The organism is Novosphingobium endophyticum, from assembly GCF_014640675.1.
Lineage (GTDB): Bacteria > Pseudomonadota > Alphaproteobacteria > Sphingomonadales > Sphingomonadaceae > Novosphingobium > Novosphingobium endophyticum.
In genome coordinates, this window is sequence record NZ_BMHK01000010.1 from 1 (window position 1) to 55,761 (window position 55,761).

The window sequence follows — 55,761 nt, forward strand, 5'->3', positions numbered from 1 at the left end:
CCTGCGAACCGCACGACCCGAAATCTCCATCAGACGCAAGCGCAAACGCTCAGGCTGGTCCAACGACTTCGCTCGATCCATCATCGGCCAAATGCGATAGCCCTGGTTTGCAGGCGCTCGCCGCTTGACTTTCCCGACCAAGCCCGTAAGGGCCACCCCTTCACATGGCGCCTGCCCTTTCGGCAAGGTTCGTCCATTCGGCCCCGCACCCCGGTGAAGCGGCGGCCGCACCCGGCGCGCTAGGCCAGGTGGTGCTCCCCGGGACTTATGGATCGTGCGGCCACGGTGGCGGCACGGCAAGCAGAACGGAAGAAGACTTATGTCGAAGCGCAAGAGCGCCAAGTACAAACTCGACCGCCGCATGGGCGAGAACATCTGGGGCCGTCCGAAGAGCTCGGTCAACCGCCGCAGCTACGGCCCCGGCCAGCACGGCCAGCGCCGCAAGAGCAAGGTGTCCGACTACGGCATCCAGCTCCGCGCCAAGCAGAAGCTCAAGGGCTACTACGGCGACGTGACTGAGAAGCAGTTCAAGCGCACCTACCAGGAAGCGTCGAGCATGAAGGGCGACACCGGTCAGAACCTGATCGGTCTTCTCGAACAGCGCCTCGACATGGTCGTCTACCGCGCCAAGTTCGCGCCGACCATCTTCGCCGCCCGCCAGATCGTTTCGCACGGTCACATCCGCGTGAACGGCGTGAAGTGCAACATCGCCTCGCGCCGGATCAAGGTGGGTGACGTCATCAGCCTGGGCAACAAGGCCAAGGAAATGGCGCTGATCATCGAAGCCCAGGGCCTGCCCGAGCGTGAAGTCCCCGACTACGTGGCGCCGGACGGCACCGACAAGGTCACTTTCGTGCGCGTTCCGTCGCTCGACGAAGTGCCCTATCCGGTAAAGATGGAACCGAACCTCGTCGTCGAGTTCTACTCGCGTTAAGAGGGGCCGCTCCCTGCGAATGCAAAGGGAACGGACGCACATGATTTCGCAAAAGGGCGGTCCTTCGGGGCCGCCCTTTTCGCATCGGCGAGTGCCATCCACAAATTTGCACGGTCCGAAGATCCTGTAAGGAAACTGACACAGGCTTCGGGCAATGCGGCTGCATCATGACTTGCTACCGCTTTGTGACCCCTCGCCGTGCCGGAAAATGGTATCCCGACCTTGAAACCGCAAAGCGCTTTGCCTCCCAGATCGGCGCCGGTTTCCTCGATTCCCGAACCGGCCGCTTCGTAGCTTACGTCGGCACGGTGCTGGAGATCGGTCCGGCCACGGGTGGCAGTGCGCGAAGGCTGCTTCCCGCCTGACTACTTTCGCAGGTAATCGCGCCGGAAATCGCGCGCGAATGCCTGAAAGCGGCTCTCCGCGATAACGTCGCGCATGGCCTGCATGAGTTGCTGGTAGAATGAGACGTTATGCTCGGTCAGCAGCATGGCGCCCAGGATTTCGCCTGACCTGATCAGGTGGTGCACGTAGGCGCGGCTGTAGGTGTGGCACGTCGGACAGGCGCAGCGCTCGTCGATCGGGCTGGTATCTTCGGCATGACGGGCATTGCGCATATTGAGCGGGCCACTCCAGGTGAAAGCCTGGCCGTTGCGCCCCGAGCGGGTCGGCAGCACGCAATCGAACATATCGACCCCGCGTTCGACCGCGCCAACCAGATCGTCGGGCTTTCCCACGCCCATCAGGTAGCGCGGACGGTCGGCGGGAAGCTGACCAGGCGCGAAGTCGAGCGTGGCGAACATCGCCTCCTGCCCCTCACCCACGGCAAGCCCGCCGATGGCATAGCCGTCGAAACCGATGTCGTGGAGCGCGTCGGCCGAAGCCTTGCGGAGGCCCTCATCGAGCGCGCCCTGCTGGATGCCGAAGAGCGCGGCGTTTTCCGCATGCTCACCGCCGCTGTCGAAACCGTCGCGGCTACGCCTCGCCCAGCGCATCGACATTTCCATTGAACGTGCAATCTGGTCGCGCCCCTGATCGATTTTCGGGCATTCGTCGAAGCACATGACGATGTCCGAACCGAGCAGGCGCTGGATCTCCATCGAGCGCTCGGGGGTGAGCAGGTGGCGCGAACCGTCCAGATGGCTGGCGAAAGTCACGCCTTCCTCGGTGATCTTGCGCAAGTCGGACAGGCTCATCACCTGATAGCCGCCACTGTCGGTAAGGATCGGGCGCCCCCAGTTCATGAACTTGTGCAACCCGCCGAGACGCGCCACGCGCTCCCCGCCGGGGCGAAGCATCAGGTGATAGGTATTGCCCAGAATGATGTCCGCCCCGGCCGCGCGTACGCTTTCCGGCTTCATCGCCTTTACGGTGGCTGCGGTTCCCACCGGCATGAAGGCGGGTGTGCGGATCTCTCCGCGACGCATCCGGATGACGCCTGTGCGCGCCTTGCCGTCGGTAGCATGGAGGGTGAATTCGAAACGCGGGTTCATGACCGCGTCCGTTAGACCGGTCAGAACCCGTAGACCAGAGCGAAGCGGGAGATCGTGTCGGTCTTCACCGATCCGTCGGGCGGCGAAGTTTCATGCTCGATGGAGTAGGACAGTCTGGCCTTGAGCCCCTTGGCCATGCCCGCCTCGATCCCGGTCAGCGACGTGAACGTGCTGTTGTCCGATCCGACATAGCTCGAGGCATCTTCGGTGAACTTCAGCGCGCCGTTTATCTTCCAGTCGAAGTCAATCGACGTCAGCGTCGTCCAGGTCGTTTCGGAAGGTTGGGCGACAAAGCGGGTTCGCCGCACCGCCGGCCCCCCTTCCAGCGAGAGCGACAGGTCGCGGCGCTGGAGGACCCGGTAACCGAATCCGACTGATAACGAGTACCGGTCCCGGTACCCCTGGATCTCGTCCTTTTCGTATTGCAGTCGGCCAAACGTGAAGATGTCGTCGCTGAGGGTATAGCGCGGCTGATAGCTCGCGCCGTACTGTTCGCGGGTGATCGATCCCGAATCCTTCTGGTAATCCGCGCTGGCCAGGACCGTGTGTTCCCAGTCGATCCCCTTGCGATTCAGCTTGAGCGAACCGGTCACCCCGAAGTTGCTGGTATTGCCCGTGCCCCTGAAGGCACCGAGTTCGACCTTACCGGTCCACAGGTCGAGCACGCCCGAACTGCGAATGCGCTGAAGTTCGGCCTCGGTCTTCGCGGCGAGCGCCTCGGCCTTCTGGTCGAGGAAGGCGCGATGCATCGAGCGGATCTCGTCCTTGTCGTATGGCTGGGTCTCGATCGCCATCTTCACCACCGCCGCGACGGTGTTGGAATCGTCGGTGCGGATCGCCGCTTCGATCATCGCGCGTACGTTCCTGGGAAGACGTGGCGGCTCCACCGGAATGAACGGCGGCGGATAGACGTAGTCGGGCAAGATCAGCACAAGAGGCTCCGGCGGCTCCGGCTCGGCCGGAATATCCTGCACCACGGGCTGGTGAATGAGCTGCCCAGCCTGCGCCGGAATGGCGACAAGGACGAGCGGAAGCGCGGCCGGGAGAAACTGCTTCATTGGCATGACCGGGGCAGGACTACTCAATCAGGTTCGAAGGCGCCAGCCCGTCTTGAATATCCACGCGATGAACCCGACGCAAATCGCGAGGAACACCAGCGTCATGGCCAGCGAAACGCCGATGGAAACATCAGAACTGCCGTAAAAGCACCAGCGCAGGCCGTTGACCAGATACACCACCGGATTGACCATGGCGATGGTGCGCCACGGTTCGGGCAGCATGTCGATCGAATAGAACGTCCCGCCGAGGAACGTCAGCGGCACGAGGATCAGGACCGGAACGACCCCGAGTTTCTCGAAGCTGTCCGCCCAGATTCCCAGAATGAATCCGAAGAGCGAGAAGCTCGCGGAAACCAGCAGAATGAAGCCAAGCGCATAGAGCGGATGGATGATGGTGTAGTCGACGAAGAATGTCGCTGTGACGAGAATGATTGCGGCGAGAATAAGGGACTTGGTCGCGGCCGCGCCTACGAAACCGACCAGCGTCTCGCCCACGCCGACAGGCGCGGAGAGCGGCTCATAGATCGCACCGGTGAAGCGCGGCATGTAGATGCCGAAGCTGCCGTTTGACGTGCTTTCCGTGAGAAGCGTGAGCAGCAGCAGGCCCGGCACGATGAACGCGCCGTAGTTGACCCCGGCCATGCCGGAATCCAGCCGCCCACCGATCGCCGCGCCGAAGACGACGAAATAGAGCATCGTCGTCAGAACGGGGCCGAGGATGGACTGCATGGCCGTGCGCAGCGCGCGCATGACCTCGCGCTTGTAGATGGTCCAGGTGCTGCGGACGTTGAAAACGATCATTGTTCCGCTCCATCCAGAAGATCGACGAAGATTTCCTCGAGGCTGGACTCGCGGATGTCGAGGGAAGTGTAGTCGATCCCGGCGGCGATGAGCGCCTTGGTCAGATCGGCGACTTCAGCCTTGCCCCCGCCTGCTCCGTCGCCGCCGCGGTAGGAAAGTTCGCTGCCGCCATCGGTCAAGGAAACGGAAAAGCCGTTCAATGTGCCGGGCAACTGCGCCAGCGGCCGGGCAAGGGTGATGCGGGCCTCGGTGCGGCCGAGCTGCTTCATCATTACCGCCTTCTGCTCGACCATGCGGATGCGGCCGGCCTGAATGATCCCCACCCGGTCAGCCATTTCCTCGGCTTCCTCGATGTAGTGGGTGGTGAGGATGACGGTCGTTCCCAGTTCCCGCAGCTTTGCGATCTGCTGCCACATGCCGCGCCGCAGCTCGACGTCGACGCCGGCGGTGGGCTCGTCCAGGAACAGCAGTTCCGGCTCATGCGCGAGGGCCTTTGCGATGAGCAGGCGGCGTTTCATGCCGCCGGACAGCGCCCGGATCTGCTCATCGCGCTTGTCCCAAAGACTCAGTGCGCGAAGAATCTCCTCGATCTTCGCGGGGTCAGGCGCAAGGCCGAACAGCCCCCGCGAATAGTTGACCGAGTGAATCACCTTCTCGAACATGTCCGTGGCGAGTTCCTGCGGAACCAGCCCGATACGCGCGCGCAAGCTGCGCCAGTGCGTCCGCATGTCCTCGCCAAACGCACGGATCGTGCCGGAGGTGGGGCGCACCAGGCCGCACACGGCACCGATCAACGTGGTCTTGCCCGCGCCGTTCGGCCCGAGAAGCGCGAATATCTCACCCTTCCTGATGTCCAGATCGACACCCTGAAGCGCGGTGAGACCGCCTGGATAGACTTTGGTCAGCCCGCGAATTTCGAGAATGGAGTCCATGTCGCCTTGATGGGCGATTGCGGTGTCAGTTCCAAGTCCACGTCGCTGCAAATAAGATGCAATTCCCACAGGCGAGTTGCTTTCGCCAGGGCGGCCGCCTCCTCAGGGAATCAGCAGGCTGGAATCGCCATAGGAATAGAAGCGGTATTCCTCCGCGATGGCATGGGCATAGACGGCCTGCATCCGCTCCAGCCCCATCAGCGCAGAGACCAGCATGAACAGCGTTGATTTCGGCAGGTGAAAGTTGGTCATCAATCCGTCGATCGCCTTGAAGCGATAGCCGGGCGTGATGAAGATCGCGGTATCGCCCTCGAAAGGCCGTATGATCTTGTCCTCGCCCGCAGCGCTCTCCAGTAGCCGCAGCGATGTCGTGCCCACGGCGATGATGCGCCCACCCGCTGCTCTTGCCGCATTGAGACGATCGGCCGTATCTTCGTCAATTCTCCCCCATTCAGCATGCATGCGGTGCTCGGCGGTGTCCTCCACCTTGACCGGCAGGAACGTGCCCGCCCCTACATGGAGCGTCAGAGTCTCGCGCGCGACCCCCGCCGCATCGAGCCGTTCGACGAGGTCGGGCGTGAAATGCAGCGCTGCCGTCGGCGCGGCTACCGCGCCCTGCTCGCACGCGAACATGGTCTGGTAGTCGCTGCGATCCGCCTCGTCGGTTTCGCGCTTGCCCGCGATATAGGGCGGTAGCGGCATGCGCCCTGCCCTTTCGAGCAGGACTTCGACCGGCTCGTCGCCTTCGAAGGCCAGCGTCCAGCTTCCATCCGGGTGCCGCTCCTCGGCGAAGGCCGCGACGCCGGCGGGAAAGGCGATGCGATCGCCGGGCTTCAGACGCTTGGCGTTGCGCACGAAGGCCTGCCAGCGGCGCAGATCGACACGCTTGTGGAGCGTGGCGCCGATCCCCGCATCACCGCGCCGGCCTTCGAGCTGAGCGGGAATCACGCGGGTATTGTTGAAGACCAGCACGTCTCCGGCGCGCAGCAGATCCGGCAGGTCGCGCACATGGCGATCCGCGAAGGGCGCATCGCCGTCCGCCACGAGCATGCGTGCCGCATCGCGCGGCTTCGCGGGCCGCAGGGCGATGCGTTCGGGCGGCAGATTGAAGTCGAAAAGCTCAACGCGCATGGCGGCCCGCTAGAACAGAGTTCAGCCTTCGACAAGCTCGGCCCGAGCCTGAAACTCAGTCGGACGAGGAGTTGCTCAGATCGCCTGCGGTAATCGAGGCCGCGGGAATCGCGGTTGCAGCCGCCGCAGGCGGCGCCTCGTGCTGGGATGCGAGCGATGCCTGTACTACCCGCGTCGGGTTCTGCGGCGGTTCGCCGCGCTGAACCTTGTCGACGTACTGCATCCCGGAGATCACGCGGCCGAGCACCGTATATTTGTGATCGAGCGAGAAGCGCGGGTAGAACATGATGAAGAACTGGCTGTTGGCGCTGTTCGGATCATTCGTGCGTGCCATTGACACCGTGCCGCGCAAGTGCGGCATCGAATTGAATTCCGCGTTGAGGTCCGGCAGCTGCGAACCGCCCTGCCCGGTCCCGGTCGGGTCGCCGGTCTGGGCCATGAAGCCATCGATCACGCGGTGAAAGATCACGCCGTCATAGAAGCCCTGCCGAGCCAGCGTCTTGATACGCTCGACATGATTCGGCGCCCATTGCGGCATGAGCCGGATCGCCACGCGGCCTCCGTCGGACAAGTCGAGATAGAGGACGTTATCGGGATCGTGGGCGGGATCGGTGTCCACCACGGGCGAAAGTGCCGGAGCGGCGGGTGCGGCCGGTTCCTTGTCCTTCGCCAGCACAGGCGTGGCCGCGAATGCAAGCCCGATCATCGTCACGGTCAATGGCAGGCGAAACTTCATCGAATACTCACAAGCTGAAAAACCAGTCACCACCGGGGCGATAATGCCCCTGCGCTGACGTGACAATGAACGAAACGACGCAGGCCAATTCAGTAGTCGCCCTGGATGCCATTCTCGGCGATCCGCGCGACGACCTCGTCACGCACCGCCGGACTGACGAATTTGGAGATATCGCCGCCGAACGTCGCGATCTCCTTCACCAGCTTGGAGGCGATCGGCTGCAGGCTGACGTCGGCCATCAGGAACACGGTCTCGATGCTCGGATTGAGCTGCTGATTCATTCCCGCCATCTGGTATTCGTATTCAAAGTCCGCGACCGCGCGCAGGCCGCGCACGATCAACGTGGCCTCCTGCTTTTCAGCGAACTTCATCAGCAGGGCGTTGAAGCCGACAACCGAAACGTTCTCGATCTCGAGATTCGCCACTTCGCGCTCGACCATGGCGATGCGTTCTACGGCAGTGAACAGCGGGTTCTTCGACATGTTGGTGGTGACGCCGATGATCAACCGGTCCACCAGCTTGGCGCCGCGCCGGATGATGTCGGCGTGCCCCCGCGTGATCGGATCGAATGTTCCGGGATAAACCCCGATGCGCTCACCCCGCTTCATCAATGATCCCTTTCGACGATATACCGCGCCACGGCGCGCAGGAGGTCGGCTTCCTTGCCGTGATGGGAAAGATGCGAAATCGCCTGGTCGACCAATAAACGCGCCTGTTCGCGCGCACGTTCGGCGCCAAGCAGCGAAACAAAGGTCTGTTTGCCGGCCCGCGCATCCTTCCCCACGGCCTTGCCCGCGACCCGGGCGTCGCCTTCGTGATCGATAAGGTCGTCGGCGATCTGGAAGGCAAGGCCTATGTCCCGTGCATATCCGCGCAAGTGCGTGCGCCCCTCTGGCACCACGCGCCCGAGGATGGCCCCCATCTCGACGGCGGCGGCAAGCAGCGCCCCGGTCTTGAGCTGCTGCAGCCGGGTGACGGTCTGCAGGTCGAACTCGCTCATCTCGGCGACGAGGTCCATCATCTGCCCCCCTGCCATGCCCTTCGAGCCGCTGGCGTGCCCAAGCGCCTGCACCAGTTCGATGCGCGTGAAAGGATCCGCGCTGGTCGCGGGATCGGCCAGGATCTCGAATGCGAAGACATGCAGCGAGTCGCCGGCAAGCACGGCGGTCGCCTCATCGAAAGCGACATGCACGGTGGGCTTGCCATGACGCATGGCGTCGTTGTCCATGCAGGGCAGGTCGTCGTGGATCAGCGAATAGACGTGTATCGCCTCGATCGCGACGGCGGCACGGACCGCCGCCCCGCGATCGACGCCGTACATTTCCGCCACCGACGTCAGAAGCAGCGGCCGCAGTCGCTTGCCGCCCCCGATAGCGGCATAGCGCATCGCTTCCACGAGCCGCGCCCGGGCGTCCCTGGGGACCGGAAGCAGCGCATCGAACGCACCGTCGATCTCGGCCGCGATGCGGGCAAGGGCGTCCGCGAGCAGCGAGTCGATCACGCCTGTCTGGCTCACGGCTCAGCGGTCCGGGGCGTCGAAAGGCTGCGTGGCCGCCGGCGTTCCGTCGGGGCCGGCCACGATCTTCTCGATCCGCGCCTGCGCGGCATCGAGCCGCTTCTGGCAATGCTTGCGCAATTCCTCACCGCGTTCGTAAAGCGTGATCGAATCCTCCAGCGGCACATCGCCGCTTTCGAGCCGTCGCACCACATCTTCCAGAGCGCGCAGGGCGTCTTCGAAGCTCAGGTTCGCGATGTTCGGTGTCTCTCCGTCCATGGCTCATGCAATGGCCGCGTCCTGTCGACCGGTCAAGGGTATGAACCGGAGAATCCCGGTAACGGGGCTACCGGGCGTGAACCGGGCTAGCGCGCGCGCGAGGACATGGCTAAGGCGCGTCGCATGAGCGGAATCACCCCTGACGTCGTCGAGGCCCACGGCCTCAACCCCGAGGAATACGAGCGCGTCCTGCACGCGCTGGGTCGGGAACCCAACCTTGTCGAACTCGGCATTTTCTCGGTCATGTGGTCGGAGCATTGCTCGTACAAGTCGAGCCGCTTCCACCTCAAGAAGCTGCCGACCGAGGCGCCCTGGGTGATCTGCGGCCCCGGCGAGAACGCGGGCGTGATCGACATCGGTGACGGCCAGGCCGCGATTTTCAAGATGGAGAGCCACAACCACCCCAGCTATATCGAGCCCTATCAGGGTGCGGCGACGGGCGTGGGCGGCATTTTGCGCGACGTCTTCACCATGGGCGCGCGGCCCGTGGCGAACATGAACGCGCTGCGCTTCGGACGGCCCGACCATCCCAAGATGAAGCACCTCGTGCAGGGCGTGGTCGCCGGCATCGGCGGCTACGGCAACTGCGTGGGCGTGCCGACCGTCGGCGGCGAGACGAACTTCCACAAGGCCTATGACGGCAACATCCTCGTCAACGCGATGACCGTGGGCGTGGCCGATACCGACAAGATTTTCTACTGCGCCGCCACCGGCCTGGGGAACCCGATCGTCTATGTCGGCTCCAAGACCGGGCGCGACGGCATCCACGGCGCCACCATGGCCAGCGCCGACTTCGACGAGAACAGCGATGAAAAGCGCCCGACCGTGCAGGTGGGCGACCCCTTCACCGAAAAACTGCTGATCGAGGCCTGCCTGGAGCTGATGGCGACCGACGCCATCGTTGCCATTCAGGACATGGGCGCGGCGGGCCTGACCTCAAGCTCGGTGGAGATGGCCAGCAAGGGCGGCGCCGGCATTCGGCTCGACATGAACAAGGTGCCGTGCCGCGAAGAAGGCATGACGCCTTACGAGATGATGCTGAGCGAGAGCCAGGAGCGCATGCTCATGGTGCTCAAGCCGGGCAAGGAAGCCATGGCCGAGGCGATCTTCACCAAGTGGGAACTCGATTTCGCGGTGATCGGCGAAGTGACCGATACCGGGCACATGGTGCTTGAGTTCAATGGCGAGGTCGTGTGCGACATTCCTCTCGGGCCGCTTGCGGACGATGCGCCCGAATATGAACGGCCTTACGTCAGTCCCGAGGAATACAAGGCCTGGGCCAAGGTACCCGAACTTGCCGACGTGCCGGAAAGCGTGGATCTGGGCGCGGACCTGCTCAAGCTGATGGGCTCGCCCGATCTCGCCTCGCGCCGCTGGATATGGGAACAGTACGACAGCCAGGTCGGCGCGGACACGATGCAGAAGTCGGGCGGCGATGCTGCCGTGGTACGCGTTCACGGGACGAACAAGGCGCTGGCGATCAGCACCGACTGCACCCCGCGCTACTGCTACGCCGATCCCTACGAAGGCGGCAAGCAGGCGGTGGCGGAAACTTATCGCAACATCAGCGCGGTTGGCGGATTGCCGCTGGCGATCACCAACTGCCTCAACTTCGCCAACCCGCAGCGCCCGCAGATCATGGCGCAGATCGTCGGTTGCCTGAACGGCATGGGCGATGCCTGCCGCGCGCTGGACTATCCGATCGTGAGCGGCAACGTCTCGCTCTATAACGAGAGCAAGGCCACCGGCGGCGGAAGCGCGATCCTGCCGACGCCAGCAATCGGCGGGGTCGGTCTGCTCACGGATCACGGCAGGATGGCGACCGTCGCCTTCAAGAACGAGGGCGATGAAATCTTCGTTTTGGGCGGCCCCGGAACGCATCTCGGCCAATCGATCTGGCTGCGCGAGATTGCGGGCAAGGAAGCCGGCGAGCCTCCCCGCGTCGATCTCAAGGCCGAATGCGCCAACGGCGCTACGGTGCGAGACTGGATCGCGGACAACAAGGTCACGGCGGTCCATGACATCAGCGATGGCGGTCTGCTGGTCGCGCTTGCGGAGATGGCGCTGGCCAGCGGCAAGGGCTGCCTTCTCGATGGCACCCTTACGACGGCGGAAGCCTTCGGTGAGGATCAGGGGCGCTACGTGGTGACGGCGCCTGCCGGTACCGAGCTTCCCGGCGCGATCAGGATCGGCACGGTTGGCGGAAGCACGGTGGCCGGTGTCGAGATTTCGGCGCTGCGCGAGAAAAGTGAAGCATTCTTCCGCGACTGGATGGAAGGATAACCCCTCCACCACCCGCTTCGCGGGCGGTCCCCCTCCCCATTGCTTCGCAACGGGGAGGATTTTGGTTCCTCGGACTCCTCCCTGTTTTGCATGGCAAAATGGGGAGGTGGCATTCGCGCAGCGAATGACGGAGGGGTATCAGCGCCCACCGCAAGCGCGGACGATGGCTTCCACCGCTTCGTCCACCGAGCGCAAAACTTCGCTCGCGGGAATGCGAATCACCCGGATTCCCTTTGCCTCAACCCACGCATCCCGCGCGACGTCACGACCCGGATTATCTCCCATGTCGTGCGCGATGCCGTCAATTTCGATCACTGACTTGGCCGCAGGGCAATAGAAATCGAATACGTAAGGGCCAAGCGGATGCTGGCGGCGGAACTTGATGCCAAGCGGTGACTGCCGGAGCCGTTGCCAGATCAGCACCTCGGGCAAGGTCATTTCGCGGCGGAGGCGGCGGGCCTTGCGAATTGTTGCGATCGGTGGCGGCATGAACTTCCCCCTCCCCATCGCTTCGCAACGGGGAGGATTGGAGGGAAGTTAAACTCCTGTATCAGCCCTTCACCCAGTCCTTTTCGGGAATCCCCAGAAGGCGCAGCACCGAGGTCAGATCCCCCCGGTCGATCCAGCCATTGGCGGCGGCGCGGGCCTTGGGTTTGGCGTGATAGGCGATGCCGTACGTCGCGGCCTGGAGCATGGGGATGTCGTTGGCACCGTCGCCGGTGGCAAGGCTGGTCGCCCCTTCGCTCTCCTCGGCCATGATCGAGAGGAGCGTGCCCTTCTTCACCGCGCTGTCCACGATTCCGCCGACGAGCCCACCGGTCAGCTTGCGCCCCGAAACCTCGAGACGATTGCCGATGACCTGCTCGAAACCAAGCGATTCCGCGACGGGATCGGCGAAATGATGGAATCCTCCCGTCACCAGCACGGTGCGGCACCCCAGCTTCTTGAGCGTCCCGACCACGGTTTTCGCGCCAGGCATCGGCCGGATACGCCCGGCCAGGCACTGGTCGATGGCATCGATGGAGAGCCCCGAAAGCAGGCCGACGCGCTCCCGCAGGGCCTGTTCGAAATCCAGCTCGCCCTGCATGGCACGCTCAGTGATGGCGGCGATCCTGTCCTTGAGACCGGCGAAATCCGCCAGCTCGTCTATGCATTCCTGCCCGATCATGGTCGAGTCCATGTCGGAAATGAAAACGGCCGGAACGATTGGCTCATGGGAACAGACGAGGCCGTCGGTCGGCGAAAAGTGCGCATCGAGCGAGCTGCGAAGCGCCGCCGCATCGTCATCTGGCGATTCGATCTGCATGGTCTGGCCGCAGAAGTCGAGCATGGCCGCCTCGGCAAGCCGGATGCCCCGTTTTTCCATGTCGGCGCGCGCTGCGTCAATTCTTGCCGAGAGGTGGTCCGGTTCTGCTATCAGCCGGGCAATGAGCACTGCGAATTCCCTTGATGCGCCTTACGATCTCGAAGCCGGAAACCGGCCGCCGCTGGCGCTCATCGCAGGGCCGACCGCGAGCGGCAAGAGCGATTGTGCGGTCATGCTGGCACAGCACCTCGAAAAACGCGGGAAACGCGGCGTCATCGTCAATGCCGACAGCTCGCAGGTCTATGCCGACCTGTCGGTTCTCAGCGCCCGCCCGTCGCCCGAAGAAATGGGCGGCATCGAGCATCGCCTTTTCGGGAGATGGGACGGCGCGCAGGGCTGTTCGGCGGCGGACTGGGCCAACGCCGCACGCGAAACCATCGGCCGGCTTCACCGCGAGGGCGCGGTGCCGATCCTCGTCGGCGGTACCGGCTTATATATAAGGACCTTGCTGGAAGGCATCGCGCCTGTCCCCCCGATAGACCCCGCGATCCGCGACGCCGTCCGCGCCCTGCCGGTAACGGAGGCCTATGCCGCGCTCAAGACGGAAGATCCTGAACGCGCCGCCCGCCTCGCTCCTGCGGACGGCACGCGCATTGCGCGCGCGCTGGAGGTCGTCCGCTCCAGCGGCAGGACGCTGACCCAATGGCAAGCCGAGACGACCGGCGGCATTGGCGATCAGGTGTCCCTGTTTCCGGCCATCCTGCTTCCCGACAGGCAAGCGCTCTATCGGCGCTGCGACCTTCGCTTCGAGCGCATGATCGAACTGGGCGCCCTTGACGAAGTAAGGGTGCTTCTCGCCCGCGAACTCGACCCCTCGCTGCCTGTCATGCGCGCCATCGGGGTTCCCGAACTGTCCGGCGTGCTACAGGAAGCATGGGATCTGGACGAAGCCATTGCCCGGGGCGCGCAGGCAACCCGGAATTACGCGAAGCGTCAGTTTACCTGGCTTCGGCACCAGCCTCCCCGGCACTGGGCCAGGATCGAGTTTGATAGTTTTAATGAACGCCTCATTTCCGACCTTTTATTACGCAAATTTGGCTTGACGTAACATTTACGTTCCCTTAGTGGGCAGCAACACCTGCTGATGGAAGTAATGCAGGGAGGAGAGGATGACCCGGCACGACCATTGTCGTGTCGGGTCGGTTTCATTAGAGAGCGCCGTGCACTCCGAAACGCTTGTTTCCGGAGACAAGCCCACTATGGATGCGCGCTTTCGGATGCATCCCGCGTGTTCGGGGCATCGAATCGAAGAAGGAATGTGTTGTGAGTGAAGAGCGCAGCGGCGCGAACATCCTGGTCGAAAGCCTGATCAGGCAGGGTGTCGAATTCGTTTTCGGCTACCCCGGCGGTGCCGTGCTGCCCATCTATGACGCCCTTTTCGGCGAGGAGCGCATCCGTCACATTCTCGTGCGTCACGAGGCTGGCGCCGCCCACGCGGCGGAGGGTTATGCCCGTTCGACCGGCAAGCCCGGCGTCGTGCTCGTCACCTCCGGTCCCGGTGCGACAAATGCCGTCACCGGCATTGCCGATGCCTTCATGGATTCGATTCCGCTGGTGGTCATCACTGGCCAGGTCCCTACCGGACTGATCGGTTCGGATGCGTTCCAGGAAGCTGACACGGTCGGCATCTCGCGCCACTGCACGAAGCACAACTATCTCGTGAAGGACCCTGCCGATCTGGCCGGGGTGATCGACGAAGCGTTCGAGATCGCCACCACCGGCCGTCCCGGCCCGGTCCTGATCGACATTCCCAAGGACGTGCAGATCGCAACGGCTGCGTGGAACGACGCCCCGGTCCAGCGCCGACAGCGCTATGCTCCGCGCACACGGGGCGCGACCGAGGAAATTGAACAGGCCGTCGCGATGATCGCCGCCGCCAAGGCGCCGATTCTCTATACTGGCGGCGGTGTCATCAACTCAGGCCCGCGCGCCACGGCGCTTCTGCGCGATCTTCAGACGAAGACCGGTGCGCCCGTCACGTCCACGCTGATGGGTCTGGGCGCCTTCCCGGCCGACCATGGCGACTGGCTCGGCATGCTGGGCATGCACGGCACCTATGAAGCCAACATGGCAATGAACCAGGCGGACCTGATCGTCTGCGTCGGCGCCCGCTTCGACGACCGCGTGACCGGCCGCCTCGATGCTTTCGCGCCGAATTCGAAGAAGATCCACATCGATATCGACCGCTCCTCGATCAACAAGACAGTCCGCGTCGACCTGCCGATCATAGGCGACTGCGCGCAGGTGATGGAGCAGATCCTCGACGCCTGGGGCAGCCGCAAGCCGCAGGACCTGACAGCGTGGAAAGCCCGGGTCGATACCTGGCGCGAGAAGAAAAGCCTCTCGTTCCCGGCGAACGCGAAGGCGATCATGCCGCAGCTCGCGATCCAGCGGCTTTTTGAGCTGACCAAAGACAAGGACCCGATCATCACCACCGAAGTCGGCCAACATCAGATGTGGGCCGCGCAGCACTTTCACTTTTTCGGTCCGAACAAGTGGCTGACCTCGGGCGGCCTCGGCACGATGGGCTATGGACTGCCCGCCGCGATCGGCGCGCAATGCGGCAATCCGGACAGCCTTGTCATCGACATCGCAGGCGACGCCTCGATCCAGATGAACATCCAGGAGATGGGCACCGCCACGCAGTACCGTCTGCCGGTCAAGATCTTCATCCTCAACAACGAGTGGATGGGCATGGTCCGCCAGTGGCAGGAACTGACCTACGAGAGCCGCTATTCGAACTCCTATTCGGACAGCCTGCCCGATTTCGTGAGGCTGGCCGAGGCCTATGGCTGGAAGGGCATCCGCATCGCCAGCGAAAGCGAACTCGACGCCGGCATCCAGGAGATGATCGACTACCAGGGGCCCGTGATCGTCGATTGCAGGGTCCATAACGAGGCGAACTGCTTCCCGATGATCCCCTCGGGCGCGGCACACACCGAAATGCTCCTCTACGGCGATGCCGTGGCCGGAACCATGGACGACGAAGCCAAAGCGCTCGTCTGATCCGGTCACGAAGGAAAACACGATGATGCACATCAAGCACGAGGCCGAGGAACGGCACGTCCTGACCGTTACGGTCGACAACGAGGCCGGCATCCTCGCCAAGATCGCCGGCCTGTTCACCGCGCGCGGCTATAACATCGACAGCCTGACCGTGGCCGACATCACCGAGAACCACGCGGTGAGCCGGATCACTATCGTCACGCACGGCCCGCCGAGCCAGATCGATCAGATCCACGCCCAGCTCGAGAGGCTTGTCCCGGTACACAAGGTCGTCGACCTCACCGAAGTCGGCCCCTTCGTCCAACGCGAACTGGCGCTGGTGAAGGTCTCCGGTACGGGCGAGAAGCGCGTTGAGGCGCTGCGCGTCGCGGACGTGTTCCGTGCCAAGACGGTGGATACAACCACCTCCAGCTTTGTCTTCGAGCTGACCGGCGCGCCGGACAAGATCGACAGCTTCGTCGCCATCATGCGCGAACTCGGCCTGGTCGAGGTCGGCCGCACCGGGGTCGTCGGCATGATCCGGGGTGCGGAAGAGGCCTGAATTTAAGTTTGCGTCGTCCCGGACCGATCCGGGACCGCTGGCCACCAGCGCGGCGCATGATCGACAGCGGTCCCGGATCAGGTCCGGGACGACGAGAAGGAAAGACGAATGAAAGTCTATTACGACGCCGATTGCGACATCAACCTGATCACCGGCAAGAAGATCGCCGTGCTGGGTTACGGCAGCCAGGGCCACGCCCATGCCCAGAACCTGCGTGACAGCGGAGTCAAGGAAGTCGCCATCGCCCTGCGCGAAGGATCGGCCACCGCCAAGAAGGCCGAGGGCACCGGCTTCAAGGTGCTTTCGAATGCCGAGGCCGCCAAGTGGGCCGACATCCTCATGATCCTCGCGCCCGACGAGCATCAGGCCGCGATCTACGCCGAGGACCTCCACGCCAACATGAAGCCCGGCGCGGCGATCGCTTTCGCTCACGGCCTCAACGTCCACTTCGGCCTGATCGAGCCGCGCGCCGACATCGACGTAATCATGATCGCCCCCAAGGGTCCCGGCCATACCGTGCGCAGTGAATACCAGCGCGGCGGCGGCGTGCCCTGCCTCGTGGCCGTGCACCAGGACGTCACCGGCAACGCGCATGACATCGCCCTCGCCTATGCCTCGGGCGTCGGCGGCGGCCGTTCGGGCATCATCGAGACCAATTTCCGCGAGGAATGCGAAACCGACCTGTTCGGCGAACAGGCCGTGCTCTGCGGCGGCACCACCGCCCTCATCCAGGCGGGTTTCGAAACGCTGGTCGAAGCCGGCTACGCGCCCGAAATGGCCTATTTCGAGTGTCTCCACGAACTGAAGCTGATCGTGGACCTGCTCTATGAAGGCGGCATCGCCAACATGCGTTACTCGATCTCGAACACCGCCGAATACGGCGACATCAAGACCGGCCCGCGCATCATCACCGAAGAGACCAAGAAGGAAATGAAGCGCGTGCTGGAAGACATCCAGTCGGGCCGTTTCGTGAAGGACTTCGTGATGGACAACCGTGCCGGCCAACCCGAGCTCAAGGCGTCCCGCAAGGCCGCTCTGCGCCACCCGATCGAGGAAACCGGCGCCAAGCTGCGCGCGATGATGCCCTGGATCGCAGCCAACCAGCTCGTCGACAAGTCGAAGAACTGAGCCTTTCGTAGTACCTCGGGCGAGCAGTTTTTGCTCGCCCGGAGGGAACCAACGCTCCCCAACCGTCGTTCAACCATGAACGAAACCAGGGGGAGATTGTCAGATGAACCGTTTGCTGGGCACGGCATGTGTACTGCCGCCAGCGCTGGCATTTGCCGCGGCTTTTGCAATGTCCACTTCCCTGCCCGCCCAGGACAGCGAAACGCCCCGGCCCAAGGTCGCCGCATCGCCGCCGGGCCGCCCCGATTCCTCGCTCGTCAGCGGTGGCCTGTACAAGGCAGATCCCGATCACACGCTCGTCGAATGGAGCGTCGATCACCTGGGCTTCTCACCCTATTTCGGACTCTTCGGCGATGTTACGGGTACGCTTCATCTCGAACCCCAGCGCCCGGAACAGGCCCGCGTCGCGGTAACGATCCCGGTCTCCAGCGTGACCGTCGTCAGCCCCGGCCTCAAGCAGCACCTGCTCAAGCCTCCCCGGACCGAAGGCGGAAAGCCGGACTTCTTCGGCCCCGCCCCTGAAGATGCCCGCTTCGTCTCGACGATGGTCAGGACCACCGGCGAGGATCAGGCGGAGATGACCGGCAATCTCACGCTCAACGGAATTACCAATCCCGTCACCCTCGACGTGCGTTTTCATGGCGCCGGCACCATGCCGAAAGCCATGGGCGGCGGCGAAGTGATCGGCTTCGAAGCCACCGGCACGTTCAAGCGCAGCGATTTCGGGATGGACTTCTCAATCCCGCTGGTTTCGGACAGAGTCGACCTCAGGATCGCCGCGGCCTTCATCAAGGATACCGGCGACAACCCATCGGGAGAAAACTGACATGCGGGCATCAGTGCAGACGGCGACGTTGACCGGACTTTGCGGCATCCTGCTCGCGCAGGCTGGCTGCTCGGCCGAAACGCCTGCCTCCGAAACGATGCCGCCACCGCCCACGCAGCAGGGATGCGGCGCGGAACAGCTTGGGGCCTACGTGGGCCAGTCCGGAACCGAAGAAGTCCTTTCCCGCATCCGCGAATGGCGCGGTGACAATCCGGTACGGGTGCTGAAGCCCGGCTCTGCCATGACGATGGATTACCGCCCCGGCCGCCTCAATATCTTTCTCGACGAACAGGGCCGGATCGAAGAGTTCAAGTGCAACTGATCGGCGCATGAGCGCAAGGCACTTGGGCGGGTAGCGAATCCCGGCCTTCGCCCCCTGAGAATCGGCGATCCGTCGCCTCGATGGCGCTCCATCCCGGCGCCGGACGGCATCGCGTTTTCCCCTTTACATCGCACAAACCCATCCCCATAGGCATAAGCATGACTGTCCGGCTTGGCCTTATTCTGCGACTTACCCGCCCTTGGGCGTGATGCAGTGCGTCGTTCTGGTCGGCGCGCTCGGCGCCCAAGGGATCAGAGACGACAACATCTGAAGAGCAGAATTCCCGAGCGAGACGTAAACTCATGACCATGCTGAAAGACCCTTCGGTCAAGTACCGCCCCTTCCCGCAGATCGACCTGCCGGATCGCCGCTGGCCGTCAAATGTCATCACCGAGGCGCCGCGCTGGCTTTCCACCGACCTGCGCGACGGCAACCAGGCCCTCATCGATCCGATGGGTGCAGAAAAGAAGACGCGTTTCTTCGATCTGCTCGTCAAGGTCGGGGTCAAGGAAATCGAGGTCGGCTTTCCGAGCGCGGGCGCGACCGAGTTCGATTTCATCCGGGGGCTGGTCGATTCGGGCCGGATTCCCGAGGATGTGCTGGTCCAGGTGCTTACCCAGTCGCGCCAGGACCTGATAGAGCGTTCGTTCGAAAGCCTGGCGGGCGTGCATGCCGCCATCGTCCACCTCTACAACGCGGTCTCGCCGCTGTGGCGTCAGGTCGTCTTCGGCATGGAGCAGTCGGAAGTCCGCCAGATCGCGGTCAACGGCGCCAAGGTCCTGCGCGATCAGGCGGCGAAGTACCCGCAGACCAGGTGGCACTTCGAGTACTCGCCCGAAACCTTCTCTACCGCTGAACTGGATTTCTCGATCGAGTGCTGCGAGGCGGTGATGGAAATACTCCGGCCCACGCCAGAAAACCCGATCATCCTCAACCTGCCGGCAACGGTCGAGGCGGCAACGCCCAACGTCTATGCCGACCAGATCGAGTATTTCTGCCGCAACCTGCCGAACCGGGAATCGGCCGTCATCTCGCTGCACACCCACAACGATCGCGGCACCGGAGTTGCGGCGGCGGAACTGGGCCTGATGGCCGGCGCCGACCGCGTCGAGGGCTGCCTGTTCGGAAACGGCGAGCGTACCGGCAACTGCTGCCTGGTGACAGTTGCCCTCAACATGTACACGCAAGGGATTGATCCCAGGCTGGATTTCTCTGACATCGACAACGTCATCCAGACCGTCGAGTACTGCAACCAGCTCAAGGTGCCCGAACGTCATCCTTATGGCGGTGAACTGGTCTTCACTGCATTCTCCGGCAGCCATCAGGACGCGATCAAGAAAGGCTTCACCGCGCAGGAAAAGCGCAACGACGAGCTCTGGGCCGTGCCTTATCTGCCGATCGACCCGGCGGACCTGGGTCGCAGCTACGAAGCGGTGATCCGGGTCAACTCGCAGTCGGGCAAGGGCGGCTTCGCCTGGGTGATCGAGCAGGATCAGGGTCTTAAGCTGCCCAAGCGGATGCAGGCGCACTTCTCGCGACATGTGCAGGACCTCGCCGACGAACTCGGCCGCGAACTGCAGGCGAGCGACATCTGGGAAGTGTTCCGCAAGGTCTACCGCCTCGACGAGCCGCAGCATTTCCAGCTGATCGACTGGGACGAGGCCAAGGGGCCGGATGGCAGCCGCGTGTTCGCCGGCAGGATCGGCGTCGACGGTAAGGAACAGTCCGTCTCCGGTCGCGGCAACGGCCTAATCTCATCGATCGTGGCGACACTGGCCGGGACATTCGATGTCCAGCTTGAAGTGCACGACTATGCCGAGCACTCGATGGGCCACAGCTCCGATGCCCGTGCGGCTGCCTATGTCGAATGCGTGACGGCGGATGGGCAGACCATCTGGGGCGTGGGCATCGACGAGGACGTGGCCACCGCCAGCGTAAGGGCCGTGCTCAGCGCAGCAAACGCCGCGTAGGGGGAACTCTTGCGCGGGGCATCCAGACCCGTGTGCGCCCCGTTGGCGAGCACGGGATGACCCCGGAAGGCAAGCGCGCCTGCTGGCCGCGAGGCTATGGGCACCGTAAGGGTGGCATGCCGCCGCGCCCTCGACAGGCCCGGCCTGCCACATTATGGCTCGCCTTGATCGCCTGAACGGATGAGACATGCCCCTGCCCGTGCCTTTCGAGAATCTGCGTCTTCCTGTCATCGCAGCGCCGATGTTCATCATTTCCAACCCGGAACTGGTGATTGCCCAGGTCCGTTCGGGGATCGTCGGCAGCTTTCCAGCACTCAATGCGCGCCCCGCGAGCCAGCTCGACGAGTGGCTTCACCGGATTTGCGAGGAAACAGCAGGTTGCGCCGCGCCATTCGCAGTAAACCTGATCGTGCACCGGACCAACAGCCGACTCGAGGAAGACCTTGCGGCATGTGCCAAATGGAAAGTGCCGCTCGTCATTACCTCGCTCGGTGCCCGCGAGGATGTAAACGCCGCCGTTCATGACTGGGGCGGCAAGGTGCTTCATGACGTCATCGACAACAGCTTTGCTCGCAAGGCGATCGAGAAAGGCGCCGACGGGCTGATCGCCGTCGCGGCCGGGGCTGGCGGTCATGCCGGCGTGCAGTCACCCTTCGCTCTGGTACAGGAAATCCGCGAGTGGTTCTCCGGACCGCTCGCCTTGTCTGGCGCGATAGCCTGCGGCCGCTCGATCCTGGCCGCCCAGGCCATGGGAGCCGACTTCGCCTACATGGGATCGCCCTGGATCGCCACGCCGGAGGCCAACGCCGCCGAAGGCTACAAGCAGGCCATCGTCGAAAGCCACGCTTCCGACATCATCTATTCCAACCTGTTCACGGGCGTGCATGGCAATTACCTGCGTCCTTCGATTCTCGCGGCGGGTATGGATCCCGACGACCTTCCCGACGGAGACAAGAGCCAGATGGACTTCGGCTCCGGCGGCAGTTCGGCGGCCAAGGCATGGAAGGATATTTGGGGCGCCGGCCAGGGAATCGGCGCGATCAAGGCGATCGAGCCGGTCGCGGATCGGGTCAAGGCGCTGCTTGCGCAGTATCAGGCCGCCAAAGCCGAACTGCGTTCGCGCACCGGCATGGGCTGAACCGAAGCCGCCGTCGCGCCCCAAAGCGCGTCCGCAAGGGCGTCCAGTTCGGAAAAATCGGCACCGGTTCCGAACGGGTCCTGGCGATTGAGCGTGAGCCGCCGCCTGCCCGAACCGAGCAGATAGCGCCTCAATGCCCGCTGGAGCAGGCCGAGGCGCATGTGCGCCTGCACCCTCGCCGCTTCCCGATCGCGCAAGCTCCGGACCGACCAGTCGGCCTCGATCTGGCCGACGCGGTCGATCACCAACTCGCTGTAATGGCGATGCGGTCCGCGATGGAGCGGCATGGCCATCCGCAGGGCGGTGCGCTCATCGCAGGGCAGCAGCAGTCCGTTTTCGCGGAAATTCTCGAAACGGCAGCGCTCATTGCCGATTGCCGCGAACATGCGCGAGAACTCCCGCGCTACCCGCAACTGGCGCGGCAGGAGATGGTGCAGCTGAAGCCCCGCGTCGTAGCCGGCGCGCCCTTTCCGGTTGACGGCGCGGAAGGGCAGGAATGGTCTCGGCCTCGCCCCGGCAGGCTTCATTCCTTGCGCCAGATCCACACGCGATTGCTGTACTGCGACGGTTCGGCGAGAAGCGTGATGCCGGGGCCGGATATCTCCTGCGCCTGCGTCAGGCGGCCCTTGCGCACAAGATAGTCGATGACGCGCAGAGCCAGCTTCACCGTGTCCGCATGGGTTTCTCCGGGTGCTCCGGCCATCTGGATCTCCTGCCCTGTAAAGTGAGCAAGGCCATGGCTTGCGACGCTGCCGTCGCTGGAGGGGAGCAAAGCTGTCAGGCCCAGCGCCGGGAACGCCCCGCCCGACAGCCAGTCGAGCACGCTGCGCGCGAAATAGCGCGGTTCCATGCGGGTACCGGCTGTGTGCCAGACCACGGCGGCAACCGGAAGGTTCAGCACAAGGTTCGCGGCGAGCCCGGCCAAAGCCCTGACGACCGGCTGCAGCCCGCCGCCTGCCGCGATATGGCCGCCCGGAACGAGGTCAATCGCCTCGAGCGGCTTATCGGCCGCGTCCTCGGCAAAACCGTAATTCTGACCGGGGACGCACGGTTCGGCGGGGTCCGCCGGCGCAAGTCCGCGAAGATCAAACGTCAGGCCGCTTGCGAGGATCTCCAGCCAGCCTTCGCTTTCGTCCGGCGAGTAACTGATCTGCCCGGAAATGCCGGCCATTTCGTTCGACGCGAACAACTGCTGCATCATGGCCGAGGTCGGACGTGAGCCAGGCGCAAACAGCAACGAGACCCTCAGGCCTCGCCCTCCGGGCGGCTGCTCCTCCAACAGCAATTCGCGATTATTCAAAGCCCGGTTCTCCACGCCGGATACTAGGCACGAAATACTTGCGAACGTCGAGTCTGTTAAGAAATTGGAAGAAGCACAGCGGGCAGTTCAGAATATTCCAAGCTCCAGCCCCTCAACCATTGCAGCACCCAAATTCCGGCATTCGTCCAGCCACTTGGCCGGCACCGTCTTGGGGGCAAGGATCGCTTCGGGCGTCTGCGCGGCAAGGTTGACGATGATCGGTTCGGCAACGCGCTTCAAGCGCCAGCCGGTGACGATTCGGTCGATCTGGGCCTGCGCGCCAGCTCCATCGGAACCCGCCGCAATCGCTGTGGCGTAGGCCCTGCCCTCTATGCGGCCAAGAACCGGATAGTAGCAGCGGTCGAACATTTCCTTCATCATCCCGGTCATGCTCGCAAGGTTTTCCGGGCAAACAAAGACATAACCGCGCGCCGAAAGCAGGTGTTCGGGCATGGTACCGGCAGCAGCGATCAGCCGCGCCTGATCGCCCGCGCCTTGCACCACTGCCTCGGCCATGGCCCGCGAGGCGCCGGTTCGGCTATGCCAGATTACCGCGAGCACGGGTTCAGTCATGGCGGTCGCGAACGGCTATTGCGCATAGTAAAGGCATCGGCTGCACGATCTCCCGAAATTGCGAACAGGTCTGTTGAAAGCCTTTCACTGCGCGCGCTCAAGCCTTTTCGCGCCCGTCCGGCTCGTATACTCGATCATGATGGCTTCGCGACCTGCTTCGATTTTCGGCGTCGACCGTTCGCTCACCGGCAAGGCCTGGCGTTGGCGCGGCGGAAACATGGACCTCTCCGACCAGGCTGGCGGGCTTCAGGACGATATCGTCACCCAGCTCCTGCTCTCGCGCGGCGTCGCCCGCGAGGACCTCGACCGCCACCGCGCGCCTTCGCTGCGCGCCTTTCTGCCCGACCCGTCGGAGTTTCGCGACATGGACGCGGCTGCCGACCGCCTCGCCCAGGCGGTAATGACGGGCGAGATGGTCACGATCTATGGCGATTACGACGTCGACGGCGCGACCAGCGCGGCGCTGCTGATCCTGCTCCTGCGCCGCCTCGGTCACGATGCGCGCTACTATATCCCCGATCGTCTGCTGGAAGGCTACGGCCCCTCGGGCGAGGCCCTGGTGCGCATTGCCGGCGAAGGGTCGAGCCTGATCGTGACCGTCGATTGCGGCGCCATGGCGCACGAGGCGCTGGAGATGGCGCACAACGCGGGCGTCGATGTTATTGTCGTCGATCATCACAAGTGCGCGCCCGATCTCCCGCGCGCCGCCGCGCTCGTCAATCCCAACCGGCTGGACGAAGGCGGAATCGCCGCTAGTCACGGGCATCTTGCCGCCGTGGGGGTCGCATTCCTTCTGGCGGTCGCCACCGTGCGGACCCTGCGCCGGCGCGGCTATTTCGGGAGCCGACCCGAACCTGACCTCTTCTCCCTGCTCGATCTCGTCGCGCTGGGCACCGTGGCCGACGTTGCGGCGTTGCACGGCCTCAACCGCGCGCTGGTGGCACAAGGCCTCAAGGTCATGGCGCGGCGCGACAATATCGGCATGGCCGCGCTGATCGACGCGAGCCGCCTCAATCGCCCTCCCACCTGTAGCGATCTCGGCTTCGCGCTAGGGCCGCGCATCAACGCGGGCGGGCGTGTCGGCGAATCGACGCTCGGCGTGCGCTTGCTGACCACCACCGATCCCGACGAAGCACGCGAGATCGCCGCGCAGCTCTCGCGCCTAAACGACGAACGCCGTGGCATCGAGCAGGCAGTGCAGGAGGCGGCAGAGGCGCAGGTCGATCAGCAGCACAACCGCGCCGTGCTCGTCCTTGCCGGACTGGGCTGGCATCCCGGCGTCATCGGCATCGTCGCGGGGCGCATCAAGGAGAAGACAGGCAAGCCCGCACTGGTGATCGCGCTCGATGCCGACGAGGCCGGAAACGGCAAGGGTTCGGGCCGCTCCATCTCCGGCGTCGACCTCGGCGCCGCGATCATCGCCGCGCGCGAGGCGGGGTTGCTGGTGGCTGGCGGAGGGCACGCCATGGCAGCGGGCCTGACGATCGCGCCCGGCAAGCTCGAGGCGCTGTCCGAATGGCTCGATGCACGCCTCGCCCACGACGTTTCGCGTGCCAGCACCAACCAGGCCGTCCTGCTCGACCTGGCGCTTGCCCCCGGCGGCCTCACGCCGACCCTCGTGGAAACGCTTGAAAGCGCCGGGCCTTACGGCATGGGTTGGCCGGGACCGCGCGTGGCGGTGGGGCCAGTTCGCGTGGTCAAGGCCGATATCGTCGGCGCCGATCACGTGCGGCTGATCGTCAGCGGGAATGACGGCGGACGCTTCAAGGCCATGGCATTCCGCAATGCGGAAACGGAGATGGGCCAGGCTCTGCTCCACGCCTCGCAGGGCCGCCGTCTGTGGCTGGCCGGGCGCGCGAAGATCGACGACTGGGGCAGCCGGCCGCAAGCCGAACTCCACCTTGACGATGCCGCCTTTGCCGACTGACGGCCGCGCCCGAGAAAGAGTTCGCATTATCCGCAAGAACGGGGGTTGACCCTCCCGCGACCCGCCGCTAGAGGGCCGGTCCTGCCTCCGGCGCAGCACGGAATGGCCCCTTCGTCTAGCGGTCTAGGACGCGGCCCTTTCACGGCTGAAACACGGGTTCGAGTCCCGTAGGGGTCACCATCCGGTGCCGCGCCAGGCAGGCTTGCAAATGGCCTTATCGGCCCCTTCGTCTAGCGGTCTAGGACGCGGCCCTCTCACGGCTGAAACACGGGTTCGAGTCCCGTAGGGGTCACCAGCTTTTTCAAGCGCTTGGCACCTTTACCGAGATACACTCAAATTCAGTTGATGCGGTCACGGCCGCGCTCGCGTCGATTGTGCAATTTACGCGAGCCAAATGCCTGTCCGGTCTGTATGGGGGAAGTCAGAAGCCCCGGCGCGATGGTCGTGCCCGGATAGCCTCGTCAAGAGCGGGACATTCGAAACTGCACCGGCAATGAGCACGACAGCCGGTCACTTTCGTATGCGCCGCCGTGGATGGCGAGACCTTTGATTTGCGAGAAACATGCCCTTTTCCAATCTTCCCCCGCTGCTCGGCGAGGCCTTGTCAGAACGCGGCTATGCCGCTCCCACGCCCGTGCAGGCCGCGGTCCTTGAACAGGAAGCGCACGGCCGCGACCTGATCGTTTCCGCCCAGACCGGGTCCGGCAAGACCGTGGCATTCGGCCTTGCCATGGCCGTCGATCTTCTGGGCGCGGACGGATACATGCCTTCCGCAACGGCGCCGCTGGCGCTCATCGTCGCGCCCACGCGCGAGCTTGCCCTGCAGGTCAGCCGCGAACTTGCCTGGCTTTTCGACAGGTCCGGCGCCCGCCTGGCCACCTGCGTGGGCGGCATGGACGCGTCCAAGGAGCGGCGCGCGCTGAGCCGTGGGGCGCAGATCGTGGTGGGCACACCGGGGCGCCTGCGCGACCATCTCGAACGCGGTGCGCTCGATCTCTCGGCGCTTTGCACCGTCGTCCTCGACGAAGCGGACGAGATGCTCGACATGGGCTTTCGCGAGGACCTTGAGGAAATACTCGACGCCACGCCGTCCAAGCGGCGCACCCTGCTGTTCTCCGCCACTATGCCCGCGCCGATCGCGGCGCTCGCCCGCCGCTATCAGCACGACGCGCTGCGCATTTCCACTGTCGGCGAAAACCGGGGCCATGGCGACATCAGCTATCAGGCGATGGCCGTCGCCCCGGCCGACACGGAGAACGCCGTCGTCAATCTGCTTCGCCTGCACGAGGCGGAGACCGCCATGCTGTTCTGCGCCACACGCGACAATGTCCGCCGCCTGCACGCCAGCCTGCTGGAGCGCGGGTTCGCGGCGGTGGCGCTTTCCGGCGAGCACAGCCAGAACGAGCGCAACCAGGCGCTTCAGGCCCTGCGCGACCGGCGCGCGCGCGTCTGCGTGGCGACGGATGTGGCTGCGCGAGGCATCGACCTTCCTACGCTCAGCCTGGTCGTGCACGTCGAGATTCCGCGCGACGCCGAGACGCTGCAGCATCGCTCGGGCCGCACCGGCCGCGCCGGCAAGAAGGGCACGGCGGTGCTGATCGTCCCCTACCCCCGCCGCAAGCGGGTCGAATCCATGCTGCGCGGCGCCCGCATCCCGGCCGAATGGATCGCCGCGCCCACCGCCGCCGACATCCGCAAGGCCGACAGCGAACGGCTGCTGACCGCGTTGCTTGCTCCGATAGAGTTCAACGAAGATGATCACGCGCTGGCCGAACGCCTGCTGGCCGAACGCAGCCCGCGCGACATTGCCGCCGCACTGGTTCATGTCCACCGCGCCCGCCTGCCGCAGCCCGAAGAACTGCTGGGCAACGAAGCACCGCATGAACCGCGCGGTCCGCGTCCTGGCTTTGAAGACAGTGTCTGGTTCAAGCTGAATGTCGGCCGCAACCAGAATGCCGATCCGCGTTGGATACTGCCTCTGCTGTGCCGCAGGGGGCATGTGGGCCGCAGTGATATCGGCGCGATCCGCATCACTGCCCGCGAAACCCTGTTCGAGGTTCCCGGTGCGATCGCCGCCCGTTTCCTCGACGCCATCCGCCGGACTGCCGATGGCGAAGATGCCGTCGAAATCGAGCAGGCCAATGGACCGCCCCCATCTCAGGCCGCCCGGCCTCGCCACCGCAGTGGCGCCGCGCCAACGTCAGCAGGCAAACCGTTCAAGCACGGCCATGGTCCGGGCAAGGACAGGGGCGCCCCCAGAGGCACGCGCAAGAAAGGTCCGGCACCAAACAAGCCGGATCGCGCGAGATAACCATCGCGCCAGCAACCGGGAAGCCCGCCGGACCGACGCACGGCCTGCGGGATGACGCGCCGCGACGTGTCGCGGGCATACCTGCCCGGTTGCTCCCAGTGCCCACAGGCTGTGGGTAAGTCGGGGGACAAGACGGGCAGAAGCTGGGGATAGTCAGCCCATAACAGGTAAGAAAAGGGGAGCCCGAAGCCCCCCTTCCCTTCACCTCGCTGCTCTCGTCGTCACACCGGCGGAACCGGCTGCGGCGGAGCGTCCGGGTCGTCCTCGTGAACCTCGATCCTGCCAAGGCCGACGTGGCTCGTGCGATAGCCATAGAGGAAGTAGACGACGAGGCCGATGCCGCCCCAGATGGGAAGCACCATCTTCGCATCGAACGGCAGGTTGAGGTAGAGCCCCAGCGTGCCGAGGATCGCCAGCGGCGCGACCAGCCATACCAGCGGCGTACGAAACGGCCGGTGCCGGTCGGGCTGCGTCCTGCGCAGGATCAGCACCGCGATCGCCACCATGAAGAAGGCGAAGAGCGTACCCGAGTTGGAAATGTCGGCAAGCTGACCCACCGGCAGGAAGGCGGCGAAGAATGCCACCGCCACGCCCGTGATCATCGTCACGATGTGCGGCGTCTTCCAGCGCGGGTGGATCGTCGCCAGCTTCTCCGGCAGCAGACCGTCGCGCGCCATGACGAAGAAGATGCGGGTCTGGCCGAACAGCATGATCAGGATGACCGAGGGCAACGCGAGGAAGGCGGCGACGCCGATGAGGTCTCCGATGCGCGCCCAACCGATCGAGCGCAGGACGTGGGCGAGTGCCTCTCGCGAGCAGACCAGCGGTTCGGTCGCGGCGGCGGCGATGGCCCGGCACTGCGCGGCGAGTTCGGGCGTGCCGGGGGCGAGTATCTCGCCATTCGGCCCCGACACCGGCTGCGCGCCCATCGCGCCGATCGCGCCGGCTGCCACCAGCAGGTAGAAAACGGTGCAGATAGCAAGGCTGCCGATCAGGCCGATCGGGACATTGCGCTGCGGGTTCTTGGTTTCCTCGGCCGCGGTCGAAACGGCGTCGAAGCCCACATAGGCAAAAAAGATCGATGCAGCTGCGCCCACCGCACCCAGCCCTGCCCCATGACCGGCGCCAAACCACCCATTGGGCAGGAAGGGCTCGAAATTCTCGCCTTTCAGCACGGGCCAGGTCAGCGCGATGAAAACGGTGAGCGCGGTCACCTTGATGGCGACCAGCACGGCGTTGACGCGGGCGCTTTCGGTGGTGCCGATCATGAGCAGGAGCGTCACCAGCAACGCGATGAGCAGCGCTGGCAGGTTGACGATACCGCCGGCATAAGGCCCGACGACGAGAGCGTGGGGCAGCTCTATCCCCCAACTGTGGAGCAGGCCGACGAAATAGCCCGACCAGCCCACCGAAACCGCGCTGGCCGCGACCGCGTATTCCAGAATCAGCGCCCAACCGACCATCCAGGCCAGCAGTTCGCCCATGACCGCGTAAGTATAGGTATATGCCGATCCCGAGACCGGCACCATCGAGGCGATCTCGGAATAGCAAAGCGCGGCAAGGCCGCAGACGACGGCAGCGATAACGAAGGCCCACATCATGCCCGGCCCGGCTTTTTGCGCCGCTTCGGATGTGAGCACGAAAATACCGGTGCCGATGATGGCGCCGACGCCCAGCAGCGTCAGTTGCACCGCGCCGAGCGAACGATGAAGGGCTTTCTTTTCAGCCGTCGCCAGTATGGCATCGAGCGGCTTGACGCGTCCAAACATGCAGGACCCCCGAATTTTTGTATGGCGCGACGCTAGCGGCCAGCAATGGCTTGGCAAGAGCCAACCGCGCGCGCTTCCCCAGCTTTGCCAGAACCCGCGCGGGCCGCTACAAGTCGCTTCATGTCCACGACCTTTCAACTCGACACCGCAACCAGTCGCGCCAACCCCACCCCCGCGCCGATGAAGCGGCTGACCGTGCCAGCCATCCAGCGCCGCAAAGTCGAAGGCAAGACCGAAGAACCGCTTGTCATGCTGACCGCCTACACGGCGCGGCAGGCGCAGATTCTCGACCCCCACTGCGACATTCTGCTGGTAGGAGACAGCCTCGGTCAGGTGATCTACGGATTACCCTCGACGCTGCCGGTCACGCTGGACATGATGATCGCGCACGGCGCCGCCGTGGTGCGCGGCAGCTATCATTCAGTAGTCGTCGTCGACCTGCCTTTCGGCTCATACGAGCAATCGCCGGAGCAGGCCTTCGCCACCGCCAGCCGCGTCATGGCCGAAACCGGTTGCGCCGCCGTGAAGCTGGAAGGCGGGGCGGTGATGGCCGAAACCATAGAGTTTCTTTCGCGGCGCGGGATTCCGGTCATGGCACATGTCGGGCTGACCCCGCAGGCGGTCAACGCACTGGGCGGCTACGCCGCGCGCGGGCGCAGCCAGGAAGAGCACGCAAAGATACTTGCCGACGGTGCGGCCGTCGCCGAGGCGGGTGCCTTTGCCGTGGTCGTCGAAGGCGTGATCGAGGAAATCGCCATCGCCCTTACGCAAAGCGTGGAGATCCCGACCATCGGCATCGGCGGCTCCGCCCGGTGCGACGGCCAGGTACTCGTGACCGAGGACATGCTGGGCATGTTCGAGCGCGTGCCGCGCTTCGTGAAGCGCTATGCGGATCTGGCCGGAATGATCTCGGACACGGTCGCGAAATATGCCGAGGAAGTGCGCGCGCGCACGTTCCCCGGCCCCGAACAAACCTACCAGCCCAAGTAGCCTCAGCTCTCGCGGCGGCGCTCGAGCATCTGGCGCGCTTCGGCAATGAGCGGCGTGTTGCCGAGCAGTATCTGTGCCTTGTCGAGCAGCGCCTGCGCCGCACCGGCGCTACTTCCGGTTGCGGCGTAAGCGAAACCGAGCGCCTGAGTGGCCGCCGGACTGGACCGCTGAAGACGGTAGGCCGCCCGCGCGTTCGACTCCGCGGCGATAATGTCGCCCTCCTCCGCCTCGATGAGCGCAAGATCCGATCGCAGTTGAACGTCGCGCGCCTCGCCGTTGTCGCGCAACCACGACAGGATGGCGCGAGCCCGCCGCGTGTCGGCGCTGCCTGTGGCAAGCCGCGCCGCAGCGCGCAGCGCCGCGCGGTTGGTGGGATTCTGGCGCAAGTATCCCTCGACGAGTTCCCCGGCACCGACTCTATCGCCTGCCATGACATAGGCCGCGAAACGCCGCCGGAAGAGGCTCTCCGGCATCCTGATCTCGGCCGCCTCCTCATAACGGATTTGCGCTGCCTGCGCGCGCCCGAGCGCCAGTTGGACATCCCCGGCGAGCGACAGGTTGTCGTAGAATCCGGGATCGTCGCGGCGCGCGGCTTCTGCGGCCGCTTCTGCGGCGGAGGCCTGTCCTTGCGCCAGCATGCGGCCGATACGGCTGCCGTCCGGGAGCACACGAAGCGCCGCACTCCGTGGACGCGCCGCGCGGTCGAGCAGTTCGCCTGCCGCCTGACGGTCTCCAAGCGCTTCGTAGGCGCGGGCTACGACCGTCAGCAGGTAGGGCGAAGCGTCGTCGCGGGTGATCCGATCACGAAAACGCAGCGTGGCATAGCGGTATTCGCCGCTGAGATAGATCGCGCGGGCCAGCAGATCCTGCGCGCGGCGGCTGTCGGGCCGCACCCGGAGCACCTGCTCAAGCACTTCCGACGCGGCCGAAGGATTGCCGGCGGCAAGCTCGACGATCCCGCGCAGCAGGAGGACGCCCGCATGGCCATCCAGTTGCGCTCCGGTGCGATCGAGCAGGCCGCGCGCAAGCTGGTAATTGCCCGCGCGCGCGGCGAGCACGGCCTGCAGGTAGAAGGCGCGGGGGTGCTTCGGGCTAAGTTCCAGCACCCGGCGCGTCACCGTCAGGCATTCGCTCGCCCGTCCCATGTCGCCGAGCGTAGCCGCGTATTCCAGCAGTACCGACACATCGTCCGGCTTCTTCATCAGCGCTGTTTCGAACCAGGGAATCGCGGCCACAAGGCCGTAGCGATCCCGCACGAGCTGTCCCCGGAACTCAAGCGCGCGGACATTGTCGGGATCGAGTTTCAGGGCATGTTCGGCCGCCTCGATCGCGCGGAGATGCCGTCCCCTGGCATAGGTCAGGCGGCCGATCTCCACCCAGAGCGTCGCATCGTCCGGGATAATCGCGAGAGCCCTGTCATAAGCGTCTCCGGCCGCCTCCAGATTGCCGTCGAGACGTTCCAGCGCGGCCAGCGCGCGCCAGCCGTTTGCCGCGCTGCCCGGCGCGAAGTTTCCGCCTTTCAACCACCAGCGCGCCTTGTCGCGATCGTTCTGGGTGAGGTAGGCCTCGCCCATCCACGCCGCGACGTCGGCGCGAGCGGCCCCGCGATCGAGCGCCGTGCGAAGCTTCATTTCCGCATCGATGCCGTCCCCGCGCGTGATGGCATCGCGGGCCTGATCGATTAGCGCCTGCGTTCCGCTCCCCTCGCCCAGCACCGGCGCGAGCGCGAGTGGCGCGGCAAGAAAGACCGGCAGGAGTGCCAGCCTCCACCGCACGCGCCATTCCGGCGGTGGCCGTCGGTCAGGTTTGGAGATCGTACTGCTTGAGCAGGTCATAGAGCGTGGGCCGGCTGATACCCAGCATCTTGGCGGTACTCGAAATATTGCCCTCGCTCCGTGCGAGCGCATGGCGGATGACCTTCCGATCGGCCTGCTCTCGCGCGGTCTTGAGGTTGAGCGCGTTGATCACCTCATCGTCGGGCTGAATCAGGTCGAGGTCGGCTGCGGAAACGAGCTTTTCGTCGGCCATGATTACCGCGCGCTTCACGCGGTTTTCCAGCTCGCGGACATTGCCGGGCCAGCCCCATGCGTCGATCGCGGCCAGGGCATCGGCGGCCAAGCCGCGCACGCGCGGGTTCATCTCCTTGGCGAAGCGGTGGAGGAAGGCCTTTGCCAGCAGCGGCGCATCGCCCGGTCTTTCGGCAAGGCTGGGGATCTTCACGACGATCTCGGCAAGGCGGTAGTAGAGGTCCTCGCGAAAGCGGCCGTCGGCAATCATCGCTTCAAGATCCTGATGCGTGGCACAGACAATGCGGGTGTCGACCGGAATCGATTCGCGCGAACCGACGCGCTCGATCACCCGCTCCTGCAGGAAGCGCAGCAGCTTGACCTGGAGCTGGAGCGGGATGTCGCCCACCTCATCAAGGAACAAGGTGCCTCCACCGGCCTGCTCGATCTTGCCCTGCGTGGTCTTGACCGCGCCGGTGAAAGCACCCTTCTCATGCCCGAACAGCTCGCTTTCCAGCAGGTTTTCCGGGATCGCGGCGCAGTTGATGGCAACAAACTGCCCCTTGGCGCGGTCGCTGGCATCGTGGAGGCCGCGCGCCAGCAGCTCCTTGCCGGTGCCGCTCGCTCCCAGCAGCATGACCGAGACGTTGGTGTTGGCGACACGCTCGATGGTCCGTGCGACGCGGACCATTTCCGGCGCGGCGGTAATCATGCGGCCAAGGACTTTCTCGTCCTTTTCGACCTTCGCGGCGAGGCGGCGGTTCTCCTCCTCGAGCTTGTGAAGCTGGAGGGCGCGGCGCACGATGAGGCCGAGCACGTCGATGTCGACCGGCTTGCGGTAGAAGTCATAGGCCCCGCGCGCGATTGCCTGCAGCGCGGATTCCTGCGCGTTGTGGCCGCTGGCAACGATCACCTTGGTATCAGGCTTGAGCGCCATGATCTCGTCGAGCACCGCAAAGCCCTCGGTCACCCCGTCGGGGTCGGGCGGAAGTCCAAGATCGAGCGTGACGACGTCGGGCATTTCCGCGCGCAAGGTCGCCAGCGCCGATTGCCGGTCGCCCGCGATCAGCACCTCGAAATCCTCGTAGGCCCACTTGAGCTGGGCCTGAAGGCCCGCGTCATCCTCGACAACGAGCAGCTTGGGTCGGGTGTCGGTCATCAGGCTACTCTCTGATCCTTGTTGGCGATATTCTCGTAGAGGTCCGTCGCCGCCGCGAGCGGCAGGCGGACAATGAATCGCGAGCCCAACCCCTCGCGCGATTCGACATCGAGCCGGCCGCGCATCGCCTGCACCAGTTCACGGGCCTCGAACGCGCCGATGCCAAAGCCGCCGCTCTTGGTCGAAACGAAAGGTTTGAACAGGCCGTTGCGGACGAATTCCGAAGACATACCGCAGCCCGAATCGAGCACCTCGAAGCGGGCGTTGAGGCCATCGGCGACCACCGAGAGGAATACCGGGTTCTCAGGACGGCTGGCATCGAGCCCGTTCTGGACGAGGTGTACGAGCACCTGTTCCAGCGAATGGCGATTGGCGGTGACCGCCAGTTGCTGCATCTCGGCTACCACGACCTGGGGATTGCCCCTGAAGCGCTCGATCACGGTGCCGACCACCTCGGCCGTCCCGACCTTTTCGAGCCGTTCGACGCCGCCGGTGCCGTAGCGCGAGAGCCGGGCGATCAGAGCGTTCAGCTTCTCTGAGGAATTGCGCAGGGTGACAAGCATGTCATCACGGAACTCCTTCTTGTCGGCATGAAGCTCGGCATTGCGGGCGAGCAGGCTGAACTGACTGGCGAGGTTCTTGATGTCGTGCATCACGAAGGCCATGCGGCGGTGAAAATCCTCGAAGCGGCTCGATTCGGCTAGCGCCTCTTGGCTGGCGTGCTCGGCCAGATAGCTGGCGACCTGCTGGCCGACGACGCGCAGAAGATCGAAGTCCTCCCAGTCGAACTTGCGCGCGATCTGCGGCCGGGCCAGCACCACCATGCCGACGAGTCGCTCGTAATGGACAAGCGGCACCAGCGCCCAGGCACGCCCGTCGTCGAGCAGCCATTGTGGAACGTCGAGCTCCGGCCCGGAAGTCCCGCTTCCGGCGCGGATATCATCTAGATCGGTAATGAATCCGGTGCGTTGGAAGACTTCCAGCGAGCGTAAGGGAAAGGCCTCCGCGGGAACCTCGATCTCGCTCCAGTTCCAGCGCGAGGCGAGCGTCAGCTCTCCCTGATCCCCCGGCGTCAACAGCAATCCGGCGGGGCTGTCGGTGACATCGGCGATGGACTGCACCGCGCGTTCACCCAGCGGCTTGGCCTCCATGCCGCCGCTGCCGATGGTGCGGGTGAAGCGCAGCCATTCCTCGCGGTAGTCGTAGCGATGCTGGAAGAAATGCTTTGCCAGCGTGACCTTGAGCCATCCACGAACCCGGCGCGAGGGCAGCACGACCAGGGCAACCGCGCTCGCCAGCGTGAGGAAGGCAAGTTCGATCAGCCGCGCGAAATCGCCCCCGGCATAGGAAAGCCACTGCGCCACCGCGACCATGGCGACCAGATAGACGCCGATCACCAGCAGCGAGAACGTCTGAAAGGTGACAGCCCGCGACGGTCGGAATCGCAGTTCGTCGCGACTTTTCGACGCCGCCAATGCGAACGAACCCGCCAGCAGCAGCGTCGCCAGGCCGCGAAAAGCCGCTATCTCCACCGGCCAGGTGCCCGCCAGATAGGCGATCGTGTAGAGATTCAGATCGAAGGCCCAGAGAAAGGCGAGGCCCGAGGTAGGCCAGCGCAGCCCCGGTCGCGTCTCACGCGAGGCCCCGGCATAGAGATTGTGCGTGAGCACGAGACCTCCCACCGTCACCAGGAGGCGAAACATCACGTTGAAATCGAAGACGGCGCGAGGCACGTCCGGGGCGAGCACCGCTGTGGACAGAGCAAAAGTAACCGACAGGTGCAGCAGTTCGACGAAAGCAAGCGCCAGGATAACCGGACGGATCGGAGCCAGGCTGGCATGGCGGCCGTCGCTGGCGAAGAGCCGATAGATGACGAATAGCCATCCCAGATTGCGCATGCTCTCCGCCAGAGAAGGCGTAAAGTCCGGTCTCGATGCAGTGGATGCAGCCACCGCAAGCGACCATCCCGCCGTCAGCAGCAGGGCCGCGACGATCACGCCGCCTGCGCTGCCGAAGCGGTCCCTGCGCGGCCATAGCCAGATCGCCAGGCTGACGACGGCGATCGCGGCCGTAAGGTCCAGGCCGATACTGAACAAGGCCCAGTTTTCGACGCCGCTCGTACCCATCACCGGGCGCCTTCCGGCCAGAGCACCACGCGCAGGGTCTGGAGAATGATCAGCAGGTCGAGGAAGGGCGTATAGTTCTTCGCGTAGTAGAGATCGTATTCCAGCTTGTTGCGCGAATCCTCGATCGAGGCGCCATAGGGGTAATTGATCTGCGCCCATCCGGTGATGCCGGGCTTGACCATGTGGCGCTCGGCATAGAACGGAAGCTGGTCTTCAAGTTCGGCCACGAATTGCGGGCGTTCGGGGCGCGGCCCCACGAAACTCATCTCTCCCTTGAGAACGGTCCAGGCCTGCGGCAGTTCGTCGATGCGAACCATGCGGATGAACTTGCCTACGCGCGTGATGCGCGGATCGTCCTTGGACGCCCACTGCGCGCCCGCAGCCTCTGCATCGGTGCGCATGGAGCGCAGCTTGATGACGTCGAAACTCTGCCCATAGAGGCCGACGCGCGGCTGCCGGTAGAAGGCCGGCCCCTTGCTGTCGACTTTCACGATCAGCGCAAAGAGCAGGATGACCGGCGCGGTCAGCACCAGCAACAGAATGCTGGCGGCAATATCGAACATCCGCTTGGCCGCGCTCGAAAGCATCCGGCCGGAAGAGAAGCCGTCGGAAAAGATCAGCCAGCTTGGATTCAACGTGTCGAGATCGACCCGGCCGGTCTCGCGCTCAAGGAAGCTGGAAAACTCGTTGACATGGACGCCGGCGGTCTTGATGCGCAGCAGGTCCTTGAGCGGCAGCGCATTGCGGCGTTCCTCAAGCGCCAGCACGACTTCACTGACGCCGAGATTCTCCACGTAACGGGTCACATTGTGGATGGCGCTGCGGGCAATCGCCTCCTCGACCACCGGATGCGCCTCGCTCATGGCGATATAGCCGACGATGACGAAGCCGCTCTCCGGACGGTCGCCAAGCGCGCGCAGGCGCTGTGCCCGCTGGCCGGCGCCGAGCACGAGCACGCGGCGGCGAAAGGCCGAGGTGCCCAGAAACCCGCTCAGGAAGATGCGATTGAGGATCAGCAGGACGATCGCGAAGGCCATCGCGTAGGCAAGCGTCGAACGCCAGAAATGCTGACCGGCGATAAGGAAATCGACGAAGGACAAGGCAATCACGCCCAGCGAGATCGCCACGAGCAGGCGCGCGGCCGCAAAGCGTAGCGAGCGCAGGGCGTCAGGCCCGTAGACCCCGACGGAGATCATCGAGAGCACAATCGTCGCCGCGAAGGCACCGTGCGCCCCGAGCCGGTCGACCAGCTCTCCCGGCTCGATGCCGATCTGCTCTGCCCGCAGACGCCACGACAACTCGTTGGCGCCCAGCAGCAGCAGGACATCCACCAGCCACAAAAGCACGACCGAATGGGGAATATAATGTTTGAACAGACGAATCATCGTCGCATCAGCCACCTTAATAGGCCGTTCCCGGCTTCGAGGGCCTGCTTAGGGCCAAGGCGTAAAATGTCGGTAAAACTGACAGCGGCTCTGAAAAGCCAATTTCGGCGCGAATGCGCGAGATTCGCGAAAAACCGGATCGCGGATTTCGGCGGTGTCGGACTGGATTACAGGTTCGCCGGCTGCGAGAAGGTGTAGAGGCAGCCGCAACCACGGTCGCGGTAAGTTTGTCGCAACCAGTTCCTGCGACCATAAAATTAACCTGCACCGGGGATATTGTCGGCCATGAGGGATGGTTCGGACAACCGGCCCAGGCCGCTGGTCACAATCTACGGCAGTTTTGCCGTCGGGACGCTTATCGTCGCGGCCTGCTTTGGCTTCGCTACCGAAAGCGAAGTCATCCCGGGCCTGACCGACACCCGCAGCAAGGCGCCTGAGGAATCCCGCCCCGCTTCCGGCAGCGAGCCTGCCCGCATGGAGGGAATGCCCCCGACCCAGCAGTTCTTCGGCGCCGAGGCTCCCGAGGAGTTTACCGAAGCCGGCCCCCGTGAAGCCGAGATACGCGCCGGCAGCCCGGTGGAGTTCGAAGCAAACGGCGTGCCGCCATCTTCGGCCATGCCGCAGGGCATGATTCCGCCGGAAGCGGCCCCGCCTCAGCCCGAAGGCGTCATTTTGCCATAAAAGAGGCAGCGCCGTCAGCGTCAGCGTGCGCATCATCGCCATCAACGCGGCGATCGAAGCGGTCCGCGCCGCCGACTTGGCCTGATCGGGTTCGCGCGAACCTGCGCTGACGAGCGCTTTTCACGGAGAATGGTGCCCCTGGCCCGACTCGAACGGGCACGTCTTGCGACAAACGATTTTGAGTCGTTCGCGTCTACCATTCCGCCACAGGGGCACGGGATCGGCGCGGCTGACTTAACCGCACCGTCCAATCTGCTCAAGTCAGTCCTTGAGCGCGGTCACCAATATCTTGTGCAGGCGCGTGTGCAATGCATCGTTGCCCGCGAGAACTTCCACGTCGCAGATCGGCTGCGAGCGGCCTTTCCAGTCGGAGACGAAACCGCCCGCCTCACGCACGAGGAGGCAGCCGGCCGCCGTGTCCCAAGGGCTGAGATCGGCTTCCCAGAAGCCCTCATAGCGTCCCGCCGCGACCCACGCGAGATCAAGCGCGGCCGAACCGAAGCGCCGGATTCCCGCGACCTGCGGCGCAAGCCCGCCGTAGATCTTCATCCATTGCCCCGCATCGCCCTTGCCCGCGAAAGGAATACCCGTTGCGATCAGGCTTTCGTCGAGGTGGCGGCGCGAGGAGACGCGCAGGCGGCGGTCTTGCAGCCAGGCGCCGCGCGACTTTTCCGCCCAGAAGCTCTCGTCGGTGATCGGCTGATAGACCAGACCCGCGATCACTTCGCCCCAGCCCTTCCCGTCGAGACGCGGCTCCTGCACCGCGATCGAAATCGCGAAATGCGGCATGCCGTGGAGAAAGTTGGTAGTCCCGTCGAGCGGGTCGACGATGAAGCGCGGCATGCCCGGATCGCCTTCGATCTCGCCGGCTTCCTCGAACAGGAAACCCCAGCCCGGTCGCGCGACCTTGAGTTCGTCCCAGATCGTGCGCTCGGCGGCCTGGTCGGCCTTGGAGACGAAGTCCGCCGGCCCCTTTCGGCTCACCTGCAGGTGCTCGATCTCGCCGAAATCGCGGCGCAGGCGGCCGCCGGCCTTGCGAGCGGCCTTTTCCATGACGCGGATGAGACCGGAAATAGCGGCCATCGTGATATTACCCTGTACTTGCTGGAAGGAATCAGTCCGCCTTGCGGACGTACGCCTTCTCGTAAACGTCGACGACGATGCGGGTTCCGCTCTCGATGTGCGGCGGCACCATCACGCGCACGCCGTTGTCGAGCACGGCGGGCTTGTAGCTGGACGAGGCGGTCTGGCCCTTCACCACGGCGTCGGCCTCAACGATGGTGGCCTCGACCTGCTCGGGAAGCTGTACCGAGATCGGGCGCTCTTCCCAGAGCTCGAGCAGCACCTGCATGCCGTCCTGCAGGAAAGCGGCGGCATCGCCGAGCAGGTCGGCGGGAAGCTGGATCTGCTCGTAGGTCTCGATGTCCATGAACACGAGGCTATCGCCCTCGGCATAGAGGAACTGGAAGTCCTTGGTATCGAGGCGCACCTTCTCGACCGTGTCGGCGCTGCGGAAGCGAACATTGGTCTTGCGGCCATCGATCAGGTTCTTCATCTCGACCTGCATGAATGCGCCGCCCTTGCCCGGCTGGGTGTGCTGCGTCTTGGCGACTTTCCAGATGCCGTTTTCGTATTCGAGGATGTTGCCGGGGCGGATGTCGACGCCGCTGATCTTCATGGGTTGATGCCTTCGATGGGAAAGAACCTGGCCGGCCGACGTGGCCGCGAAGGTTGCGCCCTTAGCGAAGCTCGTCGCTTGTGGCAATTGCCTCGCGCCAATGCTAGCCGGTTGCCATGACGCGCGCTCATCTTCCCGCCGCCGCACTCTGCGCGGCTGTCGTCCTCACGGGCTGTTCCACGGACGGAACACCGCCGCCCCCGGTTCCGGGTGGCCAGATCGGCACGCTGATGCTCGGCAACTATACGTGCGAGCTTCCGGGCGAAGCGGGAGGGCCGGTTGGAAAAGTGCTGCCGGAATACGCCTTCGAGGTCGTCAACGCCTCCAACTACAAGGCGGATGGAATACGCGGCAGCTATCTCTACACCAGCGACCGCGTGGTGATGACAGGAGGCAAGCTGAAGGGCCTGAAGTTCATCCGCGTATCGAGCGGATTTCTGCGCCAGCTCGACGATCAGGGCAAGGAAACCGGCATGCGCTGCGTCTTGACCTCGCGCGATTATTAGACCGCATCTTCGCTGATCGCTCCCACGGTTTGCCTCCCGGTGCGGGCCGACCTAGCTCCTGATCTAGCAAGACGTTGGGAGAACGGAGCATGGAGCTCGACCTGCGAGACAAGGTTGCGGTCGTCACCGGAGCAACCGCGAACATCGGCCGGGCCGTTTCGCTCGATTTCGCGCGGGAAGGCGCGAAGGTGGTGCTCGTCGGCCGAGACGAGGAAGCCGGCGCGCGACTGGTTGCAGACTGCACGGACGCCGGCGCTTGCGGCGCCGTCTTCGTCGCCGCCGACGTGCTCGATCCCGCCTCTCCGACACGGGTTCTGGAAGCCGCGGATACGCTGGGTTCGATCGACATTCTCGTCAACAACATCGGCGGCAATGTCGATCAGGGATTCTTTGTCGATTCCGATCCCGACAAGTGGATGGCAGACATCGACATCAACTTTGGCACCGTGCTGCGCATGACTCATGCGGTTCTGCCCGGCATGATCGAGCGCAAGTCGGGCGCGATCGTCAACGTCGGTTCGACCGCCGCAATCGTTGGCGACTACATGCTGCCGGTCTATTCGGCCGCCAAGGGCGCGGTGCACAGCTTCACCGTCGTCCTTGCCAAGGAAGTGGGACAGCACGGCGTGCGCGTGAACGCGATTGCCCCCTACGCGACAATTTCCACCGATCCCGCCGCCTTCAGCAAGGGCAGCCGGTTCCATCCCGATTCCGGGCTGTTCAGCAAGGGCGCCGCCAGCGTGCGCGAGGAAGATCGCGCCATCCGGCAGCGCCGCACCTTCGTCGGCAAGCCCTTTGCCTCTCCCGAAGAAATGTCGGGCATGGTGCTCTTTCTCGCCTCGACGCGGGCGAGTTTCATCACCGGGCAGGTCTACCCGATCGACGGTGGCGCCCTGCTCTGAACCAACCGGGAGGAAAACGAACATGGCGATCGACGAAGCCGCACTGCAGACGGTGATCGACAAGGAAGCAATCCGCGAACTCGTGCTGCTCTATTCGCGCGCGATAGACCGGCAGGACATCGAACTGCTGAAGGACCTCTACACCGAGGACGCCACGGACACGCACGGTGACAGCTTCGACGGTTCGGCGCAGGACTACTGCAAGTTCATCGCCGGCTCCTTCCCCTACATGCCCTACTCCGGCCATCACGTCTGCAATCACCTGATCGCGGTCGACGGCGACGCGGCCTGCGGCGAAGTCTATGCCTTGGCCTATCACCTCATCCCGACGCGCGAGGGGGGGCAGGAAGAAGACTTCATGGCCGTGCGCTATATCGACAATTATCGCCGCTGCCCCGACGGCAAATGGCGGTTCTCAAAGCGCGTGGTCACCTACGACTTCAAGCTGCGCCGCCCCTTCGTCGGCGGCGGTACGCACGGACAGCGCGAGGCGGATCCCAGCTACAGCGTCTGCACGCAGCGCTTGTTCCGGCGCGGCGCGCGGGCCTCATGATTGGAGCGATCCGGCGACGAGCCGCGAGTTCACAGCTCAGGGAGCGCCTGGTCGGCAAAACCCCATCCCTGTAAACCGACGCTCGACGCCCGCTTCAGCAATTTGTCCGCGTTTGAAATCGAGAATGCGGCAGGCGTATCGATGTCCTTCAGCTCCGCCCATGTAACCGGCGCCGCCACGGGCGCGCCGGACCGTGCGCGTGCGGAATAGGGCACGACGGCGGTTGCGCCGCGCTGGTTGCGCAGCCAGTCGATGAATATCCGCCCCTTGCGCCTGGCCTTCGACATCGTGGCGACGAAGCGTTCCGGTTCGGCCGTGCTCAGCGCTTCGGCAAAGCGCCGCGCGAAGTCCTTGTGCGTTTCCCAGTCGTGCCCCGGCCGCAGAGGCACCACGACATGCACCCCCTTGCCGCCGGAAAGCATCGCAAAGCTGACAAGGCCGATATCGGCGAGATGCTTTTGCAGATCACGCGCCGCGCGTTTCACATCGGCAAAGTCCAGGGCCACATCCGGATCGAGATCGAAAATCATCCGGTCGGGCTGCTCGACATCTTCGGCGTGGCAGGCCCAGCCGTGGAACTCGATGGTGCCCATCTGGACGCAGCCAAGCACGCCTTCGGCGCTGTCGACATAGAGGTACTGATCCGTCTTCCCGGACTTCTCGCGAATGCCGACGTGGTGCACGTGCTCGCCAAAGCTGCCGCTGTCATGCTTCTGGAAGAAGCACTTCTTCGCGCGCCCTTGCGGGCAGCGGACAAGACTGACCGGGCGCCGCGAAAGGTGCGGCAGCATGATCGGGGCAACAGTGGAGTAGTAATCGGCGAGGTCGCCCTTGGTCAGGCCGGCGTCCGGAAAGACCACGCGCTCGCGGTGGCTGATCCTGATCTCGGGCGGGTCGTCGCCTGCCTCCGGTTTCCGGACCCGTTCGGGCGTCACGTCCTTCGCGTCCTTGTCCTGGCGCAGGGCGATGAACGAGCCGTGCCGCACGCGTCCTTCGGCGGTGAACTCGGCAAAGGCCACTTCCGCCACGAGGTCCGCCCTCACCCACCGCGCACCGCGCGTTTCCGGTCGCGGCGCATCGAGAGGCGGGGTCTTGCGCTTGCGGGCCGCGAACTTGCTTGCAAGTTCCACCAGGCTGCGACTGTCGAACCCGGTTCCGACCTTGCCCTTGTAGACGAGCTTCCCGCCCTCATGCTGGGCGAGCAGCAGCGAAGCGAAAGGCCGCCCCATTGACTTGCTGGGTTGCCAGCCGACGATCACGAACTCCTGACGGCGAGTGCATTTCACCTTGAGCCAGTTGCGGCTGCGCTTGCCCTGATAGGCTCCATTCGCGCGCTTGCTGATGATCCCTTCCTGACGCGCGCCGCACATGGCGTCCAGCAGCTCTTCGCCCGCGCCGATGACGTGGTCCGCCACGCGGATCGGCGGCTTCGCATGCGAAAGAAGACCGGTCAGCCGTTCCTTCCGCTCCAGATTCCCGCGCGCGGAAAGGTCCTCGCCGTCAAGTTCGAGAAGATCGAAAGCATGGAAGTCCAGGTACTTCCCACCCTGTTCGCCGTGACCGCGCTTGAGCATCTCCTGAAGCGCGGAAAAACTCGGATTTCCGTCCTCTCCTGGCGCGGTGATCTCGCCGTCGATCAGGCATGGCGGCAGGTCCAGTTCGGCGAAGGCGTCGCGCAACGGCGCAAACTTTTCGGTCCAGTCCTGTCCCGAACGGGTGTAGATGACCACGTTCTCTCCGGCCGCCGCCACGAGGCAGCGATAGCCGTCGAACTTGATCTCGTGAAACCAGTCGCTTCCGTCCGGCACGTGATCGACAAGCGTGGCGAGCTGGGGCTTGCGAAACCCGGGCACGCGGTTGCCCCCACGCGGCCCGGCCTTGCGTTTGGCAACCTCGCGCGAATGGCTTGCCGCCTTCCTGAGCGTCACATCCAGCCGCGCGCCCTTCTTGTCCTGGAGGGAATGCGTGGCCTCCTTGTCCTGCGCTACCTCCTGCATGGTCCTGCCGGTCTCGACGCTGGTCAGTTCACGGCGCACGAGGTCGTCCGACCCACCCGTAAATTCGTCATCGACTTTGCGCAGCAGCCAGTTCTCGCGCTTCTCGCCCGGACGCGACTTCATCCGCACCAGCAGCCATTCGCCCTTCATGCGCTCGCCGTCGAGGATGAAATGCAGGTGCCCCTTCTTCAGATCCTTCGCGCTCTTGCCTGGCACGGGATGCCAGGTGCCGTGGTCCCAGAGCATCACCGTCCCGCCGCCATATTCGCCCTGCGGGATCGTGCCTTCGAACCCGCCATAGGCCAGCGGGTGATCCTCGGTGCGCACCGCCAGCCGCTTGTCCCGCGGATCGAGGCTGGGTCCGCGCGTGACGGCCCAGCTCTTCAGGACGCCGTCGATCTCCAGACGAAAATCGAAATGCAGGCGCCGCGCGGCATGCTTTTGCACCACGAAGCTGTTGCCCGCCTTGCGCTCGCGCGTTCCGCGCGGTTCGCGCGTCCGCCTGAAATCGCGCTTCGCGTTGTAGGTCGAGAGGGTATCACTCGTCGGCATTCTGCCTCCCCGGCAAGCGCTTTTCGGCGATGCGGACCAGGATCAGGAGCGCAAGGGCGAGCGCCGCCCCCACGAGCACGATCGGATAAAGCCCCGCACCGCTTGCGATCCCCAGCGTAGCCGTCAGCCAGATATGCGCCGCCGACGTCAGGTTCTTTACGTTATCGCCCCGTACGATGATAAGGCCGGCCGCGATGATGCCGATGGCCGCAGCCATCCCCTCAATCACGCGCAAGGGGTCGAGACGGGAATCTCGCCCGCCGAGCTGGTAGAACAGAACCAGTGCGGTGACGGTCATCAGCGCCGCGCTGAGCGCGACGAAGCCGTGCGTTCTGAGCCCCGCGTCGAAACCTTTCAGCTCCCGCTCGATGCCCAGCAGCATCCCCACGCAGGTCCCCGTCAGCAGACGCGCGGCGATGTCCATCCCCATGGCGTCGAACGGCATCCACGGGTTCAGTTCCATTACGCCCTCTTCCGCCCCGCCTGACCGGTCTTCCGCCCGGACGACGAGCCCTTGGCGGTGGAACGCTTTTTGCCCGGCTCCGTTTCGCCGCCTTTCGCCACGGACTGCTTGAGCGCCGCCATGAGGTCGATCACGTTCGATCCTCCGGCCGCGGCAGGCGCCGCCTCCTCCTCGATCACGCGCTTGCCTTTCGCCTTGGCCTTGCGGTCTATGACCCGCTTGAGCCCTTCGACGTAGCGGTCATGGAATTCGGTAGCTTTGAACGGCGCGGTCTTTTTTTCGATGAGCTCGGTCGCCAGCGAGAGCAGTTCCTTGTCCGGCTTGGCATCGCCGATCGAGCGGAAATAGCCTTCCGCGCGATGTACCTCGTCGGCATAGCGCAACAGCTCGAGCACCATCCCGCGTCCGCAAGGCTTGAGCGATGCCAGATGCTCACGCCCCCGCACAGAAAGCTGGCCGAGGCCAACCTTGCGCGATTTTCGGAGCGCGTCGCGCAGGACGACATAGGCCTCTTCCGCCAGTTCATCGGCCGGCACGACGAAATAGGGTTTCTCGTAATAGAGCACGTCGATCTCGTCCGCCTCGACGAACTGGACAAGATCCAGCGTGCGCTTGCTCTCGACCTTGACTGCCTCGATCTCGTCGTCGTCGAGCAGGATGTAGCGGTTCTTCTCGATCTGATAGCCCTTCAGGATATCATCGCGATCGACGGGACCGACACCGGGCACGACTTTCTCGTATCTGATCGGCTTGCCAGAGGGTTCGTGGATCTGGCGAAAGCTGATCGAGGCACCGCTCTTCGTCGCGGGATAGACTTCGACCGGAATGGACACGAGCGCCAACCGGATCTGGCCCTGCCAGTATGCGCGTGCGGCCATGGAATTCTCCTTTCCCACCGTTAGCAACGAAGGTGAGAGGAGCCGGTTCCGTGACCGCCGCAGGGCGCCGCGCGGCTAGCGACATATGAGTTTACGGCCGGGTCATGCGGCGGACCTGCGGCCGGGGAAGCGCCAGCGGCTGCCTGGCGCAAGATACGAGGCTGCGAAGCATACGAAGCCGCACAGCGCGAACAGGAAGCTCAAGACCGCCACCGGCCCTCTTCCCGGAATCGCGATCCAGGCGAATTCGAGGCTCTTGCCGACGAGAACCGAAACGGCGGCAAACGCCAATGCGCGCTGCGAGCGGCGAACCAGCGGCAACAGCAGCGCCAGGAGCGGCACGATGCCGAGCAGACCGATCGCACCGAGGACCCAGCGCCATCCGCCCTCGGCCCGGGCGGCGTACCACTCCGCCCCGGCGGACAGATCATCCGACCTGATGGCGAGATAAGGCACGGCCTGAAAGCAGAGCCACAGCAGCAGGAACACGATCATCAGCGCGCCCAGCAGCGCGGGACGCTGCGGCGGCACCCTCCGCGTCAGGCGGAGCAGCAGCAACGCCGCGTAGGCAGTGCACATTTCGAGGGCGAAGACCTGCAGGCCGAAAGCCCATGAATGGAACCGGATGTCGAGTGTCATGAACCAGTCCGCCGCCAACAGCCATGCGCCCAGGATCATGACGATCAGCGCCAGGGCAGATGCACTCGCCGAGGCGTGCCCCCCTACCTGGCTTCGTGCGATCGCGGCGAGCGCAAAGAACCATAGCAGCGTTCGCAGCACGAAGGGCAGTACGTTCAGCCACACGTCCAGGAACGCGGTCTGCGCCGGCGCGTGAGGCCAGTCATAGATCGCTCCCAGGCCGAGCAGAACCGGAACGAACGCCAGCGCCGACAGGAACCACAGCCCTGCCGCCGCTTCGCAACCGGAGCGCAATTCCGCTTCCCATTGCCCACGTATGAGGCGCATCGTCGCCAGCAGCACGAGCGCTCCCAGCGGCAGCGACTGCAACAGTACCGCCGCCGCCAGCCAGCCGGTCAGGGCCGCGCGCGGATCGATCGCAATGCAGGCCAGCGCTGCCGTAGCCCCCACCAGCCCGTAGCCGATGAGGCCGAATTCCCGAACAAGTTCGCCGAAGCGCATCGCTCCCCTTCCCCCGTATTCAAGCGTCGGGCTTGTCTGAAGCGCGCGGCGGAACACGGTCCCCATAGGAATACATCACCCCGTAGCCGTGTGTCATGACCAGATCGAAGTACCGCTAAAACCGAGCCGTCCTGCCCGTGACAGTGAACGCAGAAGACGCCGAAACGTTCAAGTCCGCGCCCACATTCGCCCAGGCGACCCACCGGGTGTGACGAACAACCCGTCGCAGGCCCCTGCGCGGCTGAAACCGAACCGTCCCGCGCTTCGTTGGCGAGGCAAAGAGGAGAAATTGCCATGCCCGAAACGCAGGACATGATTCACGAGGATTCCCTCCCCGGTCACGAAAGCGCGCTCGACCCAAAGCCGGAATGGCGGCCGCGCTACCCCGGTTCGGGCCGATTGAAGGACAAAGTCGCAATCGTCACCGGCGGAGACAGCGGTATCGGCCGCGCGGTGGCGGCGCTCTTCGCCCGGGAAGGGGCGGACGTGGCGATCGTCTACCTGCTCGAGGATGACGACGCGCAAGAGACAAGGCGCATCGTCGAGGAAGAGGGCCGCCGCGCCATCACCATCAAGGCGGACGTGGGATCGCGCAAGATGTGCGACCGCGTGGTCGAGCAAACGCTCGACGCGTTCGGAAAGATCGACATCCTGGTCAACAACGCCGGTGAGCAGCACCCGGACGAGGACATTACCGACATCACCGAGGAACAGCTTCGCCGGACTTTCCAGACCAACATCTTCGGCATGTTCTTCATGGTCCAGGCCGCCCGTCCACATCTCGGGCAAGGCGCGAGCATCATCAACTGTACCAGCGTGACGATGTACAAGGGCAGCGGCGGCCTGCTCGACTACAGTTCCACCAAGGGCGCGATCACCGCGTTCACGCGCTCATTGTCGGAAAACCTGATCGGTGACGGCATCCGGGTGAACGCGGTCGCTCCGGGGCCGATCTGGACCCCGCTCAACCCCTGCGGCGGCGCGCCGAAAGAGAAGATCGAACATTTCGGTGAAGGGACCCCCATGGGGCGTGCCGGCCAGCCCAACGAGGTGGCGCCGTCGTTCCTGTTCCTGGCCTGCGAGGATGCCAGCTACATGAGCGGCCAGGTCCTGCATCCCAACGGCGGCGTGGTCATCGGAAGCTGACCATTGCCCGTGCGGGCTGGGTCATGTGCCGGCGAGCCGAATTCCGCTGAAGGCCCAGCGCGCCGAGGGCGGGAAGAAGTTGCGATAGGTAAGCCGTGCATGGCCGGCGGGGGTGGCCAGTGAACCGCCGCGCAGCACGAACTGGTTGACCATGAACTTGCCGTTGTATTCGCCCACGGCGCTCTCGCTGGCGACGAAGCCGGGATAGGCGATATAGGGCGAAGCCGTCCACTGCCAGGCGACGTCGTCGCGCTGGCGCAGCGGGCAATGGCGCCCCGCCACTTCCCATTCGGCTTCGGTCGGCAGGCGCGCACCCGCCCATCGGGCATAGGCTTCGGCCTCGTAATAGCTCGCATGCAGCACCGGCTCATCGCCACGCAGTTCGTGCCGCCCCGCAAGCGAGAAGCGCGTCCACATACCGTCCTCACGGCGCCAGTACAGCGGCGCCGTCCACCATTCCGCTTCGACTGTCGCCCAGCCGTCGGACAGCCAGAGCTCCGGCCGCCGATAGCCGCCGTCCTCCACGAACGCCAGGTACTCGGCATTGGTCACGAGCCGGTCGGCGATCGTGAAGGGTTCGAGCCAGACCTTGTGTCGCGGTCCCTCGTTGTCGAACGCGAAGCCCGCTCCCTCGTGCCCCAGAGCGTGGAGCCCGCCGGGAAGGCTCATCCATTCCGCTTCGCCCGGCGCGCGGTTCACCGCTTGGTCGGCCCGATAGGCGGGTTCCAGCGGGTTGCGGCTGAAGGCATGCTGGATGTCCATCAGGATGAGTTCCTGGTGCTGCTGCTCGTGATGCAGGCCAAGTTCGAGCAAGTCCCCCCATACCGTTCCCGCCGCGTCGCCGACGAGACGCTCGATTCCGGCATCGACGTGGCGACGATAGGAATGGACCTCTTCCAGCGACGGTCGCGAGAGCATGCCGCGCTCGGCGCGGGCGTGGCGATCGCCAACGCGCACATAGTAAGAATTGAACAATACCGCATAGGCCGGATGGAACGGCCGATAGCCGCGCAGGTGCGGCAGAAGCACGAAAGTCTCGAAAAACCAGGTGGTGTGCGCGAGGTGCCATTTGGCCGGACTCGCATCGGGCATTGACTGAAGCTGGCAGTCCTCGGCGGAAAGCGGCGCGGTCAGCGCGATCGTTGCCGCCCGCACCTCGCGATACCGCTCCAGGACCGCGTCCGGTTCGGCGGCGGAGTCCGGCGAAGCGCTGGTCATGGCTGCATCTCGTCAGGCATGGCGGCCCAGACATGAATGCCGAAGCGGTGGTCTGCGTCGCTCCAGCAGGCAAGCGGTTCCCAGCCCGAGGCGCGGGCCAGCAGGCGGGCCTCCTCGAGCGTGTACTTGTAGCTGTTCTCGGTGTGAATCGTCTCGCCCTCCGCCATCGAGAAACTCCGCCCGGCCACCCGGAAGCTCATGCTGCGGGTAGCCACCAGATGCATCTCGATCCGCCCCAGCCCGTCATGCCATACGGCCCGATGCTCGAAGGCATCGACGGGTATCGTGCCGCCCAGTTCGCGGTTCATCCGCTCAAGCAGATTGAGGTTGAACGCGGCGGTCACGCCGGCTCCGTCATCGTAGGCGGCTTCCAGCAGACGCGGATCCTTGCGGGTGTCGATGCCGATCACGAGATGCGCGCCCTCCCCCAGCATGTTGCGAAGGAGGCGAAGCAGGTCGAGCGCGCTGCGGTGGTCGAAATTGCCGATCGTCGATCCGGGGAAAAAGCCCGTCACAGGACCGTCGACCGGCGGCAACCGCAAGGGTTTCGTAAAGTCGCCTGTGAGCGGAATGATCCGCAAGCCGGGCACCGTCCTGCCCAACGCCGCCATGCTCTCGTGAAGAAACTCGCCCGATATGTCGATCGGCACATAGACGGGCGCGTGGGTGGCGCGCAGCAGCATCGGCGTCTTTGCAGCCGATCCGGCGCCGAACTCCACGACGGGCCGTCCGTGGCCGGTCAGCCGGGCAATGGCGGCTGCATGTTCGTCCAGCAGCGCGGTTTCCGTGCGCGTGAGGTAATATTCCGGAAGGCGCGTAATCTCATCGAACAGGCGGGAGCCGCGATCATCGTAGAAATAGCGCGCCGCCACGGTTTTTCGGGGTTGAGACAGGCCAGCCACGGACGCCCGACCGAAATCGCCGAGCACATCGACCGTCGCCTGGGCCATCCGGCACCTCCTGTCCCATCCTTCGGTTGGCCCATTCGCACGAAGGGCGAAAAGGCGCGCTCAGGTCTGCAACCGGTTGGCTTCGGGATGGTTCCAGACACCGGCGATTTTGCCTGTTCCCGGAGATGCACACAGTAATGCTTAAAGACACACCACGTGTTTCCATGTAAACTGCGAACTCTACCGCCAATGTGCCCCGCCGATCATGAAACGGCCATGTCGTCCGCCGCATCGCAATGAGAGGATATCGGATGCACTATCTTGCGAACTACGATGTTACCGACTGGCAAGGCGGAAAATACGGCATTCTGGTCCACGTCCTCTTCGGCGCCCTGTGCGCGCTCACCGGTATTGCAGTACGCACCGCCCTCGACGTCTGGGCGCCGACTGCGGGGCCATTCGCCATCGTCTACCCGACGGTCCTGATCGCGACGCTCTACGGTCACGCCAGCGCAGGGGTGACCGCATACCTCCTGAGCTTCGCCTGGGCCTGGTGGAACGTGTTGCCCGCAGCGCAGTCGTTTACGTTCGAAGTTCCGACCGATCCGGCGCGGGTCGCCATCAATGCCCTGTGCGCGGCGATAGTACTGGGTCTGGCCGAAGTCTTCAGGCGCGCCGTTCGCATGGCGAGTCACGATCGCGACGTCGAGATCGAAAGGCGCGGCATACTGATGGCGGAGATGGAACATCGCACCAAGAACAACTTCGCGCTGGTGGCAAGCCTGCTGTCCCTTCAGGCCCGCGACCAAGGCGATCCCGCCGTGGCGGCGGCTCTCGATCAGGCGATCGGCCGGATCCGCACTTTCGCACAGGCATACGACAATCTCGCCCTTATCGCGGGAGGCGACAGTGAAATGCCGATGCAGCACTATGTGCGCGACGTGGTAAAGCGGATATCGGCATCGATCATTCCCGATCACATTTCGGTAAAGGTCGAAGCCGGCGAATGCGTCCTGCCCCAGCAGGTCGCGGTCGCCATCGGCCTGTTTCTCAACGAGGCACTGACGAACTGCGTCAAGTATGCCTTTCCCAATGGAGAGCAAGGGAACATTCGCGTCGAGTTTACCGGTAGCGACCAGGGCTGGGAAGTGAGCGTAACGGATAACGGCGTGGGGGAAGCCGACCCGAAACATGCCAATCCGTCCGGCTTGGGGCAGAACCTGATGAGGGCGTTCGCGCAGCAGGCGAATGCGCGGTACGATTACAGCGTATCACCGGGGGGCTGCCGGGTCGCCCTGTGCTCGAGCATGGAATGCCACTCTCCGGACGAGCTTGTCGACGCGCGGGAATTCAGCCCCGCCTGAACACCGGCCCTTGGCGCGGGAAGCCCTATCTGGCATCGGAACTGCGATGCCTTACGAACCGCCTCCCGAACTTGCGGGCCTTTCGCTTGCCGAAGTCGCCGAACTGGCGGCGTCCCGCAAGCTGCCGCCCGTCGCGCAGTGGGAGCCGGAAACCATCGGTGAAAGCCACATGTGCATCGCCGCCGACGGGCGCTGGTTTCATGAAGGCGATGAAATACGCCGGCCGGCCATGGTGCGCGCCTTCGCCTCGATCCTGCGCCGCGACGCCGATGGCCGGCACTGGCTGGTCACGCCGACCCAGAAGCTCTCGATCGAAGTAGAGGACGCCGCCTTCATCGCCGTCGACGTCAGGCAGGACGCAGGAGGGCTCGCCTTTCGCCTCAACACCGACGATCTCGTGATAGCCGGGCCGGAGCATCCGATCCGTAGCGAGGGGGATCCCGATACCCCGGCGATCTATCTCGCCGTTCGCAATGGCACCGAAGCGCGGCTCAACCGCAGCACTTACGCACAGCTTGCGGAGATCGCGCTGGCGGGCGGGGGTTTCACCGTGTCGAGCCTTGGCGCCACATTCCCGCTGATCCCGGCGTGAGCGCGCTCTACGATCTCGTCGTCCGCCGCTTCGAGGCAGGGCATGCGGCCGCTCCACCCGAGATGTGGATCGATCCGCGCATCCACGAGATAGACGCGTTCAAGCCCGCCGCGGTGCTCATCGCCATGACCGAGCGCGAACGGCCGGGCATGCTTCTGCTCCACCGTCCGTCCAGCATGCGCGCCCATCCGGGCCAGATCGCCTTTCCTGGCGGCCGCCTCGATGCTGGCGAGACGGCCGTGGAAGCCGCCCTGCGCGAGGCCAACGAAGAACTTGGCATCGACCCGGATGATGTGCGCGTGATCGGCACCAGCGACCGCTACCGCACCGGCAGCGGCTATGAAATCACGCCCGTCCTGGGCATCGTGCCATCCGACATCGAGATCCACCCCAACCCGGCCGAAGTGGCGCAATGGTTCGAGGCGCCCGTCGATTACGTGCTCGATCCCCTGAACCAGCAGACCCGCACGATCGATTACGAAGGCCGCAGGCACAGCTTCGTCGAGATCATCTGGCCGGAACGCGGGCAGAACCACGTGATCTGGGGCGTCACCGGCGCGATCATCCACAACCTCTCGCGCAGGCTGAACTGGCATGACTGAGCGCCTCGACGCCGACTGGCTACGCCGTCCGGAAATCCGGAGGCTGATCGCCACGCTCGGCCCCGAAAACGCGCGCTTTGTCGGCGGCGCCGTGCGCGACACGCTGCTGGGGCTGCCGGTCAAGGACATCGACATGGCAACCACGCTGCTGCCGGATGCGGTCATCGCCCGCCTCGACGCCGCGGGCATCCGCAACGTACCGACCGGGCTCGATCATGGCACCGTGACGGCAATCCTGCCCTCCGGTTCGGTCGAAATCACCACCCTGCGTCATGACGTCAGCACCGACGGGCGGCGCGCGACCATCGCCTTCGCCAGCGATTGGCGGGAGGATGCCGCCCGGCGCGACTTCACGATCAACGCGCTTTATGCCGATCCCGAAAGCGGCGAGGTGTTCGACTATTTCGGCGGCCTTCCCGACCTTGCCGGGCGAACCGTGCGCTTCATCGGCGATGCACGCCAGCGTATCCGCGAGGATCACCTGCGCATCCTGCGATATTTCCGGTTTCAGGCGAGGTTTGGAACGCAACCTGCTGACAAAACATCAGAAGAAGCCTGCACCGAACTCGCCGCGACGCTCAAGGGCCTTTCGCGCGAACGCGTCGGCATGGAGACATTGAACCTGCTCGGGCTGCCCGACCCGGCACCCACCGTCCACCGCATGGCGGAACTGGGCGTGCTGGCCGTGATCCTGCCCGAGGCCGATCCGCAGGCTCTCTCCGCGCTGGTCGCGGCCGAGAAGCGGCAGGGCATCGCGCCCGATCCGATCCGCCGCCTCGCCGCCCTGCTCCCGCCGCAAGTGCCACTCGCCGAACAGGTCGCCGCGCGCTTTCGCATGTCCGGCGCGCAGAAGAAGCGCCTGGCCACGGCGGCGGCGCGCGGGGACGAATGCGGCGAACCTCGGGCGCTTGCCTATCGTCTGGGCATGGACGGCGCGCTCGACCGCCTGCTGATCGCCGGGGCCGATGCCTCGAGCCTGACCGGCTGGGAGATTCCGCGGTTCCCTCTCAAGGGCGGCGAGATCGTCGCGCGCGGCGTCGGCGCCGGTCCAGAGGTCGCCCGCATCCTGCGCCGGGTAGAGGATCGGTGGATTGCCGAGGGGTTTCCGGACAGGGAACGCGTCACGGCGATCCTCGATGCCGAACTGGCGGACCGGCTTCGATAGCCCTCCTTCGCTTTTGCTCTGGAAAAAGCGAGAATCGGACGCATTTCAAAGTCAGCGCCGGTCAACATTGCCGGTGCCAGGACCCAGCGCATGATGGAATTGAAGCAATACATCTCCGACCTCACAACATTCCTCGCCGGCCAGCCGCTGCTGGCTCTGGCCATCGTCGCGATCTTCGTCGGCGTCCTCGGCGGCATGCTGAGGCGGAGCACTCCAAGGCTGGGCGGGCTGCTGCGCGGCGTGAGCAACCTCGGTCTCGTCGCCGCGCTTCTTCTCACCATCGCGCAGGTGGCCCGCTTCACCACCGATCAGGACCTCGCCCTGCCCCAGTTCGGCCTGCCCCGCCAGACGGTTGAGGGCAACGAGACCCGCGTGCCGCTCCACGACGACGGCCATTTCTGGGTCACGGCCGAAGTCAACGGCGTCGAACAGCCATTCCTCGTGGATACCGGAGCAACGATCACCGCGATCTCGCCCGGTACGGCCGACCAGTCCGACGTGCAGCCCAAGCCCGTCCGCCAGACCGTTGCCATGCGCACCGCCAACGGCGTCATCAGGGCCGAAGTGGCGACCGTGGCGGAACTGCGCTTCGGCAATATCGTCGCCCGCGATCTCGACGCCGTGGTCGCGCCGGGGCTGGGCGACGCCAACGTCCTCGGCATGAATTTCCTCTCGCGCCTCTCCAGTTGGCGAGTGGAGGGAAAGACGCTGATCCTCGTGCCGAACCACCCGCAGCCGGTGAGCTGACTCAGAGGACGGTCGCGCTCATCATCATTCGCTCTGGAACCTGCGCAGCCAGTATTGCATCGGCTTGGGCGTTTCACCCGCGTCGCGGTGGTCCTTCCACGCGAGTTGCGTGACGAAACCCTCCACGGGCTCGTAGCCGCGCTTGCGCCAGAAGCCGTCGAGCGGCACGTAATCCACAGGGCGATCCGGGTGGTCGACCGGACGTATCACCGCGGCGAAAGTGGCCGCCGTCGCCCCGCACCTCACCGCCCGTCCCTCGCGGTGATCGAAGAAGGCGTGACCGATCCCCTGCCCGCGATATTCGGGCAGCAGGACGGATTCGCCGAAATAGAACAGGCGCGAAACGTCCAGCCCCCGCGCTTCGAAAGGCGCGCGGAACTCGGCCTTCTGGGCCGCCATCGGCGATGCCGTGGCCGCCCCGACGATCCGGTCGCCATCGCAGGCGGCAACGAGAATGCCGTCCGGTGCCTGCATGAATTCGTGCAGGTATTCCCGCTCGTAGACCTCGTCGCCATCATAGAGGTAGGGCCACGCGGCGAAGACCGTCATGCGCAGCGCCGCGAGGTCATCGACGGCCGCCAGAATCTCGTCCCCGGTCAGGGCACGGATCGAGAGGTTCATGCCGAAACCTGCGCCGTCCAATCGGCAAGGTTGTAGTAGACGCTGACGCGCGCGATCCGGCCGTCCACCACGTCGAAGAAGGCGCCAGCCGGCAGAATGTACTTCTGTCCATGCGCCTCCGGCAGACCTTCATCTGTTGCCAGGTATTCGCCATGCACCACGAATTCCGCCGCCGCGCGCGCGCCATCCTCGCTCGCCATGACGACGACATCGTCCAGCCTTTCGCGGTAGCAACGGGCCATGTGCCCCAGGAACGCGCGAAACGCGTCCTTCCCGTCGTGGCGGCCGCCCTGATTGATGTCGTGCGCCACGTGCTCGGCAAGGCAATCGAGCATGCCCTGCCCATCGCCGGCATTGAAAGCGGCGTAATAGCGCCGGATCAGGTCGAGGGTCTGTTGGCGGCTCATCGGATACCTCATGCAAAACTGACGATACCGGCCGGAGTACCGCCTGCCGCCGCGCTCGCCTATCCCCCGGACGGCAAAACACCGTTGCACTGCGGAGGGGAATGTGCCCCCGTTTGCTTTTGCGCCGGCTTGGACTATATGCCCGCTCGAACGCCCCGGCCGCGCAGTCGTTCACGCGACGCCATCGTGCCGGGGCTTGCTCTTTTACCCTTGCAAGGACGAATATGATGTCCCGTCGCCGCCAGATCTACGAGGGCAAGGCCAAGATCCTCTACGAAGGCCCTGAACCCGGTACCCTGATCCAGTATTTCAAGGACGACGCCACTGCGTTCAACGCGCAGAAGAAAGGCACGATCCAGGGCAAGGGCGTGATCAACAACCGCATCAGCGAGTATGTTTTCACCCGCCTCAACCACATCGGCGTGCCCAACCACTTCATCCGCCGCCTCAACATGCGCGAGCAACTCGTTCGGCAGGTGGAGATTATCCCGATCGAGGTCGTGGTTCGCAATGTCGCCGCCGGCTCGATCTCCAAGCGCCTCGGCATTCCCGAGGGCGAGCCGCTGCCGCACACGCTGATCGAATATTACTACAAGGACGACGCGCTGGGCGATCCGCTGATCGCCGAAGAGCACATCGCCTGCTTCGGCTGGGCCAACAACGAAGAGATGCAG

The 55,761-nt window shown here is 64.7% G+C and carries 54 protein-coding genes and 3 tRNA genes (1 of these 57 only partly in view); 27 read left to right on the forward strand and 30 right to left on the reverse strand.

Annotation, left to right across the window (positions count from 1 at the left end; genetic code table 11):
- Positions 1-319: 319 nt before the first annotated feature.
- Both rpsD and IEX32_RS09005 read left to right on the forward strand, forming a co-directional pair.
- Positions 320-934, forward strand: coding sequence for a 30S ribosomal protein S4 (gene rpsD / locus IEX32_RS09000; RefSeq protein ID WP_188770659.1), 615 nt, complete (start codon positions 320-322; stop codon positions 932-934).
- A gap of 167 nt (positions 935-1,101) precedes the next feature.
- Positions 1,102-1,299: a hypothetical protein gene (locus IEX32_RS09005; protein ID WP_188770661.1), complete on the forward strand. Its 198-nt coding sequence runs from the start codon at positions 1,102-1,104 to the stop codon at positions 1,297-1,299.
- Here the strand turns inward: IEX32_RS09005 and tgt are convergent, their stop codons facing one another.
- The 9 genes from tgt to IEX32_RS09050 all read right to left on the reverse strand — a co-directional run bounded on the left by tgt (position 1,300) and on the right by IEX32_RS09050 (position 8,859).
- Positions 1,300-2,427, reverse strand: a complete 1,128-nt coding sequence (gene tgt / locus IEX32_RS09010) for a tRNA guanosine(34) transglycosylase Tgt (RefSeq protein WP_188770663.1) — start codon at positions 2,425-2,427, stop codon at positions 1,300-1,302. It abuts the gene before it with no gap.
- 20 nt (positions 2,428-2,447) lie between these two features.
- Entirely contained in the window at positions 2,448-3,485 is a 1,038-nt protein-coding gene (locus IEX32_RS09015; protein WP_229736269.1) for a DUF481 domain-containing protein, read from the reverse strand.
- Between the two features lie 27 nt (positions 3,486-3,512).
- Entirely contained in the window at positions 3,513-4,286 is a 774-nt protein-coding gene (locus IEX32_RS09020) for an ABC transporter permease (RefSeq protein WP_188770665.1), read from the reverse strand.
- Positions 4,283-5,218: an ABC transporter ATP-binding protein gene (locus tag IEX32_RS09025; RefSeq protein ID WP_188770666.1), complete on the reverse strand. Its 936-nt coding sequence runs from the start codon at positions 5,216-5,218 to the stop codon at positions 4,283-4,285. Before IEX32_RS09025 ends, IEX32_RS09020 begins: the two co-directional genes overlap by 4 nt.
- A 102-nt stretch (positions 5,219-5,320) precedes the next feature.
- Complete coding sequence (gene queA, locus IEX32_RS09030) at positions 5,321-6,349, reverse strand: tRNA preQ1(34) S-adenosylmethionine ribosyltransferase-isomerase QueA (RefSeq protein WP_188770668.1); 1,029 nt, start codon at positions 6,347-6,349, stop codon at positions 5,321-5,323.
- Positions 6,350-6,404: 55 nt separating this feature from the next.
- The gene (locus tag IEX32_RS09035) at positions 6,405-7,085 is read right to left on the reverse strand and encodes a peptidylprolyl isomerase (RefSeq protein WP_188770670.1); all 681 of its coding nucleotides are present in this window, start codon (positions 7,083-7,085) and stop codon (positions 6,405-6,407) included.
- 89 nt (positions 7,086-7,174) lie between these two features.
- A complete protein-coding gene (coaD, locus tag IEX32_RS09040) occupies positions 7,175-7,693 on the reverse strand; it encodes a pantetheine-phosphate adenylyltransferase (RefSeq protein WP_188770672.1) in 519 nt (172 codons plus the stop codon).
- Complete coding sequence (locus IEX32_RS09045) at positions 7,693-8,601, reverse strand: polyprenyl synthetase family protein (RefSeq protein ID WP_188770674.1); 909 nt, start codon at positions 8,599-8,601, stop codon at positions 7,693-7,695. The genes coaD and IEX32_RS09045 overlap by 1 nt, the downstream gene beginning before the upstream one ends.
- Positions 8,602-8,604: 3 nt before the next feature.
- Entirely contained in the window at positions 8,605-8,859 is a 255-nt protein-coding gene (locus IEX32_RS09050) for an exodeoxyribonuclease VII small subunit (RefSeq protein WP_188770676.1), read from the reverse strand.
- 123 nt (positions 8,860-8,982) lie between these two features.
- Here IEX32_RS09050 and purL point away from each other — a divergent pair, with 123 nt between their 5' ends.
- Positions 8,983-11,142 carry a phosphoribosylformylglycinamidine synthase subunit PurL gene (gene purL, locus IEX32_RS09055; RefSeq protein WP_188770678.1) on the forward strand — a complete coding sequence of 720 codons (2,160 nt, stop codon included), beginning with the start codon at positions 8,983-8,985 and terminating at the stop codon, positions 11,140-11,142.
- A 138-nt stretch (positions 11,143-11,280) separates the two neighbouring features.
- Here purL and IEX32_RS09060 read toward each other — a convergent pair whose 3' ends face one another.
- Complete coding sequence (locus tag IEX32_RS09060) at positions 11,281-11,580, reverse strand: endonuclease domain-containing protein (RefSeq protein ID WP_229736270.1); 300 nt, start codon at positions 11,578-11,580, stop codon at positions 11,281-11,283.
- A gap of 112 nt (positions 11,581-11,692) precedes the next feature.
- Positions 11,693-12,577, reverse strand: a complete 885-nt coding sequence (gene serB, locus IEX32_RS09065; protein ID WP_188770683.1) for a phosphoserine phosphatase SerB — start codon at positions 12,575-12,577, stop codon at positions 11,693-11,695.
- Between serB and miaA the strand changes: the two genes are divergently transcribed.
- From miaA to IEX32_RS09105, 8 genes are all read left to right on the forward strand, one after another.
- Complete coding sequence (gene miaA, locus IEX32_RS09070; RefSeq protein WP_188770685.1) at positions 12,570-13,556, forward strand: tRNA (adenosine(37)-N6)-dimethylallyltransferase MiaA; 987 nt, start codon at positions 12,570-12,572, stop codon at positions 13,554-13,556. The two genes, serB and miaA, sit on opposite strands and share 8 nt — an antisense overlap.
- A 215-nt stretch (positions 13,557-13,771) precedes the next feature.
- Positions 13,772-15,514, forward strand: a complete 1,743-nt coding sequence (locus IEX32_RS09075; protein ID WP_188770687.1) for an acetolactate synthase 3 large subunit — start codon at positions 13,772-13,774, stop codon at positions 15,512-15,514.
- Between the two features lie 22 nt (positions 15,515-15,536).
- Entirely contained in the window at positions 15,537-16,055 is a 519-nt protein-coding gene (gene ilvN, locus IEX32_RS09080) for an acetolactate synthase small subunit (protein ID WP_188770689.1), read from the forward strand.
- Between the two features lie 108 nt (positions 16,056-16,163).
- Positions 16,164-17,183: a ketol-acid reductoisomerase gene (gene ilvC / locus IEX32_RS09085; protein ID WP_188770691.1), complete on the forward strand. Its 1,020-nt coding sequence runs from the start codon at positions 16,164-16,166 to the stop codon at positions 17,181-17,183.
- Positions 17,184-17,286: 103 nt separating this feature from the next.
- The gene (locus tag IEX32_RS09090; RefSeq protein ID WP_188770693.1) at positions 17,287-18,009 is read left to right on the forward strand and encodes a YceI family protein; all 723 of its coding nucleotides are present in this window, start codon (positions 17,287-17,289) and stop codon (positions 18,007-18,009) included.
- A gap of 1 nt (position 18,010) precedes the next feature.
- Positions 18,011-18,331 (forward strand): I78 family peptidase inhibitor, encoded by a 321-nt coding sequence (locus IEX32_RS09095; RefSeq protein ID WP_188770695.1) that lies wholly within the window; start codon positions 18,011-18,013, stop codon positions 18,329-18,331.
- 302 nt (positions 18,332-18,633) lie between these two features.
- Positions 18,634-20,301: a 2-isopropylmalate synthase gene (gene leuA / locus IEX32_RS09100; RefSeq protein WP_188770696.1), complete on the forward strand. Its 1,668-nt coding sequence runs from the start codon at positions 18,634-18,636 to the stop codon at positions 20,299-20,301.
- 187 nt (positions 20,302-20,488) lie between these two features.
- A complete protein-coding gene (locus tag IEX32_RS09105) occupies positions 20,489-21,439 on the forward strand; it encodes an NAD(P)H-dependent flavin oxidoreductase (protein WP_188770698.1) in 951 nt (316 codons plus the stop codon).
- Here the strand turns inward: IEX32_RS09105 and IEX32_RS09110 are convergent.
- The 3 genes from IEX32_RS09110 to IEX32_RS09120 form a co-directional block, all read right to left on the reverse strand.
- Positions 21,394-21,966, reverse strand: coding sequence for an AHH domain-containing protein (locus IEX32_RS09110; protein WP_188770700.1), 573 nt, complete (start codon positions 21,964-21,966; stop codon positions 21,394-21,396). The two genes, IEX32_RS09105 and IEX32_RS09110, sit on opposite strands and share 46 nt — an antisense overlap.
- Entirely contained in the window at positions 21,963-22,640 is a 678-nt protein-coding gene (locus IEX32_RS09115) for a hypothetical protein (protein WP_229736271.1), read from the reverse strand. The genes IEX32_RS09110 and IEX32_RS09115 overlap by 4 nt, the downstream gene beginning before the upstream one ends.
- 186 nt (positions 22,641-22,826) lie before the next feature.
- Positions 22,827-23,312 (reverse strand): flavodoxin family protein, encoded by a 486-nt coding sequence (locus tag IEX32_RS09120; protein ID WP_188770702.1) that lies wholly within the window; start codon positions 23,310-23,312, stop codon positions 22,827-22,829.
- A 139-nt stretch (positions 23,313-23,451) separates the two neighbouring features.
- Here IEX32_RS09120 and recJ point away from each other — a divergent pair, with 139 nt between their 5' ends.
- From recJ to IEX32_RS09140, 4 genes are all read left to right on the forward strand, one after another.
- A complete protein-coding gene (gene recJ, locus IEX32_RS09125) occupies positions 23,452-25,239 on the forward strand; it encodes a single-stranded-DNA-specific exonuclease RecJ (protein WP_188770890.1) in 1,788 nt (595 codons plus the stop codon).
- A gap of 104 nt (positions 25,240-25,343) precedes the next feature.
- A tRNA-Glu gene (locus IEX32_RS09130) sits at positions 25,344-25,419 on the forward strand.
- Positions 25,420-25,458: 39 nt separating this feature from the next.
- Positions 25,459-25,534 (forward strand) — tRNA-Glu (locus tag IEX32_RS09135).
- Between the two features lie 267 nt (positions 25,535-25,801).
- A complete protein-coding gene (locus IEX32_RS09140; RefSeq protein WP_188770704.1) occupies positions 25,802-27,550 on the forward strand; it encodes a DEAD/DEAH box helicase in 1,749 nt (582 codons plus the stop codon).
- A gap of 221 nt (positions 27,551-27,771) precedes the next feature.
- Here the strand turns inward: IEX32_RS09140 and IEX32_RS09145 are convergent, their stop codons facing one another.
- Positions 27,772-29,319 carry an amino acid permease gene (locus IEX32_RS09145; protein ID WP_188770706.1) on the reverse strand — a complete coding sequence of 516 codons (1,548 nt, stop codon included), beginning with the start codon at positions 29,317-29,319 and terminating at the stop codon, positions 27,772-27,774.
- A gap of 120 nt (positions 29,320-29,439) precedes the next feature.
- Between IEX32_RS09145 and panB the strand changes: the two genes are divergently transcribed.
- Positions 29,440-30,309: a 3-methyl-2-oxobutanoate hydroxymethyltransferase gene (gene panB, locus IEX32_RS09150; RefSeq protein WP_188770708.1), complete on the forward strand. Its 870-nt coding sequence runs from the start codon at positions 29,440-29,442 to the stop codon at positions 30,307-30,309.
- A gap of 2 nt (positions 30,310-30,311) precedes the next feature.
- Here the strand turns inward: panB and IEX32_RS09155 are convergent, their stop codons facing one another.
- The 4 genes from IEX32_RS09155 to IEX32_RS09170 are packed head-to-tail and all read right to left on the reverse strand — an operon-like array spanning position 30,312 to position 36,985.
- The gene (locus IEX32_RS09155) at positions 30,312-32,084 is read right to left on the reverse strand and encodes a tetratricopeptide repeat protein (RefSeq protein WP_229736272.1); all 1,773 of its coding nucleotides are present in this window, start codon (positions 32,082-32,084) and stop codon (positions 30,312-30,314) included.
- A 25-nt stretch (positions 32,085-32,109) separates the two neighbouring features.
- Positions 32,110-33,474 carry a PEP-CTERM-box response regulator transcription factor gene (prsR, locus tag IEX32_RS09160; RefSeq protein ID WP_188770712.1) on the reverse strand — a complete coding sequence of 455 codons (1,365 nt, stop codon included), beginning with the start codon at positions 33,472-33,474 and terminating at the stop codon, positions 32,110-32,112.
- Positions 33,474-35,600 (reverse strand): XrtA/PEP-CTERM system histidine kinase PrsK, encoded by a 2,127-nt coding sequence (gene prsK / locus IEX32_RS09165; RefSeq protein ID WP_188770714.1) that lies wholly within the window; start codon positions 35,598-35,600, stop codon positions 33,474-33,476. Before prsK ends, prsR begins: the two co-directional genes overlap by 1 nt.
- On the reverse strand, positions 35,600-36,985 hold the full coding sequence (locus IEX32_RS09170; RefSeq protein WP_188770892.1) for a TIGR03013 family XrtA/PEP-CTERM system glycosyltransferase: 1,386 nt from the start codon (positions 36,983-36,985) through the stop codon (positions 35,600-35,602). Before IEX32_RS09170 ends, prsK begins: the two co-directional genes overlap by 1 nt.
- Positions 36,986-37,270: 285 nt before the next feature.
- Here IEX32_RS09170 and IEX32_RS09175 point away from each other — a divergent pair, with 285 nt between their 5' ends.
- Positions 37,271-37,666 (forward strand): hypothetical protein, encoded by a 396-nt coding sequence (locus IEX32_RS09175; RefSeq protein WP_188770716.1) that lies wholly within the window; start codon positions 37,271-37,273, stop codon positions 37,664-37,666.
- A gap of 130 nt (positions 37,667-37,796) precedes the next feature.
- Here IEX32_RS09175 and IEX32_RS09180 read toward each other — a convergent pair.
- The 3 genes from IEX32_RS09180 to efp all read right to left on the reverse strand — a co-directional run bounded on the left by IEX32_RS09180 (position 37,797) and on the right by efp (position 39,344).
- Positions 37,797-37,880, reverse strand: a tRNA-Leu gene (locus IEX32_RS09180).
- 47 nt (positions 37,881-37,927) lie between these two features.
- The gene (locus IEX32_RS09185) at positions 37,928-38,749 is read right to left on the reverse strand and encodes an inositol monophosphatase family protein (RefSeq protein ID WP_188770717.1); all 822 of its coding nucleotides are present in this window, start codon (positions 38,747-38,749) and stop codon (positions 37,928-37,930) included.
- Between the two features lie 31 nt (positions 38,750-38,780).
- Positions 38,781-39,344 (reverse strand): elongation factor P, encoded by a 564-nt coding sequence (gene efp / locus IEX32_RS09190; RefSeq protein ID WP_188770719.1) that lies wholly within the window; start codon positions 39,342-39,344, stop codon positions 38,781-38,783.
- A gap of 116 nt (positions 39,345-39,460) precedes the next feature.
- Between efp and IEX32_RS09195 the strand changes: the two genes are divergently transcribed.
- The 3 genes from IEX32_RS09195 to IEX32_RS09205 all read left to right on the forward strand — a co-directional run bounded on the left by IEX32_RS09195 (position 39,461) and on the right by IEX32_RS09205 (position 41,305).
- Positions 39,461-39,850 carry a hypothetical protein gene (locus IEX32_RS09195; protein WP_188770721.1) on the forward strand — a complete coding sequence of 130 codons (390 nt, stop codon included), beginning with the start codon at positions 39,461-39,463 and terminating at the stop codon, positions 39,848-39,850.
- 89 nt (positions 39,851-39,939) lie between these two features.
- Entirely contained in the window at positions 39,940-40,752 is an 813-nt protein-coding gene (locus IEX32_RS09200) for an SDR family NAD(P)-dependent oxidoreductase (protein ID WP_188770723.1), read from the forward strand.
- A 22-nt stretch (positions 40,753-40,774) separates the two neighbouring features.
- Positions 40,775-41,305, forward strand: coding sequence for a nuclear transport factor 2 family protein (locus tag IEX32_RS09205; protein WP_188770725.1), 531 nt, complete (start codon positions 40,775-40,777; stop codon positions 41,303-41,305).
- 29 nt (positions 41,306-41,334) lie between these two features.
- On the opposite strand, the gene ligD is transcribed toward IEX32_RS09205, so the two are convergent.
- The 4 genes from ligD to IEX32_RS09225 form a co-directional block, all read right to left on the reverse strand.
- Entirely contained in the window at positions 41,335-43,854 is a 2,520-nt protein-coding gene (ligD, locus tag IEX32_RS09210; protein ID WP_188770727.1) for a DNA ligase D, read from the reverse strand.
- Positions 43,841-44,317 carry an MgtC/SapB family protein gene (locus IEX32_RS09215; protein WP_188770728.1) on the reverse strand — a complete coding sequence of 159 codons (477 nt, stop codon included), beginning with the start codon at positions 44,315-44,317 and terminating at the stop codon, positions 43,841-43,843. The genes ligD and IEX32_RS09215 overlap by 14 nt, the downstream gene beginning before the upstream one ends.
- Positions 44,317-45,195, reverse strand: coding sequence for a non-homologous end joining protein Ku (ku, locus tag IEX32_RS09220; protein ID WP_188770730.1), 879 nt, complete (start codon positions 45,193-45,195; stop codon positions 44,317-44,319). The genes IEX32_RS09215 and ku overlap by 1 nt, the downstream gene beginning before the upstream one ends.
- 102 nt (positions 45,196-45,297) lie before the next feature.
- Complete coding sequence (locus tag IEX32_RS09225) at positions 45,298-46,335, reverse strand: hypothetical protein (RefSeq protein ID WP_188770731.1); 1,038 nt, start codon at positions 46,333-46,335, stop codon at positions 45,298-45,300.
- A gap of 294 nt (positions 46,336-46,629) precedes the next feature.
- On the opposite strand from IEX32_RS09225, the gene IEX32_RS09230 reads away from it, so the two are divergent.
- A complete protein-coding gene (locus IEX32_RS09230) occupies positions 46,630-47,481 on the forward strand; it encodes an SDR family oxidoreductase (RefSeq protein WP_188770733.1) in 852 nt (283 codons plus the stop codon).
- Positions 47,482-47,502: 21 nt separating this feature from the next.
- Here IEX32_RS09230 and egtB read toward each other — a convergent pair whose 3' ends face one another.
- Both egtB and egtD read right to left on the reverse strand, forming a co-directional pair.
- Entirely contained in the window at positions 47,503-48,699 is a 1,197-nt protein-coding gene (gene egtB, locus IEX32_RS09235) for an ergothioneine biosynthesis protein EgtB (protein ID WP_188770736.1), read from the reverse strand.
- Positions 48,696-49,649 (reverse strand): L-histidine N(alpha)-methyltransferase, encoded by a 954-nt coding sequence (gene egtD / locus IEX32_RS09240; protein WP_188770738.1) that lies wholly within the window; start codon positions 49,647-49,649, stop codon positions 48,696-48,698. The genes egtB and egtD overlap by 4 nt, the downstream gene beginning before the upstream one ends.
- A 251-nt stretch (positions 49,650-49,900) precedes the next feature.
- Between egtD and IEX32_RS09245 the strand changes: the two genes are divergently transcribed.
- The 5 genes from IEX32_RS09245 (at position 49,901) to IEX32_RS09265 (ending at position 54,059) form a co-directional block, all read left to right on the forward strand.
- Positions 49,901-50,953 carry a sensor histidine kinase gene (locus IEX32_RS09245; protein ID WP_188770739.1) on the forward strand — a complete coding sequence of 351 codons (1,053 nt, stop codon included), beginning with the start codon at positions 49,901-49,903 and terminating at the stop codon, positions 50,951-50,953.
- Positions 50,954-50,999: 46 nt separating this feature from the next.
- The gene (locus tag IEX32_RS09250) at positions 51,000-51,545 is read left to right on the forward strand and encodes a DUF1285 domain-containing protein (RefSeq protein WP_188770741.1); all 546 of its coding nucleotides are present in this window, start codon (positions 51,000-51,002) and stop codon (positions 51,543-51,545) included.
- Positions 51,542-52,147, forward strand: coding sequence for a CoA pyrophosphatase (locus IEX32_RS09255; RefSeq protein WP_188770742.1), 606 nt, complete (start codon positions 51,542-51,544; stop codon positions 52,145-52,147). Before IEX32_RS09250 ends, IEX32_RS09255 begins: the two co-directional genes overlap by 4 nt.
- Entirely contained in the window at positions 52,140-53,312 is a 1,173-nt protein-coding gene (locus IEX32_RS09260; protein ID WP_188770744.1) for a CCA tRNA nucleotidyltransferase, read from the forward strand. Before IEX32_RS09255 ends, IEX32_RS09260 begins: the two co-directional genes overlap by 8 nt.
- A gap of 90 nt (positions 53,313-53,402) precedes the next feature.
- Positions 53,403-54,059, forward strand: a complete 657-nt coding sequence (locus IEX32_RS09265; protein WP_229736273.1) for a retropepsin-like aspartic protease family protein — start codon at positions 53,403-53,405, stop codon at positions 54,057-54,059.
- Positions 54,060-54,083: 24 nt separating this feature from the next.
- On the opposite strand, the gene IEX32_RS09270 is transcribed toward IEX32_RS09265, so the two are convergent.
- Together IEX32_RS09270 and IEX32_RS09275 are read right to left on the reverse strand one after the other, a co-directional pair.
- Positions 54,084-54,680 (reverse strand): GNAT family N-acetyltransferase, encoded by a 597-nt coding sequence (locus IEX32_RS09270; protein ID WP_188770746.1) that lies wholly within the window; start codon positions 54,678-54,680, stop codon positions 54,084-54,086.
- Positions 54,677-55,087 carry a ketosteroid isomerase-related protein gene (locus IEX32_RS09275; RefSeq protein ID WP_188770748.1) on the reverse strand — a complete coding sequence of 137 codons (411 nt, stop codon included), beginning with the start codon at positions 55,085-55,087 and terminating at the stop codon, positions 54,677-54,679. The genes IEX32_RS09270 and IEX32_RS09275 overlap by 4 nt, the downstream gene beginning before the upstream one ends.
- A gap of 227 nt (positions 55,088-55,314) precedes the next feature.
- On the opposite strand from IEX32_RS09275, the gene purC reads away from it, so the two are divergent.
- Positions 55,315-55,761, forward strand: the 5' portion of a protein-coding gene (purC, locus tag IEX32_RS09280) for a phosphoribosylaminoimidazolesuccinocarboxamide synthase (protein WP_188770750.1). 336 nt of this gene lie beyond the right edge of the window; 447 of the gene's 783 nt are visible here — the first part of the coding sequence; the start codon lies at positions 55,315-55,317; the stop codon falls past the right edge of the window.

Bases quoted from the DNA above. Each gene is read 5' to 3' on its own strand.
- rpsD (WP_188770659.1), top strand. From the start codon at position 320: ATGTCGAAGCGCAAGAGCGCCAAGTACAAACTCGACCGCCGCATGGGC.
- IEX32_RS09005 (WP_188770661.1), top strand. From the start codon at position 1,102: ATGACTTGCTACCGCTTTGTGACCCCTCGCCGTGCCGGAAAATGGTAT.
- tgt (WP_188770663.1), bottom strand. From the start codon at position 2,427: ATGAACCCGCGTTTCGAATTCACCCTCCATGCTACCGACGGCAAGGCG.
- IEX32_RS09015 (WP_229736269.1), bottom strand. From the start codon at position 3,485: ATGAAGCAGTTTCTCCCGGCCGCGCTTCCGCTCGTCCTTGTCGCCATT.
- IEX32_RS09020 (WP_188770665.1), bottom strand. From the start codon at position 4,286: ATGATCGTTTTCAACGTCCGCAGCACCTGGACCATCTACAAGCGCGAG.
- IEX32_RS09025 (WP_188770666.1), bottom strand. From the start codon at position 5,218: ATGGACTCCATTCTCGAAATTCGCGGGCTGACCAAAGTCTATCCAGGC.
- queA (WP_188770668.1), bottom strand. From the start codon at position 6,349: ATGCGCGTTGAGCTTTTCGACTTCAATCTGCCGCCCGAACGCATCGCC.
- IEX32_RS09035 (WP_188770670.1), bottom strand. From the start codon at position 7,085: ATGAAGTTTCGCCTGCCATTGACCGTGACGATGATCGGGCTTGCATTC.
- coaD (WP_188770672.1), bottom strand. From the start codon at position 7,693: ATGAAGCGGGGTGAGCGCATCGGGGTTTATCCCGGAACATTCGATCCG.
- IEX32_RS09050 (WP_188770676.1), bottom strand. From the start codon at position 8,859: ATGGACGGAGAGACACCGAACATCGCGAACCTGAGCTTCGAAGACGCC.
- purL (WP_188770678.1), top strand. From the start codon at position 8,983: ATGAGCGGAATCACCCCTGACGTCGTCGAGGCCCACGGCCTCAACCCC.
- IEX32_RS09060 (WP_229736270.1), bottom strand. From the start codon at position 11,580: ATGACCTTGCCCGAGGTGCTGATCTGGCAACGGCTCCGGCAGTCACCG.
- miaA (WP_188770685.1), top strand. From the start codon at position 12,570: ATGAGCACTGCGAATTCCCTTGATGCGCCTTACGATCTCGAAGCCGGA.
- ilvN (WP_188770689.1), top strand. From the start codon at position 15,537: ATGATGCACATCAAGCACGAGGCCGAGGAACGGCACGTCCTGACCGTT.
- ilvC (WP_188770691.1), top strand. From the start codon at position 16,164: ATGAAAGTCTATTACGACGCCGATTGCGACATCAACCTGATCACCGGC.
- IEX32_RS09090 (WP_188770693.1), top strand. From the start codon at position 17,287: ATGAACCGTTTGCTGGGCACGGCATGTGTACTGCCGCCAGCGCTGGCA.
- IEX32_RS09095 (WP_188770695.1), top strand. From the start codon at position 18,011: ATGCGGGCATCAGTGCAGACGGCGACGTTGACCGGACTTTGCGGCATC.
- leuA (WP_188770696.1), top strand. From the start codon at position 18,634: ATGACCATGCTGAAAGACCCTTCGGTCAAGTACCGCCCCTTCCCGCAG.
- IEX32_RS09105 (WP_188770698.1), top strand. From the start codon at position 20,489: ATGCCCCTGCCCGTGCCTTTCGAGAATCTGCGTCTTCCTGTCATCGCA.
- IEX32_RS09110 (WP_188770700.1), bottom strand. From the start codon at position 21,966: ATGAAGCCTGCCGGGGCGAGGCCGAGACCATTCCTGCCCTTCCGCGCC.
- IEX32_RS09115 (WP_229736271.1), bottom strand. From the start codon at position 22,640: ATGATGCAGCAGTTGTTCGCGTCGAACGAAATGGCCGGCATTTCCGGG.
- IEX32_RS09120 (WP_188770702.1), bottom strand. From the start codon at position 23,312: ATGACTGAACCCGTGCTCGCGGTAATCTGGCATAGCCGAACCGGCGCC.
- recJ (WP_188770890.1), top strand. From the start codon at position 23,452: ATGGCTTCGCGACCTGCTTCGATTTTCGGCGTCGACCGTTCGCTCACC.
- IEX32_RS09140 (WP_188770704.1), top strand. From the start codon at position 25,802: ATGCCCTTTTCCAATCTTCCCCCGCTGCTCGGCGAGGCCTTGTCAGAA.
- IEX32_RS09145 (WP_188770706.1), bottom strand. From the start codon at position 29,319: ATGTTTGGACGCGTCAAGCCGCTCGATGCCATACTGGCGACGGCTGAA.
- panB (WP_188770708.1), top strand. From the start codon at position 29,440: ATGTCCACGACCTTTCAACTCGACACCGCAACCAGTCGCGCCAACCCC.
- prsR (WP_188770712.1), bottom strand. From the start codon at position 33,474: ATGACCGACACCCGACCCAAGCTGCTCGTTGTCGAGGATGACGCGGGC.
- prsK (WP_188770714.1), bottom strand. From the start codon at position 35,600: ATGGGTACGAGCGGCGTCGAAAACTGGGCCTTGTTCAGTATCGGCCTG.
- IEX32_RS09170 (WP_188770892.1), bottom strand. From the start codon at position 36,985: ATGATTCGTCTGTTCAAACATTATATTCCCCATTCGGTCGTGCTTTTG.
- IEX32_RS09175 (WP_188770716.1), top strand. From the start codon at position 37,271: ATGAGGGATGGTTCGGACAACCGGCCCAGGCCGCTGGTCACAATCTAC.
- IEX32_RS09185 (WP_188770717.1), bottom strand. From the start codon at position 38,749: ATGGCCGCTATTTCCGGTCTCATCCGCGTCATGGAAAAGGCCGCTCGC.
- efp (WP_188770719.1), bottom strand. From the start codon at position 39,344: ATGAAGATCAGCGGCGTCGACATCCGCCCCGGCAACATCCTCGAATAC.
- IEX32_RS09195 (WP_188770721.1), top strand. From the start codon at position 39,461: ATGACGCGCGCTCATCTTCCCGCCGCCGCACTCTGCGCGGCTGTCGTC.
- IEX32_RS09200 (WP_188770723.1), top strand. From the start codon at position 39,940: ATGGAGCTCGACCTGCGAGACAAGGTTGCGGTCGTCACCGGAGCAACC.
- IEX32_RS09205 (WP_188770725.1), top strand. From the start codon at position 40,775: ATGGCGATCGACGAAGCCGCACTGCAGACGGTGATCGACAAGGAAGCA.
- ligD (WP_188770727.1), bottom strand. From the start codon at position 43,854: ATGCCGACGAGTGATACCCTCTCGACCTACAACGCGAAGCGCGATTTC.
- IEX32_RS09215 (WP_188770728.1), bottom strand. From the start codon at position 44,317: ATGGAACTGAACCCGTGGATGCCGTTCGACGCCATGGGGATGGACATC.
- ku (WP_188770730.1), bottom strand. From the start codon at position 45,195: ATGGCCGCACGCGCATACTGGCAGGGCCAGATCCGGTTGGCGCTCGTG.
- IEX32_RS09225 (WP_188770731.1), bottom strand. From the start codon at position 46,335: ATGCGCTTCGGCGAACTTGTTCGGGAATTCGGCCTCATCGGCTACGGG.
- IEX32_RS09230 (WP_188770733.1), top strand. From the start codon at position 46,630: ATGCCCGAAACGCAGGACATGATTCACGAGGATTCCCTCCCCGGTCAC.
- egtB (WP_188770736.1), bottom strand. From the start codon at position 48,699: ATGACCAGCGCTTCGCCGGACTCCGCCGCCGAACCGGACGCGGTCCTG.
- egtD (WP_188770738.1), bottom strand. From the start codon at position 49,649: ATGGCCCAGGCGACGGTCGATGTGCTCGGCGATTTCGGTCGGGCGTCC.
- IEX32_RS09245 (WP_188770739.1), top strand. From the start codon at position 49,901: ATGCACTATCTTGCGAACTACGATGTTACCGACTGGCAAGGCGGAAAA.
- IEX32_RS09250 (WP_188770741.1), top strand. From the start codon at position 51,000: ATGCCTTACGAACCGCCTCCCGAACTTGCGGGCCTTTCGCTTGCCGAA.
- IEX32_RS09260 (WP_188770744.1), top strand. From the start codon at position 52,140: ATGACTGAGCGCCTCGACGCCGACTGGCTACGCCGTCCGGAAATCCGG.
- IEX32_RS09265 (WP_229736273.1), top strand. From the start codon at position 53,403: ATGATGGAATTGAAGCAATACATCTCCGACCTCACAACATTCCTCGCC.
- IEX32_RS09270 (WP_188770746.1), bottom strand. From the start codon at position 54,680: ATGAACCTCTCGATCCGTGCCCTGACCGGGGACGAGATTCTGGCGGCC.
- IEX32_RS09275 (WP_188770748.1), bottom strand. From the start codon at position 55,087: ATGAGCCGCCAACAGACCCTCGACCTGATCCGGCGCTATTACGCCGCT.